At 65.2% G+C, this 57671-nt stretch carries 49 protein-coding genes and 1 other RNA gene (1 of these 50 running past the window's edge); 28 read left to right on the forward strand and 22 right to left on the reverse strand.

The window, feature by feature from the left end; translation table 11 throughout:
- Positions 1-1904: ATP-dependent zinc metalloprotease FtsH (gene ftsH / locus N5C28_RS23140; protein WP_279825764.1), on the reverse strand; the 1904-nt coding region annotated here is incomplete at its 3' end.
- A 207-nt stretch (positions 1905-2111) separates the two neighbouring features.
- A complete protein-coding gene (gene rlmE, locus N5C28_RS23145; protein ID WP_279825765.1) occupies positions 2112-2735 on the reverse strand; it encodes a 23S rRNA (uridine(2552)-2'-O)-methyltransferase RlmE in 624 nt (207 codons plus the stop codon).
- Positions 2736-2835: 100 nt separating this feature from the next.
- On the opposite strand from rlmE, the gene yhbY reads away from it, so the two are divergent.
- On the forward strand, positions 2836-3147 hold the full coding sequence (yhbY, locus tag N5C28_RS23150) for a ribosome assembly RNA-binding protein YhbY (RefSeq protein ID WP_279825766.1): 312 nt from the start codon (positions 2836-2838) through the stop codon (positions 3145-3147).
- A 43-nt stretch (positions 3148-3190) separates the two neighbouring features.
- Here yhbY and N5C28_RS23155 read toward each other — a convergent pair whose 3' ends face one another.
- The 8 genes from N5C28_RS23155 to grpE all read right to left on the reverse strand — a co-directional run bounded on the left by N5C28_RS23155 (position 3191) and on the right by grpE (position 13381).
- Positions 3191-3625: a DUF4149 domain-containing protein gene (locus N5C28_RS23155; protein WP_279825767.1), complete on the reverse strand. Its 435-nt coding sequence runs from the start codon at positions 3623-3625 to the stop codon at positions 3191-3193.
- Entirely contained in the window at positions 3603-4079 is a 477-nt protein-coding gene (greA, locus tag N5C28_RS23160) for a transcription elongation factor GreA (RefSeq protein ID WP_279825768.1), read from the reverse strand. Before greA ends, N5C28_RS23155 begins: the two co-directional genes overlap by 23 nt.
- Entirely contained in the window at positions 4076-7297 is a 3222-nt protein-coding gene (gene carB, locus N5C28_RS23165) for a carbamoyl-phosphate synthase large subunit (RefSeq protein WP_279825769.1), read from the reverse strand. Before carB ends, greA begins: the two co-directional genes overlap by 4 nt.
- Positions 7298-7333: 36 nt before the next feature.
- The gene (carA, locus tag N5C28_RS23170) at positions 7334-8482 is read right to left on the reverse strand and encodes a glutamine-hydrolyzing carbamoyl-phosphate synthase small subunit (protein ID WP_279825770.1); all 1149 of its coding nucleotides are present in this window, start codon (positions 8480-8482) and stop codon (positions 7334-7336) included.
- 209 nt (positions 8483-8691) lie between these two features.
- Positions 8692-9495: a 4-hydroxy-tetrahydrodipicolinate reductase gene (dapB, locus tag N5C28_RS23175; protein ID WP_279825771.1), complete on the reverse strand. Its 804-nt coding sequence runs from the start codon at positions 9493-9495 to the stop codon at positions 8692-8694.
- A 64-nt stretch (positions 9496-9559) separates the two neighbouring features.
- Positions 9560-10687: a molecular chaperone DnaJ gene (gene dnaJ, locus N5C28_RS23180; protein ID WP_279825772.1), complete on the reverse strand. Its 1128-nt coding sequence runs from the start codon at positions 10685-10687 to the stop codon at positions 9560-9562.
- A 122-nt stretch (positions 10688-10809) separates the two neighbouring features.
- Positions 10810-12729, reverse strand: coding sequence for a molecular chaperone DnaK (gene dnaK / locus N5C28_RS23185; RefSeq protein WP_279825773.1), 1920 nt, complete (start codon positions 12727-12729; stop codon positions 10810-10812).
- Positions 12730-12829: 100 nt separating this feature from the next.
- Positions 12830-13381, reverse strand: coding sequence for a nucleotide exchange factor GrpE (gene grpE, locus N5C28_RS23190; protein ID WP_279825774.1), 552 nt, complete (start codon positions 13379-13381; stop codon positions 12830-12832).
- A gap of 153 nt (positions 13382-13534) precedes the next feature.
- Between grpE and recN the strand changes: the two genes are divergently transcribed.
- Positions 13535-15208: a DNA repair protein RecN gene (recN, locus tag N5C28_RS23195; protein WP_279825775.1), complete on the forward strand. Its 1674-nt coding sequence runs from the start codon at positions 13535-13537 to the stop codon at positions 15206-15208.
- A gap of 61 nt (positions 15209-15269) precedes the next feature.
- On the opposite strand, the gene fur is transcribed toward recN, so the two are convergent.
- Complete coding sequence (gene fur, locus N5C28_RS23200) at positions 15270-15674, reverse strand: ferric iron uptake transcriptional regulator (RefSeq protein ID WP_279825776.1); 405 nt, start codon at positions 15672-15674, stop codon at positions 15270-15272.
- A gap of 97 nt (positions 15675-15771) precedes the next feature.
- On the opposite strand from fur, the gene N5C28_RS23205 reads away from it, so the two are divergent.
- Positions 15772-16284: an outer membrane protein assembly factor BamE gene (locus N5C28_RS23205; RefSeq protein ID WP_279825777.1), complete on the forward strand. Its 513-nt coding sequence runs from the start codon at positions 15772-15774 to the stop codon at positions 16282-16284.
- 67 nt (positions 16285-16351) lie between these two features.
- Here the strand turns inward: N5C28_RS23205 and N5C28_RS23210 are convergent, their stop codons facing one another.
- On the reverse strand, positions 16352-16663 hold the full coding sequence (locus tag N5C28_RS23210; protein WP_279825778.1) for an RnfH family protein: 312 nt from the start codon (positions 16661-16663) through the stop codon (positions 16352-16354).
- On the reverse strand, positions 16656-17090 hold the full coding sequence (locus N5C28_RS23215; RefSeq protein ID WP_279825779.1) for a type II toxin-antitoxin system RatA family toxin: 435 nt from the start codon (positions 17088-17090) through the stop codon (positions 16656-16658). Before N5C28_RS23215 ends, N5C28_RS23210 begins: the two co-directional genes overlap by 8 nt.
- Before the next feature lie 262 nt (positions 17091-17352).
- Between N5C28_RS23215 and smpB the strand changes: the two genes are divergently transcribed.
- Complete coding sequence (gene smpB / locus N5C28_RS23220) at positions 17353-17835, forward strand: SsrA-binding protein SmpB (RefSeq protein ID WP_279825780.1); 483 nt, start codon at positions 17353-17355, stop codon at positions 17833-17835.
- Positions 17836-17886: 51 nt separating this feature from the next.
- On the opposite strand, the gene N5C28_RS23225 is transcribed toward smpB, so the two are convergent.
- A complete protein-coding gene (locus N5C28_RS23225) occupies positions 17887-18654 on the reverse strand; it encodes an FCD domain-containing protein (protein ID WP_279825782.1) in 768 nt (255 codons plus the stop codon).
- A 313-nt stretch (positions 18655-18967) separates the two neighbouring features.
- On the opposite strand from N5C28_RS23225, the gene N5C28_RS23230 reads away from it, so the two are divergent.
- The 5 genes from N5C28_RS23230 to N5C28_RS23250 all read left to right on the forward strand — a co-directional run bounded on the left by N5C28_RS23230 (position 18968) and on the right by N5C28_RS23250 (position 25689).
- Entirely contained in the window at positions 18968-20662 is a 1695-nt protein-coding gene (locus N5C28_RS23230) for an L-lactate permease (RefSeq protein ID WP_279825783.1), read from the forward strand.
- A 112-nt stretch (positions 20663-20774) separates the two neighbouring features.
- Positions 20775-21920: an FMN-dependent L-lactate dehydrogenase LldD gene (gene lldD, locus N5C28_RS23235; protein WP_279825784.1), complete on the forward strand. Its 1146-nt coding sequence runs from the start codon at positions 20775-20777 to the stop codon at positions 21918-21920.
- A gap of 89 nt (positions 21921-22009) precedes the next feature.
- Entirely contained in the window at positions 22010-24820 is a 2811-nt protein-coding gene (locus N5C28_RS23240; RefSeq protein WP_279825786.1) for an FAD-binding and (Fe-S)-binding domain-containing protein, read from the forward strand.
- A gap of 226 nt (positions 24821-25046) precedes the next feature.
- Positions 25047-25310, forward strand: a complete 264-nt coding sequence (locus N5C28_RS23245) for a hypothetical protein (protein ID WP_279825788.1) — start codon at positions 25047-25049, stop codon at positions 25308-25310.
- 133 nt (positions 25311-25443) lie between these two features.
- Positions 25444-25689, forward strand: a complete 246-nt coding sequence (locus N5C28_RS23250; RefSeq protein ID WP_279825790.1) for a hypothetical protein — start codon at positions 25444-25446, stop codon at positions 25687-25689.
- 7 nt (positions 25690-25696) lie between these two features.
- Here the strand turns inward: N5C28_RS23250 and N5C28_RS23255 are convergent, their stop codons facing one another.
- The gene (locus N5C28_RS23255; RefSeq protein WP_279825791.1) at positions 25697-28615 is read right to left on the reverse strand and encodes a hybrid sensor histidine kinase/response regulator; all 2919 of its coding nucleotides are present in this window, start codon (positions 28613-28615) and stop codon (positions 25697-25699) included.
- 143 nt (positions 28616-28758) lie between these two features.
- Here N5C28_RS23255 and ssrA point away from each other — a divergent pair.
- Both ssrA and N5C28_RS23265 read left to right on the forward strand, forming a co-directional pair.
- Positions 28759-29149, forward strand: a transfer-messenger RNA (tmRNA) gene (ssrA, locus tag N5C28_RS23260).
- A 330-nt stretch (positions 29150-29479) separates the two neighbouring features.
- Complete coding sequence (locus N5C28_RS23265) at positions 29480-29833, forward strand: hypothetical protein (RefSeq protein ID WP_279825793.1); 354 nt, start codon at positions 29480-29482, stop codon at positions 29831-29833.
- A 107-nt stretch (positions 29834-29940) separates the two neighbouring features.
- Here N5C28_RS23265 and N5C28_RS23270 read toward each other — a convergent pair whose 3' ends face one another.
- The 5 genes from N5C28_RS23270 to galE all read right to left on the reverse strand — a co-directional run bounded on the left by N5C28_RS23270 (position 29941) and on the right by galE (position 35246).
- The gene (locus N5C28_RS23270) at positions 29941-30297 is read right to left on the reverse strand and encodes a hypothetical protein (RefSeq protein ID WP_279825795.1); all 357 of its coding nucleotides are present in this window, start codon (positions 30295-30297) and stop codon (positions 29941-29943) included.
- 34 nt (positions 30298-30331) lie between these two features.
- Positions 30332-32527, reverse strand: coding sequence for a xanthine dehydrogenase family protein molybdopterin-binding subunit (locus N5C28_RS23275; RefSeq protein WP_279825797.1), 2196 nt, complete (start codon positions 32525-32527; stop codon positions 30332-30334).
- On the reverse strand, positions 32524-33513 hold the full coding sequence (locus N5C28_RS23280) for a xanthine dehydrogenase family protein subunit M (protein ID WP_279825798.1): 990 nt from the start codon (positions 33511-33513) through the stop codon (positions 32524-32526). Before N5C28_RS23280 ends, N5C28_RS23275 begins: the two co-directional genes overlap by 4 nt.
- Complete coding sequence (locus tag N5C28_RS23285) at positions 33510-34019, reverse strand: 2Fe-2S iron-sulfur cluster-binding protein (RefSeq protein ID WP_279825800.1); 510 nt, start codon at positions 34017-34019, stop codon at positions 33510-33512. Before N5C28_RS23285 ends, N5C28_RS23280 begins: the two co-directional genes overlap by 4 nt.
- A 105-nt stretch (positions 34020-34124) precedes the next feature.
- Positions 34125-35246, reverse strand: coding sequence for a UDP-glucose 4-epimerase GalE (galE, locus tag N5C28_RS23290; RefSeq protein ID WP_279825802.1), 1122 nt, complete (start codon positions 35244-35246; stop codon positions 34125-34127).
- A gap of 280 nt (positions 35247-35526) precedes the next feature.
- Here galE and N5C28_RS23295 point away from each other — a divergent pair, with 280 nt between their 5' ends.
- From N5C28_RS23295 to N5C28_RS23330, 8 genes are all read left to right on the forward strand, one after another.
- Complete coding sequence (locus N5C28_RS23295; RefSeq protein WP_279825803.1) at positions 35527-36714, forward strand: glycosyltransferase family 1 protein; 1188 nt, start codon at positions 35527-35529, stop codon at positions 36712-36714.
- On the forward strand, positions 36702-37904 hold the full coding sequence (glf, locus tag N5C28_RS23300) for a UDP-galactopyranose mutase (RefSeq protein WP_279825805.1): 1203 nt from the start codon (positions 36702-36704) through the stop codon (positions 37902-37904). The genes N5C28_RS23295 and glf overlap by 13 nt, the downstream gene beginning before the upstream one ends.
- A gap of 12 nt (positions 37905-37916) precedes the next feature.
- The gene (locus N5C28_RS23305; RefSeq protein WP_279825807.1) at positions 37917-39059 is read left to right on the forward strand and encodes a beta-glucosidase; all 1143 of its coding nucleotides are present in this window, start codon (positions 37917-37919) and stop codon (positions 39057-39059) included.
- The gene (locus N5C28_RS23310) at positions 39056-40834 is read left to right on the forward strand and encodes an ABC transporter ATP-binding protein (RefSeq protein WP_279825809.1); all 1779 of its coding nucleotides are present in this window, start codon (positions 39056-39058) and stop codon (positions 40832-40834) included. The genes N5C28_RS23305 and N5C28_RS23310 overlap by 4 nt, the downstream gene beginning before the upstream one ends.
- Before the next feature lie 55 nt (positions 40835-40889).
- On the forward strand, positions 40890-41201 hold the full coding sequence (locus N5C28_RS23315; RefSeq protein ID WP_279825811.1) for a hypothetical protein: 312 nt from the start codon (positions 40890-40892) through the stop codon (positions 41199-41201).
- Between the two features lie 78 nt (positions 41202-41279).
- Entirely contained in the window at positions 41280-42161 is an 882-nt protein-coding gene (locus N5C28_RS23320) for a DUF72 domain-containing protein (protein WP_279825813.1), read from the forward strand.
- Positions 42162-42685: 524 nt separating this feature from the next.
- Positions 42686-43369, forward strand: a complete 684-nt coding sequence (locus N5C28_RS23325; RefSeq protein WP_279825815.1) for a polysaccharide lyase family 7 protein — start codon at positions 42686-42688, stop codon at positions 43367-43369.
- A 130-nt stretch (positions 43370-43499) separates the two neighbouring features.
- The gene (locus tag N5C28_RS23330; protein WP_279825817.1) at positions 43500-44078 is read left to right on the forward strand and encodes a sugar O-acetyltransferase; all 579 of its coding nucleotides are present in this window, start codon (positions 43500-43502) and stop codon (positions 44076-44078) included.
- A 6-nt stretch (positions 44079-44084) separates the two neighbouring features.
- Here the strand turns inward: N5C28_RS23330 and N5C28_RS23335 are convergent, their stop codons facing one another.
- Positions 44085-44411, reverse strand: coding sequence for a hypothetical protein (locus N5C28_RS23335; RefSeq protein ID WP_279825818.1), 327 nt, complete (start codon positions 44409-44411; stop codon positions 44085-44087).
- 257 nt (positions 44412-44668) lie between these two features.
- On the opposite strand from N5C28_RS23335, the gene N5C28_RS23340 reads away from it, so the two are divergent.
- The 9 genes from N5C28_RS23340 to N5C28_RS23380 all read left to right on the forward strand — a co-directional run bounded on the left by N5C28_RS23340 (position 44669) and on the right by N5C28_RS23380 (position 56998).
- Positions 44669-46519 (forward strand): diguanylate cyclase, encoded by a 1851-nt coding sequence (locus tag N5C28_RS23340; protein ID WP_279825820.1) that lies wholly within the window; start codon positions 44669-44671, stop codon positions 46517-46519.
- A gap of 122 nt (positions 46520-46641) precedes the next feature.
- A complete protein-coding gene (locus N5C28_RS23345) occupies positions 46642-47139 on the forward strand; it encodes an RNA polymerase sigma factor (protein WP_279825822.1) in 498 nt (165 codons plus the stop codon).
- Positions 47140-47207: 68 nt separating this feature from the next.
- On the forward strand, positions 47208-48203 hold the full coding sequence (locus N5C28_RS23350; RefSeq protein ID WP_279825823.1) for a FecR family protein: 996 nt from the start codon (positions 47208-47210) through the stop codon (positions 48201-48203).
- Between the two features lie 169 nt (positions 48204-48372).
- Positions 48373-51006, forward strand: a complete 2634-nt coding sequence (locus N5C28_RS23355; protein WP_279825825.1) for a TonB-dependent hemoglobin/transferrin/lactoferrin family receptor — start codon at positions 48373-48375, stop codon at positions 51004-51006.
- An 88-nt stretch (positions 51007-51094) separates the two neighbouring features.
- Positions 51095-51697 carry a heme acquisition protein HasA gene (locus N5C28_RS23360; RefSeq protein WP_279825827.1) on the forward strand — a complete coding sequence of 201 codons (603 nt, stop codon included), beginning with the start codon at positions 51095-51097 and terminating at the stop codon, positions 51695-51697.
- A gap of 160 nt (positions 51698-51857) precedes the next feature.
- The gene (locus N5C28_RS23365; RefSeq protein ID WP_279825829.1) at positions 51858-53648 is read left to right on the forward strand and encodes a type I secretion system permease/ATPase; all 1791 of its coding nucleotides are present in this window, start codon (positions 51858-51860) and stop codon (positions 53646-53648) included.
- 13 nt (positions 53649-53661) lie between these two features.
- Positions 53662-54987, forward strand: coding sequence for an HlyD family type I secretion periplasmic adaptor subunit (locus N5C28_RS23370; RefSeq protein WP_279825831.1), 1326 nt, complete (start codon positions 53662-53664; stop codon positions 54985-54987).
- Positions 54987-56315, forward strand: coding sequence for a TolC family outer membrane protein (locus N5C28_RS23375; protein WP_279825833.1), 1329 nt, complete (start codon positions 54987-54989; stop codon positions 56313-56315). The genes N5C28_RS23370 and N5C28_RS23375 overlap by 1 nt, the downstream gene beginning before the upstream one ends.
- A gap of 89 nt (positions 56316-56404) precedes the next feature.
- Positions 56405-56998, forward strand: a complete 594-nt coding sequence (locus tag N5C28_RS23380) for a biliverdin-producing heme oxygenase (RefSeq protein ID WP_279825834.1) — start codon at positions 56405-56407, stop codon at positions 56996-56998.
- Positions 56999-57049: 51 nt separating this feature from the next.
- Here N5C28_RS23380 and N5C28_RS23385 read toward each other — a convergent pair whose 3' ends face one another.
- On the reverse strand, positions 57050-57671 hold the 3' portion of the coding sequence (locus N5C28_RS23385) for a TlpA disulfide reductase family protein (RefSeq protein WP_279825835.1). It continues 194 nt past the right edge of the window; 622 of the gene's 816 nt are visible here — the last part of the coding sequence; its start codon lies beyond the right edge, outside the window; its stop codon occupies positions 57050-57052.

Consider the following 57671-nt stretch of genomic DNA (forward strand, 5'->3'; position numbering starts at 1 on the left):
GCCGGGCCACCGATTGGCTTCTCGGGAACATCTGTCTCGTCGACCTTCGCCACTGGCGTGCCGGCATCGCTGCCACCACCGCTCCAGTCGCGCGGCTCACGCGGCGTACGACCATTCATGATGTCATCGATCTGATCGGAGTCGATCGTTTCGTACTTCATCAGTGCTTCGGCCATCGCGTCGAGCTTGTCGCGGTTTTCCACGAGCAGGCGCTTGGCGGTGTCATAGCAGTGGTCGATGATGCTGCGCACTTCGAGGTCGATCAGCTTGGCCGTGTCAGCGGATACGTTGCTGTGCTGGCTGCCCATGCTGCGCCCAAGGAAGACTTCGCCTTCCTCCTCGGCATACATCAGCGGGCCCAGCTTCTCGGACAGGCCCCACTTGGTGACCATGTTCCGCGCCAGCTGAGTGGCACGCATGATGTCGTTGGAGGCACCGGTGGTCACACCATCGAAGCCCAGGGTCATCTCTTCGGCGATACGGCCACCGAACAGCGAGCAGATCTGGCTGGTCAGCGCACGCTTGCTCAGGCTGTAACGGTCTTCTTCCGGCAGGAACATCGTCACACCCAGCGCACGACCACGCGGGATGATCGACACCTTGTAGACCGGGTCGTGCTCGGGCACCAGGCGACCGACGATGGCATGGCCTGCCTCGTGGAACGCGGTGTTGAGCTTTTCCTTGTCCGACATGACCATGGTCTTGCGCTCAGCGCCCATCATGATCTTGTCTTTGGCCAGTTCGAACTCTTTCATTTCGACCAGGCGCTTGCCGGCGCGGGCAGCGAACAGCGACGCCTCGTTCACCAGGTTGGCCAGGTCGGCACCGGAGAAGCCCGGCGTACCACGCGCGATCACTGCAGGCGCGACATCTTCGCCCATCGGCACCTTGCGCATATGAACCTTGAGAATCTGCTCGCGACCGCGGATATCAGGCAGGCCAACCACGACCTGACGGTCGAAACGACCGGGGCGCAGCAGCGCAGGATCGAGCACGTCCGGACGGTTGGTGGCCGCGATGACGATGATGCCATCGTTCATCTCGAAACCGTCCATCTCCACCAGCAGCTGGTTGAGGGTCTGCTCACGCTCGTCATGCCCACCGCCCATACCGGCACCACGATGGCGACCGACGGCGTCGATTTCATCGATGAAGATGATGCAGGGCGCATGCTTCTTGGCCTGGTCGAACATGTCACGGACGCGGCTCGCACCGACACCCACGAACATTTCCACGAAATCGGAACCCGAGATGGTGAAGAACGGCACCTTGGCTTCGCCGGCAACCGCCTTGGCCAACAGGGTCTTACCGGTACCCGGCGAGCCGACCATCAGCACACCGCGCGGGATGCGGCCACCGAGGCGCTGGAACTTGCCCGGGTCACGCAGGAATTCGACCAGCTCGCTGACTTCTTCCTTGGCCTCGTCGCAACCGGCGACGTCAGCGAAGGTGGTCTTGACCTGGTCTTCGGAGAGCAGGCGCGCCTTGGACTTGCCGAAGCTCATCGGCCCGCCCTTGCCGCCAGCACCGCCCTGCATCTGGCGCATGAAGAACATGAACACCGCGATGATCACCAGGATCGGGAAGCTGGCCACCAGCAACTGGGTCCAGATGCTCTGCTGCTCCGGCTGCTTGCCGACGATCTCGACGTTGTTGTCGATCAGGTCCTTGATCAGGCCGTTATCCTGGATAGCCGGACGCACGGTTTCGAACGACGAACCATCGCCGCGCACACCGCTGATGATGTAACCGTCGACGGTCACACGCTTGACGCCGCCGTCTTGAACCTGCTGGATGAACTCCGAGTAATTGAGCTTGCTCGACTCACTCGGGCTCGAGAAGTTGTTCATCACCGTCACAAGGACAGCGGCGATGATCAGCCACAGGATCAGATTCTTTGCCATGTCGTTCAATTAGCTACCCTCTGAAGCAGGCCCCGTGTCGAAGCGTGCTTCGCATGACGACCAGTTATGTACCGATCTAACTTACTACACAACGCCTGCCCCTGGCAGACGCCGTCTGTAACCCTTTATTTGACGCCATCCAGGCCGTCATAACCAAATGCATCATACTGCTTGGACTGGCAAGTCAGTCCTTGGTTGCACGACCGGTCAATCGCCCCGAAAACCCCGTGCCAGCAGGTATTGTTCGCGCGAACGATCCCGGGAGGACAGCGGCTTGCGCATCTGCACCTTGTCGAACATTTCGCGCACCTGCTTGTGGTACTGATCGAAGCCTTCACCCTGGAAGATCTTGATCAGGAAATCACCGCCCGGGCGCAGCACACGACTAGAAAGATCCAGCGCCAGCTCGCACAGGTACATGGCACGCGGCTGATCGGCAGCCCTCACACCACTCATATTGGGGGCCATATCGGAAATCACAAGGTCTACCGGATTTTCGCCGATTGCCTCGAGGATCCGCGCGAACACCGCATCCTCGGTGAAGTCGCCCTGGATAAAGGTGACGTCGGGAATGCTGTCCATCTCGAGGATGTCCGAGGCGATCAACGTCCCCTTGTCACCGATCACCCGGCTGGTGACCTGCGACCAGCCGCCCGGCGCCGCACCGAGGTCGACCACGGTCATGCCGGGGCGCAGGATGCGGTCCTTTTCCTGGATCTCCAGCAGCTTGTAGCTGGCGCGCGAGCGATAACCATCCTTCTGCGCCATCTTCACATAGGGGTCGTCGAAATGTTCTTTCAGCCAACGCTGGCTAGTCTTGGAACGGGCCACGCGGTACCTCGAATGACAAAGCATGAATAATTGGGCGGGCCTGGAGGCGCTCGGGTAAACTAGCCGCCGTTTTTACCAGACCAGACGCAGGGGTCAGATTATGCCGCTCACTCAAGAGCAGAAGAAACAATACAAATCTATCGGCCACCACCTGAAACCGGTATTGATCGTGGCGGATAACGGTTTGACCGAAGGCGTACTGGCCGAACTGGAGCGCGCACTGAACGATCACGAACTGATCAAGGTGCAGCTGCGCATCATCGAACGCGAAGACCGCATCGCCGCCATCGACGAGCTGTGCAAGGCCGGCCGAGCCGAACTGGTGCAGATCATCGGCAAAATGGCGCTGATCTACCGCAAGAATCCCAAAGTGAACAAAAATCTCTCGAACATCAGCCGCTACCAGGCCTGAGTCGAAACGCACGGGCCGGTCGCATGACCGGCTCGTCGCCTCTCTATCCGCGCCGTACTGGCGCCGGCTGCAACACCAGCATCAATCCGCAGAACGCCATCACCAGGTAGTTGAACAGCATCCAGCGCAAGGCATCCGGCCACACCTGGAGCGCGATCAGGTAACTGCCTGCCATCACCAGCACCATCAACAACAGCTGACCGCGAATATCCTGCCAGAGGCTCGACAGGCGACGCTCCGCGCGCACCAGCACCAGCGCCTGGAAGGCCGCGCAGCAGGCTGCCAGGCTGACCAGCAGCGGTGCCACGCTGGTGGCGATGTAGTCCACCAGCAACGGCGCAAGCCCCAGCCGGGACAAGGCCGGCAGCACGACGAATTTCAGCAGCCAGAGGCCGCCAACCCAGAACGTCTGAGCCAGCAGCCAACCAACGACCCAGATATTGAGCCGCACCGGGTTATACGTGGCGAACTTCGACAATCTCGTACTCGACCATGCCGCTCGGGGTTCTCACCGCCACCACGTCGCCCTCTTCCTTGCCCACCAGGGCACGGGCGATGGGCGAACCGACCGAAATCTTGCCTTGCTTGATATCGGCTTCGTCCTCGCCAACGATCTGGTAGGTGACGCTTTCGTCGGTCTCGACGTTGGCGATTTCCACCGTCGTGCCGAAGATCACCTTGCCAGTGTGGGCGATGGTGGTGACATCGATCACCACCGAGTTCTGCAGACGGCCTTCGATATCACGGATGCGCGCCTCGACCATGCCCTGCTGCTCGCGGGCGGCGTGGTACTCGGCGTTTTCCTTGAGGTCACCCAGTTCACGGGCTTCCCCGATGTCCTGGCTGAGCTTGGGGCGCACCACCTTGGTCAGGTGAGCCAATTCTTCTTCCAGGGCGCGAGCGCCCTGGACGGTCATTGGGTATTTGGTCATGCGTTGATTCCTGCATGGAGATCCTGCAAGCGACGCACGGTCTTCTCTGGACCGAACTTGAGCGCCTCACAGACCGCCTGCCCCGCCGCAATGGTGGTGGTGCAGTAGATCTTGTGCTGCAGGGCATTACGACGGATCGAGTAGGAGTCAGCAATCGACTGACGCCCCTCGGTGGTGTTGATGATCAGGGTGACTTCGTCATTCTTGATCATGTCGACGACATGCGGGCGACCCTCGGTCACCTTGTTCACGCGGCGAACCGGCAGACCGGCCGCCTCGATCACCTTGGCGGTACCGGCCGTGGCGACGACTTCGAAGCCCAGCGCGACCAGGTCACGGGCGACCTGAACGGCTTCCGGCTTGTCGTCTTCGCGGACGCTGATGAACGCGCAACCGGAGTTCGGCAGGATTTCGCTGGCACCCAGCTGCGCCTTGGCGAAGGCCTCGCCGAAACTGTCGCCCACGCCCATCACCTCACCGGTGGATTTCATCTCTGGGCCGAGGATCGGGTCTACACCCGGGAACTTGGCAAACGGGAACACCGCTTCCTTCACGCTGAAGAACGGCGGGATGATTTCCTTGGTGTAGCCCACTTCGGCCAGGCTCTTGCCCGCCATGACACGGGCCGCCACCTTGGCCAGGGACTCGCCCACGCACTTGGAGACGAACGGCACGGTACGGGAGGCACGCGGGTTGACCTCGATGACGAAGATGTCCTCGCCCTGCACGGCCATCTGCACGTTCATCAGACCGACCACGCCGAGCTCCAGGGCCATTTTCTTGACCTGCTCGCGGATCTCGTCCTGGATGTGTGCCGGCAGCGAATAAGGCGGCAGCGAGCAGGCGGAGTCACCGGAGTGCACGCCGGCCTGTTCAATGTGCTGCATGATCGCGCCAATCACCACGGTTTCGCCGTCGCTGACCGCGTCCACGTCCACTTCGATCGCGCAGTTGAGGAAGCGATCCAGCAGCACCGGGCTGTCGTTGGACACTTTCACCGCTTCGCGCATGTAGCGCTTGAGTTCTTCTTCCTGGTAGACGATTTCCATCGCCCGGCCGCCCAGTACGTAGGACGGACGCACCACCATCGGGTAGCCGATGTTCTTCGACAGGGCCAGGGCCTCGTCTTCGCTGCGCGCGGTGGCGTTGGCCGGCTGGCGCAGGCCGAGGCGCTGCACCATCTGCTGGAAGCGCTCGCGGTCTTCGGCGCGATCGATGGCTTCCGGGCTGGTACCGATGATCGGCACGCCCGCCTCTTCCAGGGCACGGCAGATCTTCAGCGGGGTCTGGCCGCCGTACTGGACGATGACGCCCTTCGGCTGCTCGACACGGACGATTTCCAGCACGTCCTCCAGGGTCACCGGTTCGAAGTACAGGCGGTCGGAGGTGTCGTAGTCGGTGGAAACGGTTTCCGGGTTGCAGTTGACCATAATGGTCTCGTAACCGTCTTCACGCATGGCCAGTGCCGCGTGTACGCAGCAGTAGTCGAACTCGATGCCCTGGCCGATACGGTTCGGGCCGCCACCGAGGATCATGATCTTGTCGCGACCGCTCGGGTTGGCCTCGCACTCCTCCTCGTAGGTCGAGTACATGTAGGCGGTGTCGGTGGCGAATTCAGCCGCGCAGGTGTCCACGCGCTTGTACACCGGCAGCACCTTGAGCTTGTGGCGATGGGCACGCAGGCTCTTCTCGGAAACACCGAGCAGTTTGGCCAGGCGCGCATCGGAGAAACCCTTGCGCTTTAGCTTGAACATCAGGTCGCGGTCGATGGTGGACAGACCCAGGGTCTGCACGGTCGCCTCGTCCTTGATCAGGTCTTCGATCTGAACCAGGAACCACTCGTCGATACGGGTCAGCTCGAACACTTCAGCCACGGTCTTGCCGGCGCGGAACGCGTCGGCCACGTACCAGATGCGATCGGCGCTGGGCACGGTCAACTCGCGACGCAGGGTGCTCTCGGCTTCCGGATCGTTCAGGTCCAGCTTCTCGTCGAAGCCGGCGACGCCGACTTCCAGGCCGCGCAGGGCTTTCTGCATGGACTCCTGGAAGGTACGGCCGATGGCCATGACTTCACCGACGGACTTCATCTGGGTGGTCAGGCGGGCGTCGGCCTTGGGGAATTTCTCGAAGGCGAAGCGCGGCACCTTGGTCACGACGTAGTCGATCGCCGGCTCGAAGGAGGCCGGGGTGCGGCCGCCGGTGATGTCGTTGGACAGCTCGTCCAGGGTGTAGCCGACCGCCAGCTTGGCGGCGATCTTGGCGATCGGGAAGCCGGTGGCCTTGGAAGCCAGTGCCGACGAACGCGACACGCGCGGGTTCATCTCGATGACCACCATGCGGCCGGTGTTCGGGCAGATGCCGAACTGCACGTTGGAGCCACCGGTTTCCACGCCGATCTCGCGCAGCACCGCCAGGGAGGCGTTACGCAGGATCTGGTATTCCTTGTCGGTCAGGGTCTGGGCCGGCGCGACGGTGATGGAGTCACCGGTGTGCACGCCCATCGGGTCGAAGTTCTCGATGGAGCAGACGATGATGCAGTTGTCCTTCTTGTCACGGACCACCTCCATCTCGTATTCCTTCCAGCCGATCAGCGATTCGTCGATCAGCAGCTCGCTGGTCGGCGACAGATCCAGGCCTCGCGCGCAGATTTCTTCGAATTCTTCACGGTTGTAGGCGATACCGCCACCGGTGCCGCCCATGGTGAAGGACGGACGGATGATGCACGGGAAGCCAACCTTCTCGAGCACGCCGTAGGCGTCTTCCATGCTGTGGGCGATGCCGGAGACCGGGCAGGCCAGGCCGATGTCTTTCATCGCCTTGTCGAAGCGCGAGCGGTCTTCGGCCTTGTCGATGGTGTCGGCGTTGGCGCCGATCATTTCAACGCCGAACTTTTCCAGGACGCCGTGTTTTTCCAGGTCCAGTGCGCAGTTGAGCGCGGTCTGGCCACCCATGGTCGGCAGCAGCGCGTCCGGACGTTCCTTCTCGATGATCTTGGCCACGGTGGACCACTTGATCGGCTCGATGTAGGTGGCGTCGGCCATGGCCGGGTCGGTCATGATGGTGGCCGGGTTGGAGTTCACCAGGATGACGCGGAAGCCTTCTTCCTTCAGGGCCTTGCAGGCCTGAGCGCCGGAATAGTCGAACTCGCAGGCCTGGCCGATGACGATCGGGCCAGCGCCGAGGATCAGGATGCTTTTGATGTCTGTACGTTTTGGCATGAGCTTACTCTCGAATCCTTGGGTCAGTCGGCGGGCTTAACGGCGCTTGGCCATGGCTTCGATAAAACGGTCGAACAGCGGCGCGACGTCGTGCGGACCGGGGCTCGCTTCAGGATGACCCTGGAAGCTGAATGCCTCTTTGTCGGTGCGCTCGATGCCCTGCAGGGTGCCGTCGAACAGCGACTTGTGAATGGCGCGCAGATTGCCCGGCAGGCTGGTCTCGTCCACGGCGAAACCGTGGTTCTGGCTGGTGATCATCACCACGCCGGAGTCCAAGTCCTGCACCGGGTGGTTGGCGCCGTGGTGGCCATGCCCCATCTTCAGGGTCTTGGCGCCGGAGGCCAGGGCCAGCAGTTGGTGACCCAGGCAGATGCCGAACACCGGAATGTCGGTTTCCAGCACCTCTTTGATCGCCTGGATGGCGTAGTCGCACGGCTCGGGGTCGCCAGGGCCGTTGGACAGGAACACGCCGTCCGGATTCAGGGCCAGCACGTCGCTGGCTGGCGTCTGGGCCGGCACCACGGTCAGGCGGCAGCCGCGCTCTACCAGCATGCGCAGGATGTTCAGCTTGACGCCATAGTCGAAGGCCACCACGTGATACGGCAGCTCGCTCGCCGGGATTTCCGGGTGGCTGTCGTCCTTCAGGTTCCAGGTGCTTTCGCGCCACTCGTAGCGCTCGGTGCAGCTGACCACCTTGGCCAGGTCCATGCCCTTGAGGCCCGGGAAGCCACGGGCCAGCTCCAGCGCCTTCTCTTCGGTGGCGTCGTCGCCCACCAGAATGCAGCCGTTCTGCGACCCCTTCTCGCGCAGGATGCGGGTCAGGCGACGGGTATCGATACCGGCGATCGCCACGGTGCCGTTTTCCTTCAGGTACTCGGGCAGCGACTGCTTGTTGCGCCAGTTGCTAGCCAGCAGCGGAAGGTCGCGGATGATCAGGCCGGCGGCCCAGACGCGATTGGATTCGGCGTCTTCCGGCGTGGTGCCGGTGTTGCCGATGTGGGGGTAGGTCAGGGTGACGATCTGCTGGGCATAGGAAGGATCGGTAAGGATTTCCTGATAGCCGGTCATGGCGGTGTTGAAAACCACCTCTCCAATAGTCTGGCCATCGGCACCGATGGCCTCGCCGCGAAAAATGCTGCCATCAGCAAGGGCCAGAATGGCAGGTTTAAGGGCTGGCTTACTCAAGAAAACCTCCGGGGATCAAAGCTTGAAGCAAACGCAGATTGTAAAAAAGCGGGATGACGTATCGACCGTCACCCCGCTTTTTTATCTGATTCATTCTGCGTAACTTTTAGTGGACACACTAAAGCGGGAAGCTTACAGGAAAGTGCTTTTTGGGTCCACCCGCAAGTTCGATTCCAGCCGGAGCAAGCGCTGCCTTTCGGACAAACCGCTTAGTTGAGCCCCAGCACGTCCTGCATATCGAACAAGCCCGGCTTGCCCGCCTGCAACCACAGCGCAGCCCGAACAGCGCCCTTGGCGAAGGTCATGCGACTGGAGGCCTTGTGGGTGATTTCCACGCGCTCACCGTCAGCGGCGAACAACACGGTGTGATCACCCACCACGTCCCCGGCACGCACGGTGGCGAAGCCGATGGTCTCGCGCTCACGGGCACCGGTCTGGCCTTCACGGCCATAGACGGCCACTTTCTGCAGATCACGCCCCAGCGCATTCGCCACCACTTCCCCCATTCGCAGGGCGGTGCCGGACGGCGCATCGACCTTGTGCCGGTGGTGAGCCTCGACGATCTCGATGTCGACATCATCGCCCAGCACCCGCGCAGCGGTGTCGAGCAGTTTCAGGCAGAGATTGACCCCAACGCTGAAGTTCGCGGCGAAGACGATCGGAATCTGCTTGCCCGCCTCGACCAGCAGTTGCTTTTCTTCCGGCGAGAAGCCTGTCGTGCCGATCACCATGGCCTTGCCGGCCTGGCGGCAGACTTCCAGGTTCTTCAGGGTCACCGACGGGTGGGTGAAGTCGATCAGCACATCGAACTGATCGAGCACCGACGCCAGGTCACCCGACAGGCTCACGCCGATCTTGCCGAGCGCCGCCAGCTCACCGGCGTCCGCGCCGACCAGGCTGCTGTCGGGACGGTCGACCGCCGCGCTCAGGCTCGCGCCATCCGCCTGGTGCACCGCCTCGATCAGCGTCTTGCCCATGCGCCCCGCGGCGCCCATCACTGCAATACGTTGCATAACTCAGCTCCACATACGGCTGGCAGGCTGGCGACCCGAAGACCACCCACCCGCCACCTTTGACTTACAGATCGCCGAAGAAGCGCTTCACGCCTTCGAACCAGCCATTGGCCTTGGGCGAATGCGAACTGTCGCCCGCCAGCGATTGGCGGAACTCCTCCAGCAACTCGCGCTGGCGACGCCCCAGGTTGACAGGGGTTTCCACCGCCACCTTGCACATCAGGTCGCCCGCGCCGCCGCCGCGTACCGGCGCCACACCTTTGCCACGCAAGCGGAACAGCTTGCCGGTCTGGGTACCTTCCGGAATCTTCAGCTTGACCCGACCATCGAGGGTCGGCACTTCCAGCTCGCCACCCAATGCCGCGTCAGCGAAGCTGATCGGCACTTCGCAATACAGGTGCTTGCCGTCACGCTGGAAGATCGCGTGCTCGCGCACATTGACCACCACGTACAGGTCGCCAGCCGGACCGCCGTGCGCACCCGCCTCGCCCTCGCCCGACAGACGAATGCGATCGCCGGTGTCGACGCCCGCCGGCACCTTGACCGACAGGGTTTTGTGCTCTTCCACACGGCCATGGCCATGGCAGGAGCCACAGGGGTCGGTAATCATTTTGCCGCTGCCGTGGCAGCGCGGGCAGGTCTGCTGGACCGAGAAGAAGCCCTGCTGCATGCGCACCTGGCCAATACCGCCACAAGTGGTACAGGTCACCGGGCTGGTGCCCTTCTTGGCGCCCGAACCGTCACAGGTCTTGCAGTTGACCAGGGTCGGCACACGGATGGTTACCGTGGTCCCACGAACCGCTTCCTCCAGATCGAGCTCCAGGGTGTAGCGCAGGTCGCTGCCACGCTGGGCACCGCCACGCTGGCCACCGCGCCCGCCCCCGAAGAAATCACTGAACACGTCGCCGAAGATATCGGAGAAGTTCGCGCCACCGAAGCCGGCACCACCGCCACCACCCATGCTCGGATCCACACCGGCGTGACCGTACTGGTCGTACGCCGCACGCTTGCTGGCATCCGACAGCACTTCGTAGGCCTCGTTGGCCTCCTTGAACAGCTCTTCCGACGCTTTGTCGTCAGGGTTACGGTCCGGGTGATGCTTCATCGCCAGGCGCCGGTAAGCCTTTTTCAGCTCGGCCTCGCTGGCGCCGCGCTCAACGCCCAGCACCTCGTAATAGTCACGTTTAGCCATAAGTCTTCAACACCCTTAAATCGTCTGCCCCAGACACGCCAACGCGGGAGCAAGCTCCCGCGTGGCGGATCATCCGATCGCAGCTCGCGCCACGATCGGCTGGAGCGGCAGCAAGCTTGTGCTTACTTGTTGTCCTTCACTTCTTCGAACTCGGCATCGACCACGTCATCGGCGGCACCGCCTTTGGCATCGTCAGCACCCGGCGCGGCTGCGCCCGGCTGCGGCTGTTCGGCGTACATCTTCTGCGCCAGCGGCGTGGTGGCCTCGGACAGGGCATTCATCTTGGCTTCGATAGCCGCCTTGTCATCACCCTTGACGGCCACTTCCAGCTCGCCCAGCGCCTTTTCGATGGCCGCTTTTTCGTCCGCAGTCGCCTTGTCGCCCGCCTCGGTGAGCATCTTGCGGGTTGCATGCACCAGTTGGTCACCCTGGTTGCGCGCAGTCGCCAGCTCTTCGAACTTGCGGTCTTCCTCGGCATTGGCCTCGGCGTCGCGGACCATCTGCTGGATCTCTTCCTCGGACAGGCCGGAGTTGGCCTTGATCACGATGGACTGAGTCTTGCCGGTGGCCTTGTCCTTGGCGGACACGTGCAGAATACCGTTGGCGTCGATGTCGAAGGTCACTTCGATCTGCGGCACGCCACGCGGCGCCGGCGGAATCTCGGCCAGGTCGAACTTGCCCAGGGACTTGTTCTGCGTGGCCTGCTTGCGCTCACCCTGCAGCACGTGGATGGTCACGGCGTTCTGGTTGTCGTCCGCGGTGGAGAACACCTGCGACTTCTTGGTCGGGATGGTGGTGTTCTTCTCGATCAGCGCAGTCATCACGCCGCCCATGGTTTCGATACCCAGGGTCAGCGGGGAGACGTCGAGCAGCAGGACGTCCTTGACATCACCAGCCAGAACCGCGCCCTGAATGGCGGCGCCCATGGCAACGGCTTCGTCCGGGTTGACGTCCTTGCGCGCTTCGCGGCCGAAGAACTCGGTCACCAGCTTCTGCACCAGCGGCATGCGAGTCTGACCGCCGACCAGGATCACGTCGTTGATCGAGCCCACGTCGACACCGGCGTCTTTCAACGCGATGCGGCACGGCTCGATGGTGCGCTGAACCAGGTCTTCGACCAGCGATTCCAGCTTGGCGCGGGAAATCTTCACGTTCAGGTGCTTCGGACCGGTGGCGTCTGCGGTGATGTACGGCAGGTTCACGTCGGTCTGCTGACTTGAGGACAGCTCGATCTTGGCCTTCTCGGCAGCTTCCTTCAGGCGCTGCATGGCCAGCGGGTCGCCCTTGAGGTTCATGCCGCTTTCTTTCTTGAACTCGTCGACGAGGTAGTCGATCAGGCGGATGTCGAAGTCTTCACCACCGAGGAAGGTGTCACCGTTGGTGGCCAGTACTTCGAACTGGTGCTCGCCGTCGACTTCAGCGATCTCGATCACCGACACGTCGAAGGTACCGCCGCCCAGGTCATAAACGATCACGGTGTGATCGCCCTTGGCCTTGTCCATGCCGTACGCCAGCGCAGCCGCAGTCGGCTCGTTGATGATGCGTTTGACGTCCAGACCGGCGATACGGCCGGCGTCCTTGGTTGCCTGACGCTGGCTGTCGTTGAAGTAGGCCGGAACGGTGATGACCGCTTCGGTCACGGCTTCGCCGAGGTAGTCTTCGGCGGTCTTCTTCATCTTTTTCAGAATTTCAGCCGAGATCTGCGGCGGCGCCATTTTCTGGCCGTTCACTTCGACCCAGGCGTCATTGTTGTCAGCCTTGACGATCTTGTACGGGACCATCTGGATGTCTTTCTGCACGACGTCTTCGTCGAAACGACGGCCGATCAGGCGCTTCACGGCGTACAGGGTGTTGTGCGGGTTGGTCACGGCCTGACGCTTGGCCGACTGGCCAACCAGGATTTCGCCATCGTTGGCGTACGCGATGATCGACGGCGTGGTGCGCGCGCCTTCAGCGTTCTCGATGACCTTGACGTTGCCGTTTTCCAGAATGGAGACGCAGGAGTTGGTGGTCCCCAGGTCGATACCGATGATTTTGCCCATATTCACTCTCCCGAAACTTGGATATATCCGCCACGGCATCTGGCCATGTGCGGTAGCACTAATTCGCTTGACTCAATAGATTGGGGCCCTGCGGCGAATTTCAAGCCTGCTCGTCAATCGACGGCGGCGCTTCGCTGGGCGCCTTGCTGACCACGACCATGGCCGGGCGTAGCAGGCGACCATTGAGCAGGTAGCCCTTCTGGAACACCTTGAGCACGCTGTTCGGCTCGACATGGGTGCTCTCCTGAATCGCCATCGCCTGGTGATGCTCAGGGTTGAACGGTGCACCGTGCGGGTCGATCGCTTCCAGCTGGTAGCGTTTGAGCGTGTCCTGGAACAGCTTGAGGGTCAGCTCCATGCCATCACGCACGGCCTTGATCGCCTCATCGTCCGGGCTCGACAGCTCGAGGCCTCGCTCCAGGCTGTCCACCACCGGCAACAGGTCGTTGGCGAACTTCTCAAGAGCGAACTTGTGCGCCTTTTCCACGTCCTGCTCGGCGCGGCGGCGTACGTTCTGCAGATCGGCCGCCATGCGCAGCGATTGATCCTGCGCAGCCGCCAGCTGCTCTTCCAGCGTTTGCACGCGAGCAGTCAAGTCATCCCCGGCCTGCTCATCGGGAATCTGCGTATCCAGGGTCTGTTCGTCAGCCATGCGTCTCTCCTCTTGAAATTCGACGTAAGCCTCAACTCACGTGTCTGCCGCCTATATGGGGACGAATTCCGTCGCTTCAAGCCCTCACGTGGATTGTCAGAAAAGAAACAACTACTGTATAAATAACCATATCAATCCCTGGGAGGCCTCGCCATGCTGGTGCACCTGTCCGTACACAACTACGCCATCGTTGAACACCTCGACCTCGAACTCGATGGCGGAATGAGCGTGATCAGCGGTGAAACCGGCGCAGGCAAGTCGATCATGCTCGACGCCCTGGGCCTGACCCTGGGCGATCGCGCCGACAGCGGCGTGGTGCGCCCGGGGGCGGACAAGGCGGACATCCTGGCCAGCTTCGACCTGCACGACATCCCGGAGGCCAAGGCCTGGCTGGCTGAACGTGACCTGGATACCGACGGCCCGTGCATCCTGCGCCGCGTGATCACCGCCGAAGGTCGCTCGCGCGGCTACATCAATGGCGCCCCATGCCCCCAGGGCGACCTCAAGGCCCTTGGCGAGCTGCTGATCGACATCCACAGCCAGCACGAGCACCAGTCGCTGCTCAAGCCCGACACCCACCGCCGCTTGCTCGACGAATACGCCGGCAGCCAGGAACTGGCCCGCCAGGTCCAGCTCGCCGCCCAGCGTTGGAAGCAGACCCGCAACGAACTGGAGCGCCTTTCCAGCGCCAGCGACGAGCAGCGCGCCCGCCACCAACTGCTGAGCTACCAGCTGGAAGAGCTGGACAACTTGGCCCTGGGTGAAAACGAACTGGAGCAACTGGAGCTGGACCACAAGACCCTGACCAACGCCGAAAGCCTGCTCAGCGCCTGTCGCACGGTGCTCGAGCTGTGCAGCGAGAGCGATGCCGGCAACGTCCTGTCGGCCCTGAACAGCAGCCTGACCCGACTGAACAGCTTTCCGTCGCAACCCGGTGCCCTGGGCGAAGCCACCAACCTGCTGGCCAGCGCGCAGATCCAGGTCGAGGAAGCCATGGGCGAACTCAATCGCTTCCTCGATCATTTCGACGCGGACCCGGAACGCCAGCAGATGCTGGAAGAGCGCCTCGACACTATCTATACGCTGGCACGCAAGCACCGCATCCAGCCCAGCGAGCTTGGCGCCCTGCAACAGCAGCTTTTCGAGGAACTCGAAAGCCTGAACGCCGACGATCAGGCCAGCGAACGCCTGGCCGAAGAGCTGGCCGCCTATGAGCGCCACTACCAGGACAAGGCCGCCGAGCTGAGTACCCTGCGCCATGCCGCCGCCACACGCCTGGCCGCGGCCGTCGAGGAAGAGATGCAGGCGCTTGGCATGCCGGGAGGACGCTTCAGCATCGAGCTGCACCCCACTGACAGCAAGGAGCCGCAAGCCAACGGGCTGGAGCACCTGGAGTTCAAGGTCAGCGCCAACCCGGGCCAACCGCTCAAGGCTCTGGCCAAGGTGGCGTCCGGCGGGGAACTGTCGCGCATCAGCCTGGCGATCCAGGTCATTACCGCCCAGACCTCACGCGTACCGACCCTGGTGTTCGACGAGGTCGATGTCGGCATTGGCGGCCCCACCGCCGAGGTCGTCGGGCAACTCCTGCGTCGCCTTGGCGAGCGCGGCCAGGTCCTCACCGTCACGCACCTGCCGCAAGTCGCCGCCCAGGGGCACCAGCACTTGTTCGTGCACAAGGTTCGCGAAAGCGACGCCACCCGCACGGCCGTCAGCAAACTGGACAGCGCCCAGCGGGTCGAGGAAATCGCCCGAATGCTGGGTGGCGTCGACCTGACCGACGAATCCATCGCCCATGCCCGACAGATGGTCAGTCGCGCCCAGGCCTGACACTCCAGCCAATAAAAAAGGCGACCCAAAGGTCGCCTTTGTCATTGAAGTCAGTCGCTGCTTACTTCTTCTTGCGCACGTAGAGCACAAGGTTGTGATCCACCAGCTCAAAGCCGTGCTCACGAACGATTTCCTTCTGACGCTTCTCGATTTCGGCATCGAAAAACTCGATGACCTCACCGGAGTCGACACAGACCATGTGGTCATGGTGGCCGCTGTCGGCCAGCTCGAAAACAGCGTGGCCGCCATCGAAGTTGTGGCGCACCACCAGGCCGGCAGCCTCGAACTGAGTCAGAACACGGTAAACGGTAGCCAGGCCAACGTCCTCGCCCGCCTCCATCAGTGCCTTGTAAACATCTTCTGCACTCATGTGACGCTGCTCGGCGGAGTCGAGCATCTGCAGAATTTTGACCCGTGGCAGGGTCACTTTCAGGCCAGCTTTGCGTAGTTCGCTATTTTCAACCATGGTCTGCTTTCTCGCGGAAGCGGCTTCGCAGCTTCCTTTATTGCGGGTATGATCCGGGTTTACGTTGCCCAGCCAAGATAGTGGAAGTCGCCCACCGATGCAAAAAACCAAGCTCCTGCTGACCAGCCTCACCCTCACGGGGCTCATCGCACTCGCCGGTTGTTCATTCCCCGGGGTTTATAAAATCGACATTCAACAGGGCAATGTCGTGACGCAAGACATGATAGACCAGTTGCGCCCCGGAATGACCCGGAGCCAAGTAAGGTTTATCATGGGCAACCCACTGATGACCGACACGTTCCACGCCAACCGCTGGGACTACCTCTACAGCATCCAGCCGGGCGGCGGGCAACGTCTGCAGGAGCGCGTGAGTGTCGTGTTCAACGGCAACGATCAGCTGGTAGGGCTGTCGGGCGACTTTATGCCAGGCGTCAGCCGCGACCAGGCCATCCTCGGCGAAGACGGCACGCCACAAACCGTTCCACAGCAGCCGCAGACCGAAGAAGCACCAGCCCCCGGCTCGCTGCTCGAGCAGATCCAGCAGGAAGTCGACAGCGTCGAGACCGTACCGGTACCGACTCCGGAGCCGCTGGAAACCTCTCCGCAGTAATCTCCGCACACAAAAAAAGCCCGGCCAAGCCGGGCTTTTTTATTGGGCGACATCCCTGAGCGAGCAGCTATTCGCCAGCTCTCGCTTTGGCCGCCTTGGCCGCTCGCTGCTTTCGCACTTCTTTCGGGTCAGCGATCAGCGCACGGTAAATCTCCACACGCTCACCGGCCTCGAGAACCCGCTCTTCGGGCTTCGCCACCGACTTGCCGAAGATGCCCAGCGGACTGTTTGCCAGGTCCAGGCCTGCAAACTCCGCCGCCAGGCCGGATTGCTCGGCAGCCTGCCGCGCGGTGGTGCCACGGGGCACCTCCAACCGAACGAGCGCCTGCCGATCAGCCAATGCATAGGCCACCTCGACCGCGATCATGGGCTCAGCCATACAGCTGCTTGGCCCGCTGGCAGAACGCATCCACCAGGGTATTGGCCGCCTGATTGAACAGCGGCCCCAGCGTGGCACGCACCAGCGGCCCGGCGTAATCGAAGGTCAGGTCGAGGCTGATCTTGCAGGCCTTGTCGCCCAGCGACTTGAACACCCAATGACCGTGCAATTGAGTGAACGGTCCGTCTTCCAGGTTCAGCTCGATCGACTGCCCCGGAACCAGCACATTGCGCGTCACGAAACGCTGGCTGATCCCACCCTTGGCAACCGCCAGGCTCGCGCGCATGTGCGTATCGCTCTCCTCCATCACCTCGCTGGCCGAACACCAGGGCAGGAACTGCGGGTAGCTCGCGACATCGTTGACCAGGTCATACAGGGCCTGTGCCGGATAAGGCAACAGGGCCGAACGCTGGATATGCGTACTCATAAACCGGCTTTTTCCATCCTGCGTAACAATTGATCCACCCTTCCCCATGATCTTCGCGATACTGGCGAAGAAGTGGCATTTACCGCTCTTCATTGAAACAGATGACAGCCCTCCCGGCTAACGGAAAGGTCGCCCAGCGAGGCGCAGCAACCCCAACCAACCCGTCCTGCGACGGCGATCGCGCATTCTCCGGGATAAGCCCCCGGCTCTCAAGCATCAGCCTGTCGCCAGCCGGCCAGCAACTCCCTATAATGCGCGCCCTATGGCTAAACAAAAGAAACACCCACAAGGCAACATCGCGCAGAACAAGAAAGCTCTGCACGATTATTTCATCGAGCATCGGTTCGAGGCTGGCCTGGCCCTGTCCGGCTGGGAAGTGAAAAGCCTGCGCGCCGGCAAGGCCCAACTGGTCGACAGCTATGTCCTGCTGAAGGATGGCGAAGCCTGGTTGATGGGCTGCCACATCACGCCGCTGAAAACCGCCAGCACCCACGTGATCGCCGACCCGATCCGCACGCGCAAGCTGCTGCTGAATCGGCGCGAGCTGGAGAAACTGTTCGGCTCGGTCCAGCAGAAGGGCTACACCTGCGTGGCGACGTCGCTGTACTGGAAGGCGCACCTGGTCAAGTGCGAGATCGCCCTGGCCAAGGGCAAGAAGGACTTCGACAAGCGCAACACCGAGAAAGAGCGTGACGCCGACCGGGAAGTCCAGCGCGCCATGCGCACCAAGGGCAAGGAAGAGTAACGCCCGCGCCGCTGTCGCTCACGCCCCGCGAGCAACAGCGGCCTCGAATCCCTATAGCCCGCTCCGACGCTGGGCCCGGGCAACGCGCTGAGTTTCCTGCTGCACTTCCGCCAGCACCTCCTGCACATAATCGATGTGCCGGTTCGACAATTGCCGCGCCTCTTCGGCCCGCCCCTCGATGATCGCCTGATACAACGCCCGGTGCTGATTGATCAGCATGTCGCGCGTCTCTTCCCGCTGCGCATACATGCCACCGATATTGGTCACCACGTTGCGCTTGAGCAGATCGAACAAGCCACGAATGGTATGCAGCAGCACCGCGTTATGACTCGCCTCGGCAATCGCCAGGTGGAAGCGCGCATCGGCCGCGCCCTCCTCGGCCCGGGTTACCCGCCCGCTGCGCCCATAGCAGTCGAGCAGCTGATCGAACGCCTCGGTCAAACGCTGGCGATCCAGCTCGGTCGCGCGCAATGCGGCGTAATAGGCGCACGAACCCTCCAGGGTATGGCGAAACTCCAGCAAATCGCGCTGCGCCTCGGGATTGCTTTCCAGGAGATGCATCAGCGGATCGCTGAAGGTCGAGCCCAATGACTCGGCCACATAATTGCCCCCGCCCTGGCGGCTGACCAGCAACCCCTTGGCTGAAAGCTTCTGGATCGCCTCACGCAGGGAAGGCCGTGAAACACCGAACCGTTCAGACAACACGCGCTCGGCAGGCAGGCGCTCACCCGCCTTCAGCGTGCCCTCAAGAATCATGGTTTCCAATTGCGCAACGATGTCATCCGACAGGCGCCGCTGGCGAACCTGACCTACCTCCATATACCGCTCTCCACTGGTTTTACCACGCACTGACACGCGAAACAGAAAGCCTATAGCCCGCCTACAGGCCAGACAAGACGCGCCTATTCGACCAAAGTCGAAGACCCTCTATTTGACAGCACTCCTGCCCACTCTTACCCTGAGCAGGCAACATTGTAAATTGGTATTACCAATTAAATCAATGTGTTTGAAAACAATTCCAAGAAAAGACGATATCGAGGTTTCCATGCAGCTCATGCCCGCACCGTTTGCCATAGCCTGGTCGCCGCCCTCGTCCCCCCGCGCTGCGCGCTATTGAACGGAGCCCACTGTCATGTCATCCGGCCTACTCGCCCTCCTAGCGTTTTCCCCTATTCTGCTCGCCGCCATCCTGTTGATCGGCCTGCGCTGGCCAGCCAAATACGCCATGCCGCTGGTCTACCTGCTGACAGCCGGCATCGGCCTGTACGCGTGGGATATGAGCTTCAACCGCATCATCGCCTCCACGGTGCAAGGATTGATCATCACCGGTGGCGTCCTGTGGATCATTTTCGGCGCCATCCTGCTGCTCAACACGCTCAAGCATTCCGGCGGCATCACGGCTATTCGTGCCGGCTTCGCCACCATCAGCCCTGACCGCCGCATCCAGGCAATCATCATTGCCTGGCTGTTCGGCTGCTTCATCGAAGGCGCCTCCGGCTTCGGCACCCCAGCCGCCATCGCCGCGCCTCTACTGGTCGCCATTGGTTTTCCAGCGCTGGCAGCCGTCATGCTCGGCATGCTGGTTCAGAGCACGCCCGTGTCTTTCGGCGCGGTGGGAACCCCCATCATCATCGGTATCAACAGCGGGCTGGACACCAGCACGCTAGCCGGGCAACTGACTGCCCAGGGCTCGAGCTGGGAGCTCTTCCTGCAACTGATCACCAGCAACGTGGCCATCATTCACGCACTGGTCGGCACGGTCATGCCGTTGATCATGGTGCTGATGCTGACCCGCTTCTTCGGCAAGGAGAAAAGCTGGAAGGCCGGTTTCGAGGTGTTGCCCTTCGCGGTCTTCGCCGGCCTGGCCTTCACCCTGCCTTACGTGGCCACCGGCATATTCCTGGGCCCCGAGTTCCCATCGCTGGCAGGCGGCCTCATCGGCCTGGCCATCGTCACCAGCGCGGCACGCCTGGGCTTCCTCATGCCGAAAACCACCTGGGACTTCGCGCCGGCCAAGGATTGGCCGAACGAATGGGTCGGCAGCGTGGAGATGAAGCTCGAAGAACTGACCAGCAAGCCCATGAGCAGCGTACGCGCCTGGTTTCCCTACGTGCTGGTCGGCGCCCTGCTGGTCGTCAGCCGCGTGTTTCCAGAGGTTGGGGCCGCTCTCAAGTCGGTGGTCCTGGTGTTCCCGGACATCCTGGGCGAAACCGGCATCAAGGCCGATTTCATGCCGCTGTACCTGCCAGGGGGCATTCTCGTCGCCGTCGTACTGGCCACGTTCTTCCTCCATCGCATGAAGGTGCGCGAGCTGAGCGCGGCGGTGGGTGAATCGACCAAAGTGCTCCTGGGGGCCGGCTTCGTCCTGTTGTTCACCGTGCCAATGGTGCGCATCCTGATCAACTCTGGCGTCAACGCCGCGGACCTTCCCAGCATGCCGATCGCCATGGCCCGCTACGTGGCCGACAGCGTAGGCGGGGTCTACCCACTCCTGGCGCCGAGCGTAGGGGCACTGGGCGCGTTCATCGCGGGATCGAACACCGTCAGCAACATGATGCTCAGCCAGTTCCAATATGGCGTCGCGCACAGCCTCGGCATATCCGGCGCGCTGATCGTGGCCGTACAGGCCATTGGCGCGGCGGCCGGCAACATGGTGGCCATCCACAACGTGGTTGCCGCGTCCGCCACCGTCGGCCTGCTCGGCCGCGAGGGGATCACATTGCGCAAAACCGTGTGGCCTACCCTGTACTACGTGTTTTTTACTGGACTCATCGCCCTGATTGCGATTTATGTCCTGGGGGTCAGCGATCCGCTGGTCACCACCTGATACAAGCCCGAGAGCCTGTCCAGCCCATCGGCGGGCAGGCTCACAGAGGCCGGCATAGGTCGGACGCCAGCCAGGCGTGCCGACCTTTCCACCTTCGAACATGGGGAAATCAATGATCATTTCTGCCTCCACCGACTACCGCGACGCCGCCCAGCGCAAGCTGCCACCCTTCCTGTTCCACTACCTGGACGGGGGCGCCTACGCCGAACACACCCTCAGGCGGAACGTGGCAGACCTGGCCGACATCGCCCTGCGCCAGCGCGTACTCAAGAACATGTCGGAACTGAGCCTGGAAACCCGGCTGTTCGATGAAACCCTGTCCATGCCGGTGGCGCTGGCCCCTGTCGGCCTGTGCGGCATGTACGCACGCCGTGGCGAGGTCCAGGCGGCCAAGGCGGCTGCCAAGAAAGGCATCCCCTTCACCCTGTCGACGGTCTCGGTGTGCCCGATCGAAGAAGTGGCCCCGGCCATCGACCGGCCGATGTGGTTCCAGCTCTATGTGCTGAAAGACCGCGGTTTCATGAAGAACGCCCTGGAGCGCGCCAAGGCCGCCGGCGTCACCACCCTGGTATTCACCGTGGACATGCCGGTGCCCGGTGCCCGCTACCGCGACGCCCACTCGGGCATGAGCGGCGCCAACGGCCCGACCCGCCGCATGCTGCAGGCCATGACCCACCCAGCCTGGGCCTGGGACGTCGGCGTCTGCGGCCGCCCGCACGACCTGGGCAATATCTCCACTTACCGGGGCAACCCCACGGGCCTGGCCGACTACATCGGCTGGCTGGGTGCCAACTTCGACCCGTCGATCTCCTGGAAAGACCTGGAATGGATTCGCGAATTCTGGGACGGCCCGATGGTGATCAAGGGCATCCTCGACCCTGACGACGCCAAGGACGCCGTGACCTTCGGCGCCGACGGCATCATCGTGTCCAACCACGGCGGCCGCCAGCTCGATGGCGTGTTGTCCAGCGCCCGGGCGATGCCGGCGATTGCCGACGCGGTCAAAGGCGACCTGAAGATCCTCGCCGACTCCGGCATCCGCACCGGCCTCGACGTGGTGCGCATGATCGCCCTCGGCGCCGACACCGTGCTGCTCGGCCGCGCCTTCATCTACGCCCTGGCCGTTGCCGGCGAGGCGGGCGTCAGCAACCTGCTCGATCTCATCGAGAAGGAAATGCGCGTCGCCATGGTGCTCACCGGCGCCAAGTCGATCAGCGACATCACCACCGATTCGCTGGTCCGCGAACTGGGCCGCTGAACCGCAGAAACCACTCAGGCGATCGCCCCGGCGACGCCTGCAGGGGCTGCCGGCCGTGTCACCCGTACTCAGAATAATCCGGAGCGCCCATGAGCCTGCCCGCCGCCTTCCTCGCCGAAGTGCAACGCCTGATCCCCGCCGACCGCCTGTTCGATGACCCGTTGTCGACCCTCGCGTTCGGCACCGACGCCAGCTTCTACCGGCTGATTCCCAAGCTGGTGGTGCGCGTCGAGTCCGAGGCAGAAGTGGTCGCCCTGCTGACCCTGGCGAGCCGCGACCAGGTTTCCGTGACCTTCCGCGCAGCCGGCACCAGCCTGTCAGGCCAGGCGCTGAGCGATTCGGTGCTGATCGTGCTGGGCGACAACTGGAACGGCCGCGAGATTCGCGACAACGGCGCGCAGATCCGCCTGCAGCCCGGCGTCATCGGCGCCCAGGCCAACGCGGTACTGGTGCCCTTCCAGCGCAAGATCGGCCCGGACCCGGCGTCGATCAATGCCTGCAAGATCGGCGGCATCGTCGCCAACAATGCCAGCGGCATGTGCTGCGGCACCGCCCAGAACACCTACCACACCCTGGCCGGCATCCGCCTGGTGCTGGCCGACGGCAGCGTGCTCGACACCGAAGACAGCGCCAGCGTGAGCGCCTTCCAAACCCGGCATGCTCCCCTGCTGCAGCAACTGGCCGAGCTGGGCCGCAAGACCCGCGCCAACAGCGCGCTGGCTGCAAGAATTCGCCACAAGTACCGGCTGAAGAACACTACAGGGCTGTCCCTCAACGCCCTGGTCGACTTCGACCAGCCCCTGGATATCCTCAGTCACCTGATGGTCGGCTCCGAGGGCATTCTGGGCTTCATCAGCGCGGTCACCTACGACACCGTGCCCGACCACCCGCACAAGGCCAGCGCACTGTTGGTGTTCCCGGACGTGGAAAACTGCTGCCGCGCCGTGACCGTGCTGAAAAGCCAACCGGTCTCCGCCGTGGAGCTGCTGGACCGGCGCAGCCTGCGCTCGGTGCAGGACAAGCCCGGCATGCCGACCTGGGTCAAGGATGTGTCACCGACCGCCTGCGCCCTGCTGATCGAATCCCGGGCCGCCAGCCAGAGCCTGCTGCACGAGCAGTTGGCGCAGATCATGGCGTCCATCGCCCACTTCCCGCTGGAAAAACAGGTCGATTTCAGCGAAGACCCGGTGGTCTACAACCAGCTGTGGAAAATCCGCAAGGACACCTTTCCCGCCGTCGGCGCCGTGCGCCAGACCGGCACCACCGTCATCATCGAAGACGTCACCTTCCCGGTGGAACAACTGGCCGAGGGCGTCAACCGCCTGCTCGCCCTGTTCGACACGCACGGCTACGACGAAGCAATCATTTTCGGCCATGCCCTGGAAGGCAACCTGCACTTCGTCTTCACCCAGGGCTTCGACACCACCGAGCAGGTCGCCCGCTACGACGCCTTCATGCAGGACGTGGCCCAGCTGGTTGCCGTCGAATTCGGCGGGTCGCTCAAGGCCGAACACGGCACCGGCCGCAACATGGCCCCCTTCGTCGAACTGGAGTGGGGCTACGACGCCCACCAGTTGATGTGGGAGATCAAGCGCCTGCTCGACCCCAAGGGCATTCTCAACCCGGACGTGATCCTGTCCCACGACCCGCAGATCCACCTCAAGCACCTCAAGCCCCTGCCGGCTGCCGACGAAATCGTCGACAAGTGCATCGAGTGCGGCTTCTGCGAACCCGTCTGCCCGTCCAAGGGGCTGACCCTCAGCCCGCGTCAGCGCATCGTCATCTGGCGTGACATCCAGGCGCGTCAGCGCGATGGCCAGAACACCCGCGCCTTGCGTGAGGACTTCCAGTACCAGGGCGTAGACACCTGCGCCGCCACCGGTCTGTGCGCCCAACGCTGCCCGGTGGGCATCAACACCGGCGACCTGGTGCGCAAGCTGCGCGCCAGTGCGGCCAACCACGGCACCAGCGCCACCTGGCTGGCCGGGCATTTCGCCGGCGCCTTGCAGGGCGCGCGCCTGACCCTGCGCCTGGCTGACGGTGCGCGCCGGCTGCTGGGCGCGCCGCTGCTGACCAAGACCAGCGAAACCCTGCACAAGGCTTCCGGCAATCGCCTGCCACAATGGACACCGGCCATGCCCCAGGCCGCCGCCCCCATCCAGTTCCATGCGCCCATCACCGACGCGCGCCCGCGGGTGGTGTACCTGGCCGCCTGTGTGTCCCGGGCCATGGGGCCGTCCTTCAGCGACCGCGAGCAGGTGCCGCTGATTGACAAGACCCAGGCGCTGCTGGAAAAGGCCGGCTTCCAGGTAGTCTTCCCCGCCGAGCAGGACAGCCTCTGCTGCGGCCAGCCGTTTGCCTCCAAAGGCTACGCCGAGCAGGCCGACAGCAAACGCCAGGAACTGATCGATGCGCTGCTCAAGGCCAGCCGTGGCGGGCTGGACCCAATCTACTGCGACACCAGCCCCTGCACCCTGCGCCTGCTGCAGGACGGCCTGGACAGCCGGCTCAACCTGTTCGACCCCGTGCGCTTCATCCGCGAGCAGTTGCTCGACCGCCTGGAAATCCAGCCCCAGGCCACCCCGGTGGCTGTGCACGTCACCTGCAGCACCCAGCACCTGGGCGAGTCCCAGGGGCTGATCGACATCGTCAAACGCTGCACCCGCGAGGTGATCATCCCGGAAGGCATCCACTGCTGCGGGTTCGCCGGTGACAAAGGCTTCACCACCCCGGAACTCAATGCCCACTCGCTGCGAAGCTTGAAGGATGCCGTCCAGCACTGCGACGAAGGCGTCTCCACCAGCCGCACCTGCGAGATCGGCCTCAGCCACCATGCCGGCATCGACTACCACGGCCTGGTCTACCTGGTCGATCGCGTGTCACGCCCGCGGGTACTTTGAATCACGTTTTGCCTGTCCCGCCCCGCGCCGAGCGGTTTTTTTTTGCCCGGAGGAAGGCATTCGCCACCAGCTCGTCAGCGAAGCGGAAAATGCAACTGAACTCTCGCGGCAATGGGAGGGTCACTTTTCATGAGCCCGAAAGGACGGGGTCGATATCGCTCTCGGTTACGCCGCGCCTCGTGATGCGAATCGCCGGGAAAATCGTTCATGATGAGAGGACTATCAAATGAAACTCACCGCCCTGTTGTTCACTGCGGCCGTGGCCGTGTCAGCAACACCTGCCTTTGCCGATGACCTGTGCGCCCTCAACTTGCAGAAGCTGAGCGACAGCCTAGCCACCGACACCACCACCGCAGAGTCGGTCAAGACACAGGTGCTGGAACACCAGAAGGAAGCGCAGCAAGCGCAGAGTGCAGGCGATCTGGAAACCTGCGCCACGCTCGCCACCAAGGCGCTGACCCTGCTCGAAGCGCCCGATGAAAACGGTTGAACAGCCGCGTTCGTGACACCCGACAAGGCCGCCCACTGGGCGGCTTTGTCGTTTCGCTACCGCCCATCGCTTTCTTACCTTTCCCCAGCGACTCTCCTACAGTAGAGGTTCCACACCCTGAAGGAGATACGCCATGCGACGTCTTGCCGTTTTCCTGAGCACCCTGCTTCTGAGCACCAGCCTCTGGGCCATGCATTGTCCGGCGGACATGGCCAAGATCGATGCGGAGCTGAAAAACAATCCACCCAGTGACCCCACCGTGCTGGCCCAGGTGCAGAAACTCCGCGCCGAAGGCGAGGAGCTGCACAAGGCGGGCAACCACAGCGAATCCGTGAAAGTACTCGGCGAAGCGCTGCAGTTGCTCGACGCCAGCGAGTAGGCGTTCTCTAGAGGCCCTGGCCCAGCAAGGACAGGGCCAGGCGCCGTACCTGCGCCAGCTCGATGGGCTTGGCCAGGCAGGCTTGCGCACCACGACGCCGCGCCTCGGCGAACCCGGCTTCATCCACCGTCGCACTGATCACCATCACCGGCACCGCCTGCAAACGCAGGTCCCTGCGCATGGCATCCAGTACCTGCAAGCCATTGCCGTCTGGCAGGTCCAGGTCGAGCAGCACCAGGGTCGGTGTGCTCTGCGCCAGTTCGGCCAGCGCACGCTGCACCGATCCCGCCCCGCGCACCGCGGCGAATTCGCGCAATGCCTCCTGGACCACCTTGGTACAGGCCGGGTGATCCTCCACGCACAGCACGTCAGCGAGCTTCAGCGGCTCCTCGAGATCGCCCGGGGCGTCGCTCGGCACAGCCGGTGGTGGCGGCGCGGCCCCCGGCAGGTCGATCCAGAAGCGGCTGCCCCGACCGACCACACTCTGGAAGCCCATGTCCCCGCCCATCAGCGTGGCCAGCTCGCGGCACAGCACCAGGCCGATGCCGGTCCCCGGGATGCTAGAGTTCTCGCGCCCGAGGCGCTGGAACGGTTGGAACAGCTGCACCTGCTGGGCGGCGGTAAGCCCCGGTCCGGTGTCCTCGACCCAGAGCCGCACACACGCCGGGCGGACTTCATAGCCCATGCTGATCAGCCCCTGGGGGCTGTTGTACTTGATGGCGTTGGACAGCAGGTTGAGGATCACCTGGCGCAGCCGGCGCATGTCGGCCTGCACATACAGGCCGGTATCCGCGGCCGCGACCACCTGCAGCTGCAGGCGCCGTTGCTGCACCTCCGGTTGCACCAGCTCGGCGCAGCCATTGAGCAGCGCGCCGATCTCCACGGCCTGCAACTGCAACTGCTGGCGCCGGCTCTCGATACTCGACAGGTCGAGGATGTCGTCGACCAGTGAGGTCAGGTGACGGCTGGCGTTGACGATCTCGCGGGCGTAATCGGCCTCCTGCTGCGAGCCGGGCTTGTCCTGCGCCTCCATTTCGATCAGTTGCCCGAACCCGTAGATGGCATTGAGCGGGGTGCGCAGCTCGTGGCTCATGCTCGACAGGAAGCGGCTCTTGGCCTGGCTGGCCTCCTGCGCCTCCAGGCTGGCGTGACGCAGCTTTTCCTGGACCTGCTTGAGCCGGGTGATATCCACATGCGTGCCAGCGACGCGCAGAGCCTGCCCCTCGGCGTCGCGCTCCAGCACCCGCCCGCGGCTGAGCAGCCAGGCGTACTCGCCCCGGGCGTTGGCATAGCGGTACTCGCTCTCGAAACGGTCCTCGCCACTGACGGCGAACAGCTGGCGCAGGTGACGAATCCGTTCCAGGTCATCGGGGTGCACGCGCTGGTTGAATTCGCTAAAACTCATGCACTCGCTGGCCAGGCCATAGCGTTTGACGAAGCGCTCGCTGAGCGTGATGGTCACACTGGTGGTGTCCACTTCCCAGAGGCTTTCCGTGGTGCTTTCCAGCACCACCTCCAGCAGGCGCTGCGCTTCGTGACGCTTCACCTCGCTGGCCTGTAATTGCTCGCCCGTCTGCTGCACGGCCTGCGCCATGAAGGCCAGTTCATCGATCTGGGTAGCCGGCGCACTGGGGTGGAAATCGCCCAGGCCGAGCCGGCGCATCATGCCGATGATGCCGTTGATCGGCAGCACCAGCTCATCGCTCAGGCGTCGGGAACGCACCCACATCCAGGCGAAGAACAACAGGTAGAACAGCCCCAGACCGGCGATCAGCAGGTAGCCGATCTGCAGGTAGCGCTCGGCCAGGCGATTGGTCTCGCTGAAGATATGCTCCTCATCCACCACCAGCAGCAGGCGCCAGCCGGTCTGCGGAATCTCGCTCCAGGCCACCAGTTGCTTGCGCCCGCCGAGCAGCACCTCCTGCACGTTGTGGCCGCCCGAATTCATGGCGTCGAGCAGGGGTTGCAGGTCCGGGCGCCTGCTCAGGTTGAAGTCCTCGGGCTTGAGCACTTCGCGGTGCACCGCTTCGGCGTAGGAGTATTGGGTCAGCTCGCGCAGCCCGAAGTCGGCCTCGCCATCCTGCGGCAGGGCCATGATGTTGTTGTCGCGGCTCACCAGCATCGCGTAGCCCTGCCAGGGCACATTCAATTCACCGATCTCGGCGAGCATCTGCCCGACCGTGATATCCAGCCCCACCACCCCTTCCAGAAAGTCGCCCCGGTAGACCGGCGCGACCGCCGACATCATCCAGCCCAGCCCGGCCGGATCGAGGTAGACGTCCGTCCACATCACCTTGCGCCCGGGGTTGTGCGTGGCGTCGGCCAGGTAATAGAAATTGAAATCGGGTATCACCATGTCATGGGGATACTGCTCGGGCGTGATGAAAAACGGGTAGATGCGGTTGTAGCTGTCCCAGGTGTTGATATAGGTGGCGGCCACCAGCGGGTTGGCCGAGCGGATCGAGCGCATCAGCGGGTCGAGCTGCGACAGGCGCAGGGCCTTGGCGTGATCCTGCTGCGCCGCCGGGGTGCTGTTGGCATAGAACGAGGCCGCGCGCCCATCGTCGCTGTGGCTGTAGAACACGCCGGAGTCGGTCATCCGGTGCCGCCCCACCTCCAGGGCATCGGGCTGAAAGCCCTCATTGAGCACCGCCTGGACCGCCGCGTCGCGGAAAATCTGCGCCTGAGACTCCACCGCTCCGAGCCGGCTGTCGATCACCTGAACCTCACGCTCCACCGCCGCCGACAGGTCCTCCAGCGCCCCCTGCTGCAGGTGGCCGATCTGCGCGTCACGAATGGCCTCGTTGCTCAACAGATAGACCGCGATCAGCACCGATTCGACCAGAATCAGTGGTATCAGGGCACTCTGTACAAACGCGCGCCAGATCCACTGGCGCAGGGGGTGACGCGTCGCACGGGGCGGCATAGGCAAGGTCTCATCCCAAAGACATGACAGCTCTGACCGGCAATCATAGCTGCACTCGACGATCAGCGTCCGGCACGCGTATGCGGGTCGACGCTGCGGAACCTTTGCCGTACACTGCACGTCTCACGTTTACCACCAGTTTGGGGGCCGATTAGGATTCGACGCCGGTAGCGAAACTCGAGGTGCATGCCGAGTTGGTAACAGAACTCGTAAATCCACTGTTGCAACTTCTATAGTTGCCAATGACGAAAACTACGAGGGTTACGCTCTCGCTGCGTAAGCAGCCGAGCCCGCTCTCCTGGTAGCTTCGGCTCCAGCAATCATCAGGGGATGCCTGTAAACCCGAAATGATTGTCAGATAGAACAGGATCGCCGCGTAGTACGTTGTGGACGAAGTGGCTAAAACTTACACAACTCGCCCAATGCACCCTGCCCGTCGGGCGGCTGAGGGTTAACTCAATAGACACGGCTAAGCATGTAGTACCAACAGCGGAGAACTGGCGGACGGGGGTTCAAATCCCCCCGGCTCCACCAAATAAGCAAGCTAAAGCCCCTGCCAAGTCAGGGGCTTTTGTTTTTCTGCGCGTGCGCCATCACCCCACCTGCTGTCGCCCCATAAACCGTGCAACAGTCGCCACAATTCTTCGATTTATCTGCTGGACGCCCTTGAGCAAAAAGCGTACAAGGTGAGTAATGCGGCCGGTTCCAGGCCGCTGACCCCCACTCTCCCGCCCAAGCCCAGGTCGCACCGCTGAACGCGACTAACCACAGCTTCGCTGAAGCCTAATCAGGACCGTGGATTTCATTCGCCGAGCCGCTTGATCAGACGACGTCACTGTGCGTGCTCGCCATCAGGAATTCGTTATGGGACTGGTCAATCGCGCCTGTTTTGAAGCCCCCCTGTATCTGCAGAATGACTCGCTGCACGTCGATGTGCTGTGGCACGGGCAGCAGGTGGTCGCCGTCAATATTCTCTTCAACGGGGCCATCCAGGCGGTCTACTACCCGCCCCAGCCAACCTCGGCCGAGGCCGATGAACTGGAGCGGTTGTGCCGCCTTGCCCTGGGCCGGTACCAGATGGACGGGAAGGATCGAGCAGGCGCCGATAAACGCCCGGCCATCGTGCTGGATTCGGATATCCCGAAATACGAAGGGGTGCTGCTGAGCCTGCCGAACGGAACGCAGTTCCTGCTGGAGGACGAGCGCCAGCCCGCGTAGTTCAGGCGAAAGGCCGACCCGCACAGCGGTTGCCGAGCCCGAAGCCCCTTCGCCTCGGCTGAAAGATGCATGAAAAAGCCCGCTCGAAGCGGGCTTTTTCATGTCCGTCAGAACGAGTACGTCAGACCGATGCGCGCGGAAGAACTGGTCCACTCGCTCTTCACGCGGCCGTTGGCGGACGAAAAAAGGGCGCCGGTGTTATACAAGACCCGGCTGTGCGCATCCACCTGGGTGTCGCCCAGGTCGTAATAGAGGTACTCGGCACGGATACGCAATTGCGGCGCGACGGCGAACTCGCCCCCCAGGCCCGCGACCCACCCGGTGCGATTTGCCGAGCTGCTGGTCGTCGAGGAGAGGAAAGCAGGTGGCGGTGCCGTCGGCCCCAGCAGCGGCGCATACGAATTGAGCTCGGTCGACACCTTGGCGCGGGCGACACCCGATCGTCGGGCAACATCTGCGAACAACGCCCAAGATCACGCAGGCATCACCCAACCGCCGTCACACCACTTTGTCCAGTGTGATCGGCAGCCGCCGAATTCGCTTCCCGGTGGCGTGGTAGACGGCGTTGGCCACCGCGGCGGCGACGCCGACGATGCCTATTTCACCAACGCCCTTGGAGCCCAGGGCGTTCACAGCCAGGTCATCCTCTTCGACGAAGATCACCTCGATGTCGCCCATGTCGGCGTGGACCGGCACATGGTATTCGGCGAGGTTGTGGTTCATCACGCGGCCGAGGCGGTGGTCGACCTTGGCTTCTTCCTGCAAGGCCATGCCAAGCCCCCAGACCACGCCGCCGAGGATCTGGCTGCGAGCGGTTTTCGGGTTGATCACGCGGCCGGCGGCAATGGCGCTGACCACCCGGGTGATGCGGATGCTGCCCAGGGCCTCGTCCACCTGCACCTCGACGAAGACCGCCGAGTGGGTGGCGCTGGCAAAGGGCTCGCGCTGTTTACCCGGCTTGGCATCGACGTGCGCCTCCAGGCTGCCATGACGTGCCAGCAAGGCCTGCCAGTCGATGGCGCGACTGCTGTCGTCGCCCTGCTGGACGCGCCCGCCGCTGCAGCGCAGCCGGCTGGCATCGGTGAACGGCGCATCGGGCAGTTGCCGGGCGGCTTCGCACAGGCGTTGCGCCAAGGCCAGGCAGGCCTCGCGCACGGCGCTGCCCACCGACGACACGGTAAAGGAGCCGCCCTGCAGCGGCGCGGTCGGCAGGGCGGAATCCCCCAGCTTGAACACCACCTGCGCCGGGTCCAGGCCGAGGGTGTCGGCGGCGATCTGGGTCATGGCGGTGGCGGTGCCCGGGCCGATGTCGCAGGTGGCGCTGGCAACGATCAGGCGGCCGTCGGCGCTCAGGCTGGCCCGCGCGCTGGCGGGCATCTGCATGGCTTCCCAGACACCGGTCGCCATGCCCCAGCCGATCAGTTGCTCGCCGTCGCGCATGCTGCGTGGTTGCGCGCTGCGCCGGCTCCAGCCGAAGGCGTCGGCGCCCTGCTGGTAGCAGGCCCGCAGTTCCTTGCTCGAATAGGGCTTGCCCTTGTTCTGGTCGGTGTCGCTGTAATTGAGCAGGCGCACCTGCAGCGGGTCGGCGCCCGTGGCCCAGGCCAGTTCGTCCATGGCCGACTCCAGGGCGAACAGCCCGGTGGCCGCGCCGGGGGCGCGCATGTCCAGCGGCGTGTAGGCGTCCAGCGGCACCAGTTTGTAGTCCAGGCGCAGGTGGTCGCAGTGGTAGAGCATGCCGGACCAGGGCACTACCTGCTCGGTGAAATCCTCGAAGCGCGAGGTCTGGCCGATGGCCTCGTGAACCAGTCCCTGCAGCTTGCCGTCCTTCGACGCCCCCAGGCGCAGCCGCTGAACCGTACGGGGGCGGTAGCCGAAGGTGAACATCTGTTGGCGGCTCAATACCACCCGCACCGAACGTTTGAGCACCAGCGCCGCCATGGCCGCCAGCGGCAGCTGGTACTGGGGGCGCAGGCCCGAGCCGAACGCGCCGCCCACGAAGGACGACAGCACCCGCACGGTCGATGGCTCGAGCTTGAGCACATCGCACAGGTAACGCTGGCTGTTCTGTGGCCCCTGGGTCTTTTCGTGCACCAGCAGGTGGCCGTTGGCCTGGTAGATCACCGTCGAGGCGTGGGGCTCCATCGGGTTGTGGTACTCGTTGGGCAGTTCGTACTCCAACGCCAGCTGCACCTCGGCAGCCTCGATGGCCGAATCGGCATCGCCCCGGGGCTTGGGCAACTCGGCCGGCGCCGGGTGGGCGCGGTCCAGTGCCTCGCCCAGGTCCGTGGCGTGGTCGTCGACCTCATAGTCCACCCGCACCAGGGACGCCGCATGCCGCGCCAGCTCCAGGCTGTCGGCCACCACCAGGGCCACCGGCTGGCCGCTGTAGCGCACCCGCGCATTGAACAGCGGCCGGAACGGCGAGCCGTCCGCCGCATCGTCGTCTTCGTAGCTCTCGTCGTCATTGGCCATGGGCGGGCGATTGTCGTGGGTCAGCACCAGCACCACCCCTGGCAGTGCCTGGGCCGCCGAGGCGTCGATCTGGCGGATGCGGCCCCGGGCAATCGAACTGCAGACCACGCTGCCGTGCAGCAGGTCGTCGGCCGGGTGTTCGGCGGCATAGCGCGCCCGGCCGGTGACCTTGAGCACGCCGTCGACGCGGTCGAGGGGCTGGCCGATGGAATGCGTGGTCATATGGGCGTCCCCTTGGCGGCGGTGGTCAAGGCGCGAACGATGGCGCGGCGCAGCAGCTCGACCTTGAAGGCGTTGTGGTGCAACGGCTGCGCGCCCTCCAGCATGCGCGCAGCGGCGGTTTCAAAAGCCGTTGCGTCAGGCTGCTGGCCGAGCAGCACCGCCTCGACCTCGGGGCGGCGCCAGGGCTTGTGCGCCACCCCGCCCAGCGCCAGACGCGCGGCCTGGATACGGCCATTGGCATCGAATGCCAGGGCTGCCGCCACCGACACCAGCGCAAAGGCGAACGAGGCCCGGTCGCGCACCTTGAGGTAGGTGCTGTGCTTGGCAAAGTCCTCGGGCGGCAGCTCGATGGCCAGGATCAGCTCGCCGTTCTCCAGCACGCTATCGCGCTGCGGCGTGTCGCCGGGCAGCCGATGGAAATCACTGAACGCCACGCGCCGCTCGCCTTGCGCACTGGCCACGATCACCTGGGCATCGAGGACCGCCAGGGCCACACAGAAATCGGACGGGTGCACCGCCACGCAGTGCTCGCTGGCGCCGAACAGCGCGTGGTTGCGGTTGAGCCCGTCACGCGCCGGGCAGCCACTGCCGGGCTCACGTTTGTTGCACGGTACCTGGCTGTCATAGAAGTAGTGGCAGCGGGTGCGCTGCAGCAGGTTGCCACCCGCGCTGGCCATGTTGCGCAGTTGCGGCGATGCACCGGACAACAGCGCCTGGCCCAGCAGCGGATAACGCCGCTCGACCTCCGGGTGCCAGGCCAGGTCGGCATTGCTCACCAGCGCACCGATGCGCAGGCCGCCCGCCGCCGTCGCTTGGACCTCGCGCAGGGGCAGCCCGTTGATGTCGATCAGCCGCCGCGGGCGCACCAGGTTTTCCTTCATCAGGTCGACGAGGTTGGTGCCACCGGCGATGAACAGGCTGTCCGGGCCGGCCAGGCGCAGGGCGTCCTCGACCTGCCCGGGCTTGCTGTAGGCGAACGGGGTCATGGGCGCACCGCCGTTTCGCAATCGGGCAAGGCCTCTTCGATGGCCGCCAGGATGTTGCTGTAGGCGCCGCAGCGGCACAGGTTGCCGCTCATGCGCTCGCGGATATCGTCCGCGCCGGCGACACGCCCTTCCGCCGCCAGCCCCACCGCCGAGCAGATCTGCCCCGGCGTGCAGTAGCCGCACTGGAAGGCATCGTGACGGATGAAGGCGCGCTGCATCGGGTGCAACTCATCACCCGCCGCCAGCCCCTCGATGGTGGTGACCTCATGGCCATCGAGCATCACCGCCAGCAGCAGGCAGGCATTCACCCGGCGGCCGTCGAGCAGCACCGTGCAGGCGCCGCACTGGCCGTGGTCGCAGCCTTTCTTGGTGCCGATCAGGTCGAGTCGTTCACGAAGCAGGTCGAGCGCGGTGATCCACGGATGGACCTCGACCTGGTGGGAGGCTCCGTTGAGCGTCAGGGATATCGCCTGGCGCTCGAAGCCGTCGGTGCGGGTATCGCTCATGGGGGCAACCTCGGTCAGTCGGATGTCTTGGTGCATCCATGAGGTTTCTGAGACCCCCGCGTGCAAATCGTTCAGGTCATGTGAACAGCGGCACGGCGCCGCGCCTCAGCGCACGACGCCCGCTGCCGGCCGCGGCGCCAGGGCCTCGGCAAGCTCGACCTCCCGGGCTCCGGTCAGCTCGGGCAGCTCCTGGACCGTGGCGTCCGTTTCCCGGGCGGCCCGGTAGCCATGGGGATTCATGTGCTGCCAGCGCCAGGCATCTTCCAGCATGGTGCGCAGCCCGCGCCGGGCGCTCCATCCCAGTTCCCGCTCGGCTTTGGTCGGATCGGCCCAGCACTCGGCGATGTCCCCGGAGCGCCGCGCCGTGATGCGAAACGGCAGCGCTCGGCCGATCACCCCTTCGAACGCGCGGAGCATTTCCAGCACCGAATAGCCTCGGCCGGTGCCCAGGTTCCAGACCGACACGCCCTGGGTCCGGGCGAGCCGATCCAGGGCGCACAGGTGCCCTTCGGCCAGGTCCACCACATGGATGTAATCACGCACCCCGCTGCCGTCCCGGGTCGGGTAGTCGTCGCCGTAAATGCGCAGGTAGGGCCGGCGGCCGATCGCCACGTGCAGCATGTACGGCAGCAGGTTGTTGGGGATGCCGTCGGGGTCTTCGCCGATCAGGCCCGAGGGATGCGCACCGATGGGGTTGAAGTAACGCAGCAAGGCGATGGACCAGCGACTGTCGGAGTCGGCGAGCGCCTTGAACACGTTTTCCGCCATCAGCTTCGACTGGCCGTAGGGGTTGGTCGGAATGCCCGTGGTGCAGCGCTCGCTGATCGGTGCGTTGACCGCTTCGCCATAGACCGTGGCCGACGAGCTGAACACCAGCTCGAATATGCCCGCATCCGCCATGGCCTGGCACAGGGTGATGCTGCCCGCCACGTTGGTTTCGTAATAGCGCAGCGGGTCCTGCACGCTCTCGCCCACCGCCTTGAGGCCGGCGAAGTGCATGACCGCGGTGACCGGCCACTGCTGGAACAGCCCGTCGAGCACGGCACGGTCACGGATGTCGCCTTCGACGAACCAGGGCGCTCGACCCGCGATCTGCGCCACCCGCTCGAGCGAGGCGCGCGAGCTGTTGCACAGGTTATCCAGCACCAGCACGTCGTGGCCGGCTTGCAACAGCGAGAGCACCGTGTGGGAACCGATGTAGCCGGCTCCTCCCGTGACCAGAATCATATGACCTCCAGCGAGACAAGGGCTTGAAGGGACCGGCCATGAGCTTGCCGATGGAGGAACCTTCGCCGCGGTTTTAGGGGCGCGATCCCAGATACCGACGGGGCCACGAGGGCGGGAGTTCAAGGAGAACGATGAACGCACCCGCCGGCGGCAGCTCGGCCGATTTGTTGAACTGCCCGCTCCGCCCGGCCTCCACTGCTGGTATCACTTCTTCGCTCGAATCGACTGATGCCGGCGCGTTGCACGACGCGCTGCGCCGGCCACCTAGGGAGACGGAACCATGAGTTGGGCAGGCCCCTTTCAGCAGCCGATCGGAAAATCGCCGTCGCAACCCGACACCTCTGAGGCGGCGGTGGTGTTCGATCCGCTGATCCCGACCTTGCTGTGCCTGTCGCACCTGCGCTGGAGCTTCGTCTACCAGCGCCCGCAGCACCTGATGTCGCGCTTCGCACGGGAATACAACGTGCTGTTCTTCGAGGAGCCGGTGCCCACCGACGAAGCCGAACCCTGGCTGGAGGTACGCCCCGACGAGGAAGGGGTGCAGATCCTGGTGCCGCGCCTGCCGGCGGGCCTCGACGCGCAGCGCACCCAGGCCGCCCTGCGCACCCTGCTCGACACCTACCTGGAGCGGCTCGAGGTCGAGGACCTGTTGCTCTGGTACTACACGCCGATGAGCCTGGGGTTCACTCGCCACCTGCAACCGAGCACCGTCGTCTACGACTGCATGGACGAGCTGTCGGCCTTCGACGGCGCGCCGCCCGACCTGCTCGAGCACGAACGGGAACTGCTCGAACGCGCCGACCTGGTGTTCACCGGCGGCCATAGCCTGTGGGAGGTCAAGCGCGAGCTGCACGGCAACGTCCACGCCTTTCCGAGCAGCGTGGACATCGCCCATTTCGCGACGGCGCGAGCGTTCCAGAACAACCCGCCCGACCAGGCCGGCATCGGCCGACCGCGCCTCGGTTTCTACGGGGTGATCGATGAACGCTTCGACGTCGCGCTGCTCGACCAGGTCGCCGCGCTGCGCCCGGACTGGCAGTTCGTGATGATCGGCCCGGTGGTGAAGATCGACCCGGCCTCCCTGCCCCGGCGACCGAACATTCACTTCCTCGGCGGCAAGACCTACGACGAACTGCCGCAGTACCTCGCCGGTTGGAACGTGGCGCTGATGCCCTTCGCGCTGAACGAATCGACCCGCTTCATCAGCCCCACCAAAACCCCGGAATACCTTGCCGGCGGCTGCCCGGTGGTCTCCACCCCCATCACCGACGTGGTGCGCAGCTACGGCAAGAGCGGCGTGGTGCTGATCGCCGACACCCCGGAAAAATTCGTCGCCGCCTGTGAAAAGGCCCTCGACCTGGCGGCCGACCGACCGGCCTTTCTCGAACACGCCGACCGTGTGCTTGGCGACATGTCCTGGGACCGGACCCAGGCACAGATGAAGGAGCAGATCGAATGCCTACGCTGAACGCCAATGACCGCCTGGAAGGCGAACGAGGTTTCGATTACCTGATCGTCGGCGCAGGCTTCGCCGGCAGCGTGCTCGCCGAGCGCCTGGCGGCCGGACTGGGCAAGCGCGTGCTGCTGATCGACCGCCGCCCGCACATCGGCGGCAACGCCTACGACCACCATGACGAGGCCGGCGTGCTGATCCACCGCTACGGCCCGCATATCTTCCACACCAACGCCCAGCGCATCGTCGACTACCTGTCGCGCTTCACCGAGTGGCGGCCCTACGAACACCGGGTACTGGCGGTGGTGGACGGCCAGCAGGTGCCGATCCCGATCAACCGCACCACACTCAACGCCCTGTACGGCCTCGCACTGAGCAGCGACGAAGAGGCCGAGCAGTACCTGGCCAGCCGCGCCGAACGGGTGGAAACCATCCGCACCAGCGAAGACGTGGTGATCAACCAGGTCGGCCAGGAGCTGTACGAGAAGTTCTTCCGTGGCTACACGCGCAAGCAATGGGGCCTGGACCCGTCGCAGCTGGACAAGTCGGTCACCTCGCGCATCCCCACCCGCACCAACACCGACGACCGCTACTTCACCGACAGCTTCCAGCAGATCCCCCTGCACGGCTACACGCGGATGTTCGAGCGCATGCTCGACCACCCGAACATCACGCTCCTGCTCGATACCGACTACCGCGAGGTGCGCCACCGGGTCGAGCACGAGCACCTGATCTACTGCGGGCCGATCGACGAATACTTCGACTTCCGCTTCGGCAAGCTGCCCTACCGCTCGCTCCGGTTCGAGCACAAGAGCCTGGACCAGGAACGGTTCCAGGCCGTCGGCACGGTCAACTACCCGGACGAAGCCGTGCCCTACACCCGCATCAGCGAGTACAAGCACATCACCGGCCAGCAGCACCCGACGACCAGCGTCACCTACGAATACCCCTCCGCCGAAGGCGACCCCTACTACCCGATCCCGCGCCCGGAAAACGCCGCGCTGTACAAGCGCTACCAGCAGCTGGCGGACGCCACGCCGGGCGTCACCTTTCTCGGCCGCTTGGGCACCTACAAGTACTACAACATGGACCAGGTGGTGGGGCAGGCGCTGGCGCTGTACCAGCGCATCGAGGAGGCGCAGCGACAACCCGTCGTGCCGCCACCCACCGCGCCGGATGACAGTCTGGTCAGCCAGGCGCGGTGAGGATCGTCGACGATGCACGCTCCTTCCCTGTTCGACAGTTTCTTCATGGGCGGTTTCGAGTGTTCCACCCACCGCCGGCAGGACGGTCGGCGCCTCGACCTGATCGAGGGCACCGCCCACCACCGCTGGGCCCGTGAGGACTACGCCGCCCTGCGCCGACAGGGCCTGCGCACCGTCCGTGACGGCCTGCGCTGGCACCTGATCGAAACGGTGCCCGGGCACTACGACTGGTCCAGTTTCCTGCCGCAACTGCGGGCCGCCGAAGGCACGGGCACCCAGGTGATCTGGGACCTGTGCCATTACGGCTGGCCGGACGACCTCGACATCTGGCGACCGCCGTTCGTCGAGCGCTTCGCCCGCTTCGCCGCAGCCACCGCGCGCATCGTCCGGGAGGAAAGCGACCGCATTCCCTTCTATTCGCCCCTCAACGAAATGTCGTTCTGGGCCTGGGCCGGCGGTGAAGTCGCCTACTTCGCCCCGCTGGGCACGGGACGTGGCGACGAACTCAAACACCAGCTGATACGCGCCAGCATCGCCGCCATCGAGGCGATCCGCGCGGTCGATCCCCGTGCCCGCTTCGTGCAGGTCGACCCGGTCATACACGTCGTGCCGCGCGGCAGCCGCAACAGCGAGCAGGAAGACGCCGAACGCTATCGCCTCTCGCAGTTCCAGGCCTGGGACATGCTGGCGGGCATGCAATGGCCGGGGCTCGGCGGCAGACCCGAGTACCTGGATATCCTCGGGGTGAACTACTACGACAACAACCAGTGGTTCATGGGGGGCGGCACCCTGTGGCGCGGCGACCCGCTGTACCGGCCGTTCAGCGGCATCCTGGCGGAGGTCTACCAGCGCTATCGCCGGCCGATGCTGGTGGCCGAGACCGGTGCCGAGGGCGAACAGCGCGCCGACTGGCTGCGCTACATCGGCGAACAGGTGCACCTGGCCCTGCAGCGTGGCGTGCCGCTGGAAGGCATCTGCCTGTACCCGATCCTCGACTACCCCGGCTGGACCGATGATCGCCATTGCCAGGCCGGGCTGTTCGGTTTTGCCGACGCCACCGGACAGCGCCCCGTGCATGCGCCACTGGCCGACGAGCTGCGCCATCAGCAGACGCTGTTTGCCGCCATGGCCGAACAACTGGCCCGGCAGGCATGAACACCCCACCTGCCGGCGCCGCGCCGCACGCCCTGCCGGGCAAGCCGATCGCCTTCCTGGCGCGCTACGTCCGTCGTCGTCCCTGGCACTTCGGCGGCATGTTCCTGCTGATCGTCGGCGCCGGCAGCTGCGCGGTCGCCGTGCAATACGGCATGAAACTGCTGGTCGACGCGATGGCCACCGATGACCGCCAGCAGGCGGATGTGTGGTTCCCGCTAGGCCTCTTCATCGGCCTGATCGTGGTGGAAAACGTGTTCTGGCGCCTCGGTGGCTGGCTGGGCTGCCGCACGGTGGTGGCCAGCTGCGTGGACATCCGGGTCGACCTGTTCCGCCACCTGACCGGCCACCCCATGCGTTATTTCGCGCAGCACTACGCCGGCGCCCTGGGCAACCGGATATCCGCCACCGGCCAGGCCGCCGGCGCCATCTATGGCGGCCTGGCCTGGAAGATCATGCCGCCGTGCGTGGATTTTCTCGGCGCGGTCATCGTGCTGTTCACCGTGCACACGCACATGGCCTGGGCGCTGATCGGCTTCGTCCTGGTGGTCGGCGTGCTGATCATTTCCTTCGGCATCCGCGGGCGCAGCAAGCACCAGCGTTTCGCGGCCCAGGCCGCCCGGGTCGGCGGCGAGCTGGTGGACGTGGTGTCCAATGTCTGGACGATCAAGGCGTTTTCCGCCCGCGACCGCGAGAGCCAGCGCCTGGCCGAGGAAATCGGCCTGGAAGCCCGCGCCCAGCGGCGCAGCTGGATGTACCTGGAAAAGGCCCGGGTCATCCATGACATCTGCCTGTCGCTGATGGCCGGCGGCATGCTGATCTGGGCGATCCAGCTGTGGGTCGCCGGCAGCGTGACGGCGGGCGACGTGGTGATGGTCAGCGCCCTGACCTTCCGCATCCTGCACGGCTCGCGCGACCTGGCGCTGGCCCTGGTGGACACCACGCAGCAGATCGGCGCCATCGACGACACCCTGAAGATCATCGTGCAGCCCCACGGTCTGGACGACCCCGAACCGCAACTGGCGCTGTTTCGCGGCGACATCGAATTCCGCGACGTGAGCTTCGCCTACCCGGACGGGCGCCAGGTGTTCGAGCATTTCGACCTACACATCCCGGTCGGACAGAAGGTCGGCATCGTCGGCTCGTCCGGTGCCGGCAAGTCGACCCTGATCAGCCTGATCCAGCGCCTCGACGATGTGCAGCACGGCAGCATCATGATCGACGGGCAGGACATCAGCGAAGTCAGTCAGGACAGCCTGCGCGCCCGCATGGCCGTGGTGCCCCAGGAGACCGCCCTGTTCAACCGCAGCATCCGCGAAAACATTCGCTATGGCCGACCGGAAGCCACCGACGAGGAGGTCATCGCCGCGGCGCGCCATGCCTTCTGCGACGCCTTCGTGCGGGAGCTGCCCGAGGGCTACGACACCTTGGTGGGCGAGCGCGGCGTGATGCTCTCGGGCGGCCAGCGGCAACGTCTGGGCATCGCCCGCGCGTTCCTCAAGGACGCGCCGATCCTGGTGCTCGACGAAGCGACCTCGGCCCTCGACACCCACTCCGAGGCAGAAATACAGACCGCCCTGGGTGACCTCATGCAGGGCCGCACGGTGCTGGCCGTCGCCCATCGCCTGTCCACCCTCGCCAGCTTCGACCGGGTGCTGGTGCTGGAAGACGGCAGAATCGTCGAAGACGGCCCGCCGCAGCAGCTGTGCCTGCAAGACGGCACGTTCTCGCGGCTCTGGCGCACCCAGGCCGCCGGTTTCATGGATGTCGAAGGCTGAGCACGGAGCCCCCAACCACGTATCACGCATGGGCTATTCGCCCTGGAGCAATCACATGACCCATCCCTCCATTCCCCTGCTGTTATGCGCTGCCCTGTCTCTGCCCCTCGCCGCCCACGCCCAGGCGCCGGCCGGCACCCCGGGAGACGGGCGTGGCTCCGTTTCCAGTCCGTCCGGCAACCCGGGCCCACAGGAAGAGGTCGAGACGCGCCGCAACGCCGATGGCGAGGTCGAGACCCTGGACGGCCGCCCGGTAAACACCCGCGACGGCAACATGACCAACGACGGCGAGCGCGACGACTCCCCCGAGCACTCCAACCCCGGCGGGCCGACCGATGGCGGGACGGACCCGGGCACACGCGAATGACACGCCCCTGCCAGCCAGGACAACATGCCCGGCTGGCGCCCCACTGCACGCCCTCGAGACCGAGGCAGGAGCATCGCCATGAGTGACATCCGGGTCGGTATTTCAGGCTGGCGCTACGCCCCCTGGCGCGGCGACTTCTACCCCAAGGGCCTGGTGCAGCGGCGCGAGCTGGAATTCGCCTCCCGCGCAGTGAACAGCATCGAGATCAACGGTTCCTTCTATGGCCTGCAGACCCCGCAGCGCTATGCCGCCTGGTACGCCGAAACGCCCGAGGACTTCGTCTTCAGCGTCAAGGCACCGCGCTTCATCACCCACGTGCGCCGGCTCAACGACATTGGCCAGCCCCTGGCCAACTTCTTCGCCTCCGGCCCCCTGACGCTCAAGGAAAAGCTCGGCCCGGTGCTCTGGCAGTTTCCGCCGAGCTTTCGCTTCGACGAACAGCAGTTCGGCGACTTCCTCGCGCAACTGCCTGTCGACACCGACCAGGCACGCCACCTGGCCCGCCGGGCCGACGCCCGCCTGCACGTGAGCGGCTACCTGGACGCGGCGGCCGACAACGCGCTGCGCCACGCCGTGGAAATCCGCAACGACAGCTTTCGCAGCCCCGCCTTCGTCGCGCTGCTGCGCCAGCACAACGTGGCCCTGGTGGTGGCGGACACCGCCGGCAAATGGCCCTACCTCGAGGATGTCACCGCCGACTTCCTCTACCTGCGCCTGCACGGTGATGCCGAACTCTACGCCAGCGGCTATTCAGACGACGCCCTGCAGCGCTGGCAGGCGCGCATCGAAGCCTGGACAGCCGGCGGGCAGCCCGACGATGCCCACCTGATCGACAGCGACCACCGCCCCCGCCGCACACCCCGCGACCTGTACTGCTACTTCGACAACGACATCAAGGTCCGCGCTCCCTACGATGCCCGCCAGCTGTGGCAGAACCTGACCGACAAACGCAGCGGCTGAGTCCCCGCGCCTGGGTGCCCTCACCTCGCGCAGCAAAGACGCCCTCACGACACTCCAGCAATAAATCGCAATCGCCTCTGACTCCCATTCCAGAGGCGTCGCCGCCCTTTGCGCCGCTGAAAACCCACCGAAAATCCCTACCGTTCGTCGCATGACAATTCGGTGACAAGCCGCTTTCAAACGAGCGTTTTCAAAAAACTGACGCCCCGCTCTAGACCGGGGCTGGCGTCGGCAAAGGACGGGACGATTTCGCCGTTTCGTTGCCGAGCCGCAAAAATGATCTCATTTCAATATCAAGGCCATAATTCGTCTGTTTTTTGACGTCATTAAGGTGACGATCGGTCATTAACAACACCCCACGCACCCCGTATAAAGCGTCCCGCGAGACGGCCACAGCCTTCGGACAAGAACTGTTTCATCCCCCTTTTAGTTCGTGTGCAACAGGCTGGATTGCCAGGTAAGACCTACCACCTCGTGGATGAGAATTGCCCCCGGCTGAAAGCTCACTTTTGAGGTTTTAGTCAATGATCGACCTTGCTACCTGGAACCTGTCCATCCCCGTTGGCGTACCAGCGGCGACCATCGAGACCCCCGTGCTCACCGGCGGCTACCAGGATCACTATTTCCAGAACATCGGCGGCACCGTGTTCTTCTGGGCGCCGGTCAATGGCACCACCACCGAGAACGCCTCGTACCCGCGCTCCGAACTGCGCGAAACCTACGCCGATGGCAGCCTGCGCAATTGGACCTACCCGGGCGCCGACCACTACCTGCGTGCCGCGCTCAAGGTCAGCCAGGTGCCGTCCACCGGCAAGCTGGTGATCGGCCAGATCCACGCGCACAAGAGCACCGCGCCGCTGCTCAAGCTCGAGTACCAGTACAAGGTGAAGACCAGCACCGGCAACCTGGTGGTCAAGGTACGCCCGAGCCCGGACAGCGAAACCCAGGTGTACACCGTGCTCAGCGGCATTCCGCTGGAGCAGCGCTTCACCTACAGCATCGCACTGAGCGCCAAGGGCACCCTGACCGTGAACGTCAACGGCACCAAGTGGACAGCCAAGATGGATTCGGCCTGGGCGGACAAACCGTTGTATTTCAAGGCGGGGGTCTATACCCAGGACAACAGCGGCTATGAAACCGAGGCCGGTGCGGCGACCTTCTACAAGCTGGACATCGATCACAACCCGCTGGCCGTGGCAGCGCCCTGAGGCCACGGCCACAGACGCCTGAGTGAGTCACAGCGCCCCTGCCCGCTTCGGCTGCCAGGGGCGTTTTTTTACCTGACACGAAACGGCGATTCGCCGGTCCAACCTTCGACCGAATCCGATGGGGCAGACCATGACGCAGCGCTCTCAGAAAGAACTCATGCTGGCCGGCGAACTCTACCTCGCCAGTTGCCCGGAACTGCAGGCGGACGCCCAGCGCGCCGCCGAGTGGATGGCGCAATACAACGCCACGGGCGCCGCACCGGCGTCAGAACGGCAGCGCCTGCTGAGCGAGCTGTTTGGCGAGGTGGGAGCGGACGTCTACATCCGGCCGCCCTTTCACTGCGACTACGGCTACAACATCCACCTCGGCGACGGGGTGTTCATGAATTTCAACTGCGTCATCCTCGACGTCTGCGCCGTGCGGATCGGCGCCGGCACCCAGATCGGGCCCGGCGTGCAGATCCTCACCGCCGACCACCCGCGAGACCCGGCGTTGCGGGCCCGGATGCTGGAGTTCGGCAGGCCGGTGAGCATCGGCCGCAATGTGTGGATCGGCGCCGGCGCGCTCATCCTGCCGGGCGTGACCATCGGCGATGACGCCCTGGTGGGCGCGGGCAGCGTGGTCACCCGGGACGTACCGGCGGGCGCCACCGTGGTGGGCAACCCGGCCCGGGTACGACCGGCAGACCATGCCGCCGATCAGCGGTGAGCGGCGCTAATTGAGGATGCCCGGGTCGGTCCGGCCGTCACCGCCGGAGCCGCCAGGGTCCGTGGGATCGGTGGAATCACCGGGCTCGCCCTCGGGCGTGTCGTCGCCATCGAGGGTATTGGGCTGCCCATCGGTTGGCTCCCGCCCCTGGCGATCGCTGTGGCGTTTGGCGGCCTTGTCGCGTTGCCCTTCCTGGGCTTCCTCCTGCGCGCTTTCGGAGATGCCGGGGGCAACGTCGTGCTCGCCATGGGCGTCCTCGTTGGACGCCTGGGCGTACAGGCCAACGGATAACAGGGTGCCCAGCACGATGGCCGGGAAACGCAGCATGTTCATGGTGTGCTCCTCAAAGACAGGTGGCACGCGAAATCGCCCACCCTCAAGAGTTCCTACTGCGTTTGGGGGCGGAAAGTTCAGCCAATACGACGTATGCCTGCGCGTCGATCGCGGCGATCGCATGTCGGCCGGGAGGGGTCATGCCTGACCCGCGATTCTTTGGCGGCCCGCGTGCGCCTCTTGTAAACTCTCGCGGCCTTGCGCCACGCCGACCGGCACCGCCCGCAAGCCCCCCGGACCGCCTGGTAGTTCCTAGCATGCATGCCCACCGCCTGTGTCAGCGTCTGATCCTCTGGTTGCTGCTGAGCCTGACCGTGCTGGCGTTTCCCGCCTGGTCCGCGGAACCGGTGCTGGACGCCGCCTCGGTCGATGCCACGCCGCTGTCGCTGACCACCTACGTGGCGCTGCTGGAAGACCCTGACCGCACCCTCACGCTGCAGGACGTGCAATCGCCCACGGTGGCCGCGCACTTCAAGGGCGACCAGCCGCCCGGCAGTGCCCTGGGCCTGGGTTTCACCCGCTCGGCCTACTGGCTGCGCCTGACCCTGCGCAACACCGGCGCGACGCCGCTGCAGCGCATGCTGGTGGTGGAAAACCCGCGCATTTCCCATATCCAGCTGCACCAGCCGGACGGCCAGGGCGGCTACCGTTCGACCTCCACCGGCTGCGACACCGACGCCTCCACCCGGGTCTACCCCAGCCGTCATTTCGTGTTTCCGCTGACCCTCGCGCCGGAGTCCGAACAGGTGCTGTACCTGCGCATGGAATCCAGCGTCGGCCTGCTGATCCCGCTGCAACTCTGGGAGCCGGCGGCCTTCCATGCCTACGAGCGCGACGACTACGTGGGCAAGGCCTGGTACTTCGGCATCGCCGCCGCGATGATCCTGTTCAACCTGATGCTGTTCGTGGCCCTGCGCGACCGCGTGTACCTGCTCTACGTGCTGTTCGCCGTGTGCATCTCCACCACCCTGGCGATCAAGAACGGCCTGGCCCCGGAGTTCATCTGGGGCGGCACCTACCTGGACTCCAACGTGGCGTACTACTCGGGCGTGTCGCTGTCGCTGGCCGCCATGTTGCTGTTCATGCGCCGCATGCTGCAGACCGACCGCCTGCTGCCGCGGGTCGACCGGCTGCTGCTCGGCCTGGTCATCCTGTACCTGCTGACACCGCTGGCCTATGCCGTGGCGCTGCCGGTGTTCGGCCGCTTGGCGATCCTGCTGAACCTGGCCACCGCCATCCTGATCATCGGCGTGGGCCTGGCCTGCGCCATCAAGCGCCAGCGCAGCGCCTACTTCTTCCTCGGGGCCTTCGCCCTGCTGATGCTGGGCGGTGCCATGACCACCCTGCGGGCCATGGGCGTGATGCCCACCAACGTGTTCACCGTGGATGGCATCCAGCTGGGTTCGGCCCTGGAAATGATCCTGCTGGCCTTCGCCCTCGCCGACCGTTACAACGTGATGCGCCGCGACAAGGCCCGGGTCCAGGAGGAGCTGCTGCAGGCGCAGCAGGCGCTGGTCGACACCCTCAAGAGCTCCGAGCGCGAGCTGGAACAGCGGGTCGCCCAGCGCACCGACGAACTGCAATTGCTCAACAGCAAGCTGGAAACCCTGAGCCTGACCGACGCGCTGACCGGCATCGCCAACCGCCGGCACTTCGACCAGGTGCTGGCCCAGGAATGGAGCCGCGCCCAGCGCCTGGGGCACCCGGTGGCACTGGCGATCATGGACGTGGACTGGTTCAAACCCTACAACGACCACTACGGCCACCCGGCCGGCGACGCCTGCCTGCAGCAGGTCGCCCAGGCCCTGGACGCCACGGTGTGCCGCTCCAGCGACCTGGTGGCGCGCTACGGCGGTGAGGAGTTCGTGTTCCTCGCGCCCATGACCGACGACGCCGGCGCCCAGGAGATCGCGCGCCGGGTGGTACAGGCCGTGCAGGCGCTGGCCTTGCCACATGCCGCATCGCCCCTCGGGCACGTCACTGTGAGCATCGGCGTCGCGGCGCTGCAGCCTGGGCACGACACACTCCCCGGACAGCTGATGCAGCGGGCCGACGCCGCGCTCTACCAGGCCAAGAAACAGGGCCGCAACCGCGTCGCCCTGGGCTGATCCAGCACACCCGCAACAACACCACGGCGTGGGCCTCATGGGTAGTGATAGTTATTCCCATTTGAAATGCATTCTCCCTTAGGTAAGATGCTGCTCCTTTCCCAGTGCGCCAGGAATCGCGTGTGGAGCCTGATCTCAAGAGCCTGTTCGCCAAGCATTCGCAGGCTCTGCAACGTCTGCTGACGCGCAAGGTACGGGACCCCCATCTCGCCGCCGACCTGGTTCAGGAGAGTTTTCTGCGGCTGGCCGAACAGCGCGGCAAGGAGCCGATCGAGAACATTCCGGCGTACCTCTACCGCACCGCCCGCAACCTGATGGTCGATCATTCCCGGCAGAACCAGCGGCGCCGCACCGACCTCGTGCCCCACGAAGCCCTGCACGACATCGTCGAAGACGCACCGTCCCTGGAGGAACAGGCCGTCGCCGCGCAACACCTTCGACAGTTGCGCGAGGCTGTGGCTGAATTGCCGCCGCGGACCCGGGACATCTTTCGCCTCAACCGCCTCGAAGGCCTGACCCACGCCGAGGTGGCGCGCCAGCTGGGGATCTCCGACAGTTCCGTACAGAAACACCTCGCCAAGGCGCTGGCCCATGTCATGCAGCGCCTGCAAGAAGGGTGACGAATGGTTTACCGAGTTATCGCCCCCCGAGCGTCATCAGTCTTATAAAAGAGAAACGAGACCACCACGTGATCAGCCAGGAACGTCGGGACCAGGAAATACGCCAGGAGGCAGCACAGTGGGCGGTGCGCCTGAGCGCGGGCGCATTGAGTGCCGAACAGCGCGAGGAGCTGCAGCGCTGGCTGGCCGCGGACGAACGGCACGCCCAGGAACTGACCTTCGCCCAGAACACCTGGAAGGCCCTCGGCAAGCTGGGCAGCCCGTCCACGCCGCGCGCCCGCCCGGACAGCGCGCAGCAGATGCCGCGACGCAGCCGCCCACGGCGCATCGCACGCTGGGCCGCCAGTGCCGCGGCGATAGTCGGCGTGGCGCTGATGCTCGGCGGCGAACCGCGTCAGCTGTGGCTGCCGCTGGTGGCCGACCACGCCACAGCGCGGGGTGAAGTCCGCAAGGTCCCGCTGCCCGACGGCAGCCTGGTCGAGCTCAACACCCGCAGCGCCATCGACATCGTGTACACCGCCACGGAGCGGCGCGTGCGGCTGCTGTCGGGCGAAGCCTACTTCACCGTCGCGCCCATGGCCGGCGACGAGAAACGGCCCTTCGTGGTGGACAGCGCCGGCGGTACCACCCAGGCCCTCGGCACCCAGTTCCTGGTCCGCCGCAGCGACAGCCGCGAAGCCCTGGTCGGGGTGCTGGAGCACAGCGTCGCAGTCACCCTCGACGAGCGCCCCGACAGCGGCGTGCAGACCCGCACCCTGCATGAAGGTCAGAGCGCGCGCTACACACCCGGCCAGGGCGTTCAGCCGGTCGCCGGGCTCGACCTAAAGCGCGCCGACAGCTGGCGACGTGGCGTGCTGGTGTTCGAGCGCGCGCCCCTGGCCCAGGTAGCCGAGCAACTGGGGCGCTACCGCGCCACCCGCATCCTGATCACCGATGCCGCCCTGGCGAAGCGGGAAGTCAGCGGCGTGTTCCGCCTCGACATGCTGGATGACGCCGTGACCACCCTGGCCAAGGAAATGCGCGCCCAGCGCCTCGACCTGCCTGGCCTCACCGTTCTCTACTGACGCGAAACGCCCGCGCCATGCGGGCTTTGGCTGTTTTCGCAAAAAAAAAGAAAAAACGTTACTGACTTTTCCTGCACTGCACGTCTTGTTTATGAGAGTGATTTTCATTCGCCAAGAAAAACAACACAGCAGTAAGGGAAACGGGATGAACGTTAAAAAAGGGCCAGGCATGCGATTCCGCCGTTCGCTGCTCGCCTTGGGGGGGAGCTGGGTGCTGGCCTGCAGCGGGCCCCTGCACGCGGTGACCGATCAATCGCCAGCCGTACAGAACCAGCAGGCCCTGGTGGCCTTCGACATCCCGGCCCAGGAGCTGGACCGCGCCGTGCTGGCCTTCGCCGAGCAATCCGGCGTCCAGGTGATCTTCGACGCCGCGCTATTCGCGGGCCTGCGCAGCAACCCGGTGCAGGGCCGCTACCCGTCGGACCAGGCCCTGCAGCGCCTGCTCAACGGCATGCCGGTGTCCTACCAGTTCATCTCGCCCCGCCAAGTCAGCCTGGTGCGCCACGCCGAAGGCGAGGTCATGGAACTGTCGGCCACCCACGTGCGGGGCCTGGCTGCCAGTGACTGGGTCTATGAGACACCGCGCTCGGTGGCCACCATCGACCGCGAACAGATCGACCGCAACCCGCCGCGCCACGTCGCCGATATGCTCGAAGAAACCGCCGGCGTCTACACCGCCGTCAGCCAGCAGGACCCGGGCGTTTCGGTGAACATCCGCGGCATCCAGGACTTCGGCCGGGTCAACATGTCGGTGGACGGCATGCGCCAGAACTACCAGCAGAGCGGCCACCAGCAACGCAACGGCACCATGTACATCGACCCCGAACTGCTCGGCGGCGTGACCATCGAGAAAGGCGCCACCTCGGGCATGGGCGGCGCCGGGGTGATCGGCGGGGTGGCCGACTTCCGCACCCTGGACGCACGCGACTTCATCCACGAAGGCAAGGAATTCGGCGGCCGGGTTCGCGCCACCACCGGCCTCGGCGGCTACGCCAACGGCACCGACTTCATCGGCAGCAGCGCCTTTGCCCTGGGCAACGAGATCGGCGACATCCTGGTGGCCGCCAGTGAGCGTCACCTGGGCGATTACGACCCGGGCACCCACGGCGACATCGGCGAATTGCGCACCGGCTCAAGGGCCAACCCCACCATCGCGGACCGGATCAAGAACTCCCCGGTTTCCCACTCCGGCTCCACCATGCGTTCGCGCCTGGCCAAGCTGGGGCTCAACCTGCCGAACGACCAGCGCCTGCAACTGAGCTACCTGCGCACCCAGGTGGCCTACACCGACACCAACATCATGAACGTCGAGAACAACGAGCTCTGGGATGCCCTCGGCAGCAGCAACGTGGTGTCGCAGAACTACGCCCTGGACTACCGCTACACCCCGGACAACCCGCTGGTGGACTTCCAGGCCAAGCTCTACGTGGTCGACAACCAGAACGACCAGAGCACCTACGCACGCAGCACCACGCCAGCCTACGAGATCACCTACCAGACCCGCACCTACGGCCTGCAGGCGCAGAACACCTCGACCTTCCAGTTTGGCGAGGCCCTGACCACCCGGGCCAACTACGGCCTGGAGCTGTTCCACGACAAGGTCAGCCCGGAATCCAACCAGGCGGTCGCCGCCGGTTCGGCGGTGGACTTTCCCTTTGCCGAAGGCATGACCCCCGAAGGCAAGCGCACCATGGCCAGCCTGTTCACCGGGCTGGATTTCGCCTACGACGACTGGCTGAGCCTCAACGCCGGCCTGCGCTACGACCGTTACCGGCTGCGCGGCGAAACCGGCATGAACATCAGCACCTTCATCCTCGGCACCACCCGGCAGACCACCGTCCCCCTGCTCTACGAGGTGGACCGCGAGGAAGGCCGGTTCTCGCCGACCTTCGGCATCGCGATCAAGCCCGGCGTCGACTGGCTGCAGCTGTTCGCCACATACGGCAAGGGCTGGCGCCCGCCGGCGGTCACCGAAACCCTGATCACCGGCCGCCCCCATGCCAGCGGTTCCTCGACCATGCACCCCAACCCGTTCATCGAACCGGAGCGTTCGAAAAGCTGGGAAGTGGGTTTCAACGTGCTGAAGCAGAACCTGTTCTTCGACGAAGACCGCCTGGGCATCAAGGTCGCCTATTTCGACACCCGCATCGAAGACTTCATGTACATGAGCTCCGGCCTGATGCGGCCGGGCTACAGCAGCATGGGCACCTTAGGCACCTCCGCCTACGTCAACAACCTGGAAACCACCCGTTTTCGCGGCGTGGAATACAGCCTTGATTACGACACCGGTGGCGCCTACGCCAACCTCGCCTACACCCACATGATCGGCAACAACGACTTCTGCAAGCGCGACGCCTGGCTCGGCGGCGTAACGAGGCCTGTATCCGCCGGGCCGCGACAGCCGATCACCAGCATGGCACCGAACCCGACAGCCAATAGCCTGACCTCCTGCGGCGGCATCATGGGCAGCGCCGAGCACATGCCGATGGACCGCGGCAGCCTGACCCTCGGCACCCACGTGCTGGACCGCAAGCTGGATATGGGCGTGCGCGTGCGCTACAGCGAAGGCTACTCGCTGTCCCACGGCGACTCCGGCGCCGCCGACATGACCTACCCCGCCGACTGGAAGCCCTACACCGTCTACGACCTGTTCGGCAGCTACCAGGCCACCGACGCCCTGACCCTGCGCCTGGCCGTGGACAACGTCACCGACCGCGCCTACCTGGTGCCCCTGGGCGACGTGCTGGCCTTCAGCCTCGGCCGCGGGCGCACGGTTCAAGGCACCGTCGAATACACCTTTTGACCAACGGTTTGCCCGTCTCGGGCAAAACCGTCGTGCCGGCCCCGGGCTGCACGGCGGATCACTCTGCAATCTGAATCGGAGACATGCGATGAGCCTTTCCATCAGTTACAGCACCACCTACTCCAACTGGACCATCAGCGACTACCTGGCCGACTGGGCCGGTTACTTCGGTGACGCCGATCACCGTGAAGGTCAGGTCCAGGAAGGCGTGAACACCGGCGGCTTCTACCCGGGTTCGCTCAGCGGCACCCAGTACGCCCTGACCAGCCCGAACAGCGATGCCGGCTTCCTCGCCGAAGGCAGCCTGAACTACAGCCTGTTCAGCAGCCCGGCACACACCCTGTACGGCAACCTGAACGAGCTGTCCCTGGGCTCGCGCCTGGAAGCAACCGGCACCGGTTTCGAGTTCGAAAATGGCTACGAAGAAGTCAGCTTCGGCGGTCTGGGTATTTCCAGTGCCCTAAGCGAAGGCCATGCCGGCGACGTCCATCAGATCATCTACAACCTGATGGGCGGCAACCCGTCGGCACTGGAAGGCGCGCTCAACAGCCTGCTGAGCGGCTACGGCGTCGACACCGACGACACCTTCGACGTGGTCGCCGCTGCCCTGGCAGCCGGCCCGCTGAACGTGGCACCGGCCGAAGCCGTGGGCATCCAGCAGCCGGTGGATGAGCTGGCCCTGGCGGCCTGATCGCCACAAAAGAAAAAGCGAATGGAAGATCGCTCCTCCATTCGCTGCGCTACCACCCGCTGCCGCCCGTGTCTTGCAGGGCCCAGGTTGCGGCGGGTTCCAAATTCTGTGGGGTGCCCCGGTGGACGTCAACCCGCCGGCGTCGCCCCTGGGGCTGTCCATGAAGAAACCCACCTCCCGTGACGAACTGCTGAAGGTGCTGGCCGCGTGCCGACCGGCGCTGGTCAACGTCGGCCTGTTCACCGCCGTCACCAACCTGCTGATGCTGGTCCCGGCGCTGTACATGCTGCAGATCTACGACCGTGTGCTGGCCTCGGGCAACGAGATGACCCTGCTGATGCTCAGCCTCATGGCCGTGGGTCTCTTCGCCTTCATGGGACTGCTGGACTGGGTGCGCAGCCTGGTGGTGATCCGCCTGGGTGCGCGCATGGACATGGCCCTCAACCAGCGGGTGTTCGACGCCGCCTTCGCCGCCAGCCGCCACAGCCCGACGGCGCCCCCGGCCCAGGCCCTGGGCGACCTCAACACCCTGCGCCAGTTCGCCACCGGCCAGGCGCTGTTCGCCTTCTTCGATGCGCCGTGGTTCCCCGTCTACCTGGCGGTGATCTTCCTGTTCAGCCCCTGGCTCGGCCTGATGGCCCTGGTCGGTGCCCTGCTGCTCACCGCCCTGGCCTGGCTCAACGAGCGCCTCAGCCATGAGCCCCTGACCCAAGCGGGACAACTGTCCGCCCTGGCCAGCCAGCAGGCGGCCGCCAACCTGCGCAATGCCGAGGCCATCGACGCCATGGGCATGCTCGGCCGCGTGCGCCAGCGCTGGCTGGAGCAGCACCGCGGCTTTCTCGGCCTGCAGGGCCTGGCCAGTGAACGCATGGCCGCCGTCAGTGCCTGGTCGAAGGGCATCCGCCTGGCCCTGCAGTCGCTGATCCTCGGCCTGGGCGCCTGGCTGGCGCTGGAGCAGCTGATCACTCCCGGCATGATGATCGCCGGCTCGATTCTCATGGCCCGCGTGCTCGCCCCCATCGACCAGGTCATCGCCGTGTGGCGCCAGTGGAGTTCGGCGCGCGATGCCTGGCAACGCCTGCGCGAACTGCTGCAGACCCAGCCGGCCCGCAGCCCCGGCATGCCCCTGCCGGCGCCCCGTGGCGCGCTGGAAGTGGAACAGCTGTCGGCGCTGACGCCCGGCACCCGGCGCCCGTGCCTGGCCAATATCGGCCTGAACCTGGAAGTGGGGGATTCGCTGGGCATCATCGGCGCCTCCGGCTCCGGCAAGTCCACCCTGGCGCGCCTGCTGGTGGGTGCCGCCACACCGGCCACCGGCAAGGTACGCCTGGATGGCGTGGACCTCGTCCAGTGGGCGCGCAGCGAGTTGGGCGACCACATCGGTTACCTGCCCCAGGACGTGCAGCTGTTCGCCGGCAGCATCGCCGAGAACATCGCCCGCTTCGCCGAACCGGATGCCGAGCAGGTGGTGGAAGCCGCGCGCCTGGCCGGCGTGCACGAGCTGATCCTGCGCCTGCCCCAGGGCTATGACACGCGCCTGGGCGAAGGCGGCGCCGGGCTGTCCGGCGGCCAGCGCCAGCGCATCGGCCTGGCCCGGGCGATGTACCGCCTGCCGGCACTGGTGGTGCTGGACGAACCCAACGCCAACCTCGACGAAGACGGCGAACGCGCCCTCCTTGAGGCAATCGCCCACCTGCGCAGCCAGCGCCGGACCCTGGTGCTGATCACCCACAAACCGAGCCTGCTGGCCGGCGTGGACAAGCTGTTGGTGCTGCGCGGCGGCCAGATGCAGGCCTTCGGTCCCGCCGCCCGGGTGCTGCAGGACCTGCAACGGGCGACCGCCACAGCACCAGCAACCGCGCCAGCCGCCACCCCGCTGCCCACGGCACGGCGCCCCGCGCCGACCCCGGGCTTCAGCCTGAACTACCGAATGGATTCGGCCCAGAACTGACGTCGAGATCACCATGAACGCACCCCTCGCTTCGCCACCGCCGCACCTGGCCGATGTCCTGACCCTGGACGAACACCGTCCCGCCCGCCTCGGACGCTGGCTGGTGGTCGCCGGCTTCGGCGGTTTTTTCGCCTGGGCGGCGCTGGCCCCGCTGGACAAGGGCGTCGCGGTGAGCGGCAACGTGGTGGTCGCCGGCAACCGCCAGGCGGTGCAACACCCCACCGGCGGGGTGGTCGAGCGCATCCTGGTGCGCGATGGCGACGAAGTCGCGGCGCGCCAGGTGCTGCTGACCCTGGACCCAACCCGCGTCCGGGCCGAGCGCGACACCCTGCGCCAGCAGTACCTGGACGCGCGCATCGGCGAAGCCCGTCTGCAGGCCGAACGTGATGGCGTCGACCACCTGGCCTTGCCCGAGGCCCTGGCCACCACCGACAGCCTCACCGCCGCCAGCCTGGCCCTGCACCAGCAACTGCTGGCCAGCCGCCGCGACGCGCAACGCGCCGAGCAGGCCGGGATCCGCGAAAACATCGCCGGTACCCGCGCCAGCCTGGGCAGCCTGCAGGCCTCGAAATCGTTCAAGGAAGAACAGCGCAACACCCTGGCCGAACAACTCGCCAGCCTGCGCGACCTGGCCCGGGACGGCTACATCCCGCGCAACCGCCTGCTGGAGAACGAGCGCCTGCTGGCGCAAGTCAACGGCAGCATCGCCGAGGACATTGGCGCCATCGCCCGGGCCCAGCGCCAGGTGCAGGAACTGCAATGGCGCGAGCGACAGTTGGCCGAGGAGTACCAGCGCGACGTGCGCCAGCAACTGGTGGAAACCCGCCTGCGCATCGGCGAGCTGGCCAACCGCCTGGAACACGCCGAGTACGAACTGGCCCACACCGAAGTGCGCGCCCCGGTTGCCGGCACCCTGGTGGGGCTGTCGGTGTTCACCCAGGGCGGTGTGATCTCCCCGGGCCAGCAACTGATGGAGGTGGTGCCCACCGGCGCGCCGCTGCTGATCGACGCCCGCGCCCCGGTGCAACTGATCGACCGCCTGCAACCCGGCCTGCCGGTGGAGCTGCTGTTCGTCGCCTTCAACCAGAACAGCACGCCCCGGGTAGCGGGGGAACTGGCCATGGTGTCCGCCGACCGCCTGCTCGACGAGCAGACCCAGGAGTCCTACTACCAGGTGCGCATCCGCGTCAGCGAGGCCGGTACCCAGCAGCTCGCCGGCCTGGACATCCGCCCCGGCATGCCGGTGGAGGCCTTCGTGCGCACCGGCGAACGCTCGCTGCTCAACTACCTGTTCAAGCCGGTCAGCGACCGCCTGCACCTGGCCATGGCGGAGGAGTGATGCGCTACCTGCTTCTGCTCGTCCTGCTGACGGGCGCCAGCCACGCCGCCGCCCTCGACCTGCGTGACGCCTACGCCCTGGCCCTGCGCCACGACCCGACCTTCCACGCGGCCCTGGCCGAGCGCGACGCCGGGGTGGAGGCCAAGGCCCTGGGCCGCGCCGCCCTGCTGCCGAAGCTGTCCTACAGCTACAACAACGCGCGCAACAACTCCGAAGTGACCCAGTCCACGCCCATCGGCGACGTCGTCAACCAGCGCGACTACCGCAGCTACGCCTCGACCCTGAGCCTGCAGCAACCGCTGTTCGACTACGCCGCCTGGGCCGAGTACCGCCACGGCGAAGCCCAGGCGCTGCTGGCTGACGAACGCCTGCGCGGGCGCAGCCAGGAGCTGCTGGTGCGGCTGTTCAATGCCTACAGCGAAGCGCTGTTCGCCGGCGACCAGATCGAACTGGTGCGCGCCCAGCGCCGCGCCTACGCCGAACAACTGACGCTGAACCAGCGCCTGTTCGACGGTGGCGAAGGCACCCGCACCGACCTGCTGGAAACCCGCGCCCGCCTCGACCTGGCCCGGGCCCAGGAAATCGAAGCCGCGGACAGCCTGGACGCCGCCCTGCGCACCCTGCAAGCGATGGTCGGCGAGCCCCTGGCCATCGACGACCTGACACCGCTCAGCGCGGGCTTCCAGGTACAGCCGCTGCAGCCGACGCGCTTCGACAACTGGCGCGACCTGGCCCTGGCCAATAACCCTGACCTGGCCGCGGCCCGACATGCCCTGGACGCCGCCGGCCATGCCGTGACCCGCAGCCGCGCCGGGCACCTGCCGACCCTCAGCGCCTACGCCAGCACCGGGCGCAGCAGCTCCAGCTCGGAGAGCACCTACAACCAGAAATACGACACCGACAGCATCGGCATCCAGATCAGCGTGCCGCTGTTCGCCGGCGGCAGCGTGTCGGCCGCCACCCGCCAAGCGGTGGCCGAACGCGAGCGCATCAGCTACGAGCTGGACGCCACCACCGCCGACACCCTCAACCAGCTGCGCCGCCAGTTCAACCTGTGCGCCAGCAGCGCCGCCAAGATGCGCGCCTACGAACTGGCCGTGGAGTCGGCCAGCACCCTGATCGAAGCTACCCAGCGCAGCGTCACCGGCGGCGAGCGGGTCAACCTCGACGTGCTCAACGCCGAGCAGCAACTGCACGGTGCCCGCCGCGACCTGGCCGAAGCGCGCTACGGCTACCTGCGCGCCTGGCTGCAACTGCGCTACCTGGCCGGCCTGCTCCAGGCCTCCGACCTCGACGCCCTGGCCGGCTACTTCGTCAGCGCCGGCTGAGCGGCGGCTTTTACTGAATCGAGCCCGCTCGGACGTCATTACTTCAAAGCCTGCCCCCTCGGGCGGGCGCATAACCACAAGGTGAGTCCATGTCCGCATCACAACCGCAACTGAGCCATCACCTGCGCTCGCAACGCCTCAACCACCTGACCCACGAGCCGCACAGCCGCCTGGACGGCGTGGTCAAGGCCCATGACCCGTTCGCCAGCCGCGAGCGCTTCGCCCGCTTCGTCGCCGCCCAGTACCTGTTCCAGTACGACCTGGAGCGCCTCTACCAGGACCCGGCCCTGCAGGCCGTGGTCGCCGACCTGCCCCAGCGCTGCCGGGTGGAGCAGGCGCGCCTGGACCTGATCGACCTGCAACTGCCGCTGCCGCAGACCGACGAAAGTATTCGCGAGCAGACCCTCGGTGTCGGTGCGGCCCTCGGCTGGCTGTTCGTTTCCGAAGGCTCGAAACTGGGTGCGGCCTTCCTGCTCAAGCGCATGCCGGCACTGGGCCTGAGCGAGACTTTCGGCGCCCGCCACCTCGGCGAGCCGGAAGGCGGCCGTGCCCAAGGCTGGAAGGCCTTCGTGGCAGCCCTCGATGAGCTGGAACTGGACGCCGAGCAGGAGCGCCAGGCCGAAGCAGCGGCAATCGCCGCGTTCAACCGCTTCACCCTGCACCTGGAACGCTGCTTCGCCTGACCCGGCACCGGCCGGGCCAGCACGCTGTCGCGTGTGCCGACGCGCCCGCGCCTATGGGGTAGCGGGCTGGCGGAGCACTTCCAGCGCCCGCGCCAGGCTGGCGCTGGACAGCTCGCCCAGGTGACTGCCGAGCTGGCGCCCGTCGGCGTCGTAGAACAGCGTGGTCGGCAGCGCCCGGGAGCCGACCTGCTGGCCCAGCTGGCCGTTGGCGTCGAGCAGCACGTTGCGCAGGCCCAGTGACTGGCCATCGAGAAAACGCTGCACCTCGCCCACCCCTTCACCCTGGTTGACGAACAGGAAGGTCACCCCGGGTTCGTTGCGCTGCGCCTCGGCCAGCACCGGCATCTCGCGCCGGCACGGTGGGCACCAGGTGGCCCAGAGGTTGATGACCAGCGGCTTGCCCCGGTAGTCCTGCAAGGCCACGGGTGAGCCCTGGCTGTCGGTCAGGCTGATGGCCGGCAACTGGGTGCCGCGCTCGAACGCCTGCAGCACCAGGGTACCGCCGCCCCAGCTCAACACCCCCACCAGCAGCGCGCAGCCCAGGGCCTTGCGCGCACCCCGGTCGCGCCAGGCCAGCCAGGCCCCCAGCAGCGAGGCGACCAGCACGCCCGGCCAGGCGATGAAGCCGCCGTCACGGATATCCAGCATGCGCCAGGGCGCGGCCTGGTAATGC

The sequence above is a fragment of the Pseudomonas sp. GD03944 genome, assembly GCF_029839275.1.
Classification (GTDB): Bacteria; Pseudomonadota; Gammaproteobacteria; order Pseudomonadales; family Pseudomonadaceae; genus Aquipseudomonas.

Coding starts and splice junctions, on each gene's coding strand:
- dapB (WP_279825771.1), bottom strand. CDS start 9,495: ATGCAACGTATTGCAGTGATGGGCGCCGCGGGGCGCATGGGCAAGACG.
- N5C28_RS23225 (WP_279825782.1), bottom strand. CDS start 18,654: ATGGAGGTAGGTCAGGTTCGCCAGCGGCGCCTGTCGGATGACATCGTT.
- glf (WP_279825805.1), top strand. CDS start 36,702: ATGCCTACGCTGAACGCCAATGACCGCCTGGAAGGCGAACGAGGTTTC.
- N5C28_RS23370 (WP_279825831.1), top strand. CDS start 53,662: ATGAACGCACCCCTCGCTTCGCCACCGCCGCACCTGGCCGATGTCCTG.
- N5C28_RS23365 (WP_279825829.1), top strand. CDS start 51,858: ATGAAGAAACCCACCTCCCGTGACGAACTGCTGAAGGTGCTGGCCGCG.
- N5C28_RS23305 (WP_279825807.1), top strand. CDS start 37,917: ATGCACGCTCCTTCCCTGTTCGACAGTTTCTTCATGGGCGGTTTCGAG.
- N5C28_RS23285 (WP_279825800.1), bottom strand. CDS start 34,019: ATGAGCGATACCCGCACCGACGGCTTCGAGCGCCAGGCGATATCCCTG.
- dnaK (WP_279825773.1), bottom strand. CDS start 12,729: ATGGGCAAAATCATCGGTATCGACCTGGGGACCACCAACTCCTGCGTC.
- N5C28_RS23380 (WP_279825834.1), top strand. CDS start 56,405: ATGTCCGCATCACAACCGCAACTGAGCCATCACCTGCGCTCGCAACGC.
- N5C28_RS23275 (WP_279825797.1), bottom strand. CDS start 32,527: ATGACCACGCATTCCATCGGCCAGCCCCTCGACCGCGTCGACGGCGTG.
- N5C28_RS23230 (WP_279825783.1), top strand. CDS start 18,968: ATGTCATCCGGCCTACTCGCCCTCCTAGCGTTTTCCCCTATTCTGCTC.
- N5C28_RS23320 (WP_279825813.1), top strand. CDS start 41,280: ATGAGTGACATCCGGGTCGGTATTTCAGGCTGGCGCTACGCCCCCTGG.
- N5C28_RS23295 (WP_279825803.1), top strand. CDS start 35,527: ATGAGTTGGGCAGGCCCCTTTCAGCAGCCGATCGGAAAATCGCCGTCG.
- N5C28_RS23360 (WP_279825827.1), top strand. CDS start 51,095: ATGAGCCTTTCCATCAGTTACAGCACCACCTACTCCAACTGGACCATC.
- fur (WP_279825776.1), bottom strand. CDS start 15,674: ATGGTTGAAAATAGCGAACTACGCAAAGCTGGCCTGAAAGTGACCCTG.
- N5C28_RS23280 (WP_279825798.1), bottom strand. CDS start 33,513: ATGACCCCGTTCGCCTACAGCAAGCCCGGGCAGGTCGAGGACGCCCTG.
- N5C28_RS23255 (WP_279825791.1), bottom strand. CDS start 28,615: ATGCCGCCCCGTGCGACGCGTCACCCCCTGCGCCAGTGGATCTGGCGC.
- N5C28_RS23210 (WP_279825778.1), bottom strand. CDS start 16,663: ATGGCTGAGCCCATGATCGCGGTCGAGGTGGCCTATGCATTGGCTGAT.
- N5C28_RS23325 (WP_279825815.1), top strand. CDS start 42,686: ATGATCGACCTTGCTACCTGGAACCTGTCCATCCCCGTTGGCGTACCA.
- dnaJ (WP_279825772.1), bottom strand. CDS start 10,687: ATGGCTAAACGTGACTATTACGAGGTGCTGGGCGTTGAGCGCGGCGCC.
- N5C28_RS23330 (WP_279825817.1), top strand. CDS start 43,500: ATGACGCAGCGCTCTCAGAAAGAACTCATGCTGGCCGGCGAACTCTAC.
- N5C28_RS23240 (WP_279825786.1), top strand. CDS start 22,010: ATGAGCCTGCCCGCCGCCTTCCTCGCCGAAGTGCAACGCCTGATCCCC.
- N5C28_RS23205 (WP_279825777.1), top strand. CDS start 15,772: ATGCAAAAAACCAAGCTCCTGCTGACCAGCCTCACCCTCACGGGGCTC.
- grpE (WP_279825774.1), bottom strand. CDS start 13,381: ATGGCTGACGAACAGACCCTGGATACGCAGATTCCCGATGAGCAGGCC.
- recN (WP_279825775.1), top strand. CDS start 13,535: ATGCTGGTGCACCTGTCCGTACACAACTACGCCATCGTTGAACACCTC.
- yhbY (WP_279825766.1), top strand. CDS start 2,836: ATGCCGCTCACTCAAGAGCAGAAGAAACAATACAAATCTATCGGCCAC.
- carB (WP_279825769.1), bottom strand. CDS start 7,297: ATGCCAAAACGTACAGACATCAAAAGCATCCTGATCCTCGGCGCTGGC.
- N5C28_RS23340 (WP_279825820.1), top strand. CDS start 44,669: ATGCATGCCCACCGCCTGTGTCAGCGTCTGATCCTCTGGTTGCTGCTG.
- galE (WP_279825802.1), bottom strand. CDS start 35,246: ATGATTCTGGTCACGGGAGGAGCCGGCTACATCGGTTCCCACACGGTG.
- N5C28_RS23375 (WP_279825833.1), top strand. CDS start 54,987: ATGCGCTACCTGCTTCTGCTCGTCCTGCTGACGGGCGCCAGCCACGCC.
- N5C28_RS23245 (WP_279825788.1), top strand. CDS start 25,047: ATGAAACTCACCGCCCTGTTGTTCACTGCGGCCGTGGCCGTGTCAGCA.
- lldD (WP_279825784.1), top strand. CDS start 20,775: ATGATCATTTCTGCCTCCACCGACTACCGCGACGCCGCCCAGCGCAAG.
- N5C28_RS23335 (WP_279825818.1), bottom strand. CDS start 44,411: ATGAACATGCTGCGTTTCCCGGCCATCGTGCTGGGCACCCTGTTATCC.
- N5C28_RS23265 (WP_279825793.1), top strand. CDS start 29,480: ATGGGACTGGTCAATCGCGCCTGTTTTGAAGCCCCCCTGTATCTGCAG.
- smpB (WP_279825780.1), top strand. CDS start 17,353: ATGGCTAAACAAAAGAAACACCCACAAGGCAACATCGCGCAGAACAAG.
- N5C28_RS23355 (WP_279825825.1), top strand. CDS start 48,373: ATGCGATTCCGCCGTTCGCTGCTCGCCTTGGGGGGGAGCTGGGTGCTG.
- N5C28_RS23215 (WP_279825779.1), bottom strand. CDS start 17,090: ATGAGTACGCATATCCAGCGTTCGGCCCTGTTGCCTTATCCGGCACAG.
- greA (WP_279825768.1), bottom strand. CDS start 4,079: ATGACCAAATACCCAATGACCGTCCAGGGCGCTCGCGCCCTGGAAGAA.
- N5C28_RS23310 (WP_279825809.1), top strand. CDS start 39,056: ATGAACACCCCACCTGCCGGCGCCGCGCCGCACGCCCTGCCGGGCAAG.
- N5C28_RS23315 (WP_279825811.1), top strand. CDS start 40,890: ATGACCCATCCCTCCATTCCCCTGCTGTTATGCGCTGCCCTGTCTCTG.
- N5C28_RS23250 (WP_279825790.1), top strand. CDS start 25,444: ATGCGACGTCTTGCCGTTTTCCTGAGCACCCTGCTTCTGAGCACCAGC.